Origin of the sequence: Pseudomonas sp. NPDC089918, from assembly GCF_050280605.1 — a bacterium.
Lineage (GTDB): Bacteria > Pseudomonadota > Gammaproteobacteria > Pseudomonadales > Pseudomonadaceae > Aquipseudomonas.
The window spans coordinates 56,266-112,721 of record NZ_JBNNVP010000014.1 but is presented as its reverse complement, the minus strand read 5'-3'; the positions used below and the strand labels follow the sequence as shown (position 1 = coordinate 112,721).

53 protein-coding genes and 3 pseudogenes (2 of these 56 only partly in view) are annotated in these 56,456 nt (G+C 59.2%); 28 read left to right on the top strand and 28 right to left on the bottom strand.

The window, feature by feature from the left end; translation table 11 throughout:
* Window positions 1-937: the 5' portion of an IclR family transcriptional regulator domain-containing protein gene (locus tag ACQKPC_RS12755; RefSeq protein ID WP_427624905.1), read on the bottom strand. The gene continues 674 nt to the left of window position 1, outside the view; the window shows 937 of its 1,611 coding nt (coding positions 1-937); it begins with the start codon at window positions 935-937; its stop codon lies beyond the left edge, outside the window.
* Between the two features lie 185 nt (window positions 938-1,122).
* On the opposite strand from ACQKPC_RS12755, the gene ACQKPC_RS12750 reads away from it, so the two are divergent.
* The 10 genes from ACQKPC_RS12750 (at window position 1,123) to ACQKPC_RS12705 (ending at window position 10,907) form a co-directional block, all read left to right on the top strand.
* Window positions 1,123-1,935, top strand: a complete 813-nt coding sequence (locus tag ACQKPC_RS12750) for a ribonuclease activity regulator RraA (protein WP_427624904.1) — start codon at window positions 1,123-1,125, stop codon at window positions 1,933-1,935.
* Complete coding sequence (locus tag ACQKPC_RS12745; RefSeq protein WP_427624902.1) at window positions 1,935-2,396, top strand: nuclear transport factor 2 family protein; 462 nt, start codon at window positions 1,935-1,937, stop codon at window positions 2,394-2,396. The genes ACQKPC_RS12750 and ACQKPC_RS12745 overlap by 1 nt, the downstream gene beginning before the upstream one ends.
* On the top strand, window positions 2,393-3,799 hold the full coding sequence (locus ACQKPC_RS12740) for an aldehyde dehydrogenase (NADP(+)) (RefSeq protein WP_427624900.1): 1,407 nt from the start codon (window positions 2,393-2,395) through the stop codon (window positions 3,797-3,799). Before ACQKPC_RS12745 ends, ACQKPC_RS12740 begins: the two co-directional genes overlap by 4 nt.
* A gap of 12 nt (window positions 3,800-3,811) precedes the next feature.
* Complete coding sequence (locus tag ACQKPC_RS12735; protein ID WP_427624899.1) at window positions 3,812-4,105, top strand: Dabb family protein; 294 nt, start codon at window positions 3,812-3,814, stop codon at window positions 4,103-4,105.
* A 150-nt stretch (window positions 4,106-4,255) separates the two neighbouring features.
* A complete protein-coding gene (locus ACQKPC_RS12730) occupies window positions 4,256-5,542 on the top strand; it encodes an MFS transporter (protein ID WP_427624897.1) in 1,287 nt (428 codons plus the stop codon).
* Window positions 5,543-5,584: 42 nt separating this feature from the next.
* The gene (locus ACQKPC_RS12725; protein ID WP_427624896.1) at window positions 5,585-6,394 is read left to right on the top strand and encodes an NAD-dependent epimerase/dehydratase family protein; all 810 of its coding nucleotides are present in this window, start codon (window positions 5,585-5,587) and stop codon (window positions 6,392-6,394) included.
* Entirely contained in the window at window positions 6,391-7,482 is a 1,092-nt protein-coding gene (locus ACQKPC_RS12720; protein ID WP_427624895.1) for a mandelate racemase/muconate lactonizing enzyme family protein, read from the top strand. The genes ACQKPC_RS12725 and ACQKPC_RS12720 overlap by 4 nt, the downstream gene beginning before the upstream one ends.
* 14 nt (window positions 7,483-7,496) lie before the next feature.
* Window positions 7,497-8,408 carry an aldose 1-epimerase gene (locus ACQKPC_RS12715; protein WP_427624894.1) on the top strand — a complete coding sequence of 304 codons (912 nt, stop codon included), beginning with the start codon at window positions 7,497-7,499 and terminating at the stop codon, window positions 8,406-8,408.
* A gap of 95 nt (window positions 8,409-8,503) precedes the next feature.
* The gene (locus tag ACQKPC_RS12710; RefSeq protein WP_427624893.1) at window positions 8,504-9,772 is read left to right on the top strand and encodes an OprD family porin; all 1,269 of its coding nucleotides are present in this window, start codon (window positions 8,504-8,506) and stop codon (window positions 9,770-9,772) included.
* 400 nt (window positions 9,773-10,172) lie between these two features.
* Window positions 10,173-10,907: an EthD domain-containing protein gene (locus ACQKPC_RS12705; RefSeq protein ID WP_427624892.1), complete on the top strand. Its 735-nt coding sequence runs from the start codon at window positions 10,173-10,175 to the stop codon at window positions 10,905-10,907.
* A 328-nt stretch (window positions 10,908-11,235) separates the two neighbouring features.
* Here ACQKPC_RS12705 and ACQKPC_RS12700 read toward each other — a convergent pair whose 3' ends face one another.
* The 21 genes from ACQKPC_RS12700 to ACQKPC_RS12600 all read right to left on the bottom strand — a co-directional run bounded on the left by ACQKPC_RS12700 (window position 11,236) and on the right by ACQKPC_RS12600 (window position 34,596).
* A complete protein-coding gene (locus ACQKPC_RS12700; protein WP_427624891.1) occupies window positions 11,236-12,369 on the bottom strand; it encodes an FAD-dependent oxidoreductase in 1,134 nt (377 codons plus the stop codon).
* 91 nt (window positions 12,370-12,460) lie between these two features.
* Complete coding sequence (locus ACQKPC_RS12695) at window positions 12,461-12,694, bottom strand: hypothetical protein (protein WP_427624890.1); 234 nt, start codon at window positions 12,692-12,694, stop codon at window positions 12,461-12,463.
* Window positions 12,695-12,731: 37 nt separating this feature from the next.
* Window positions 12,732-14,201, bottom strand: coding sequence for an NAD-dependent succinate-semialdehyde dehydrogenase (locus tag ACQKPC_RS12690; RefSeq protein WP_427624943.1), 1,470 nt, complete (start codon window positions 14,199-14,201; stop codon window positions 12,732-12,734).
* A gap of 16 nt (window positions 14,202-14,217) precedes the next feature.
* Complete coding sequence (locus tag ACQKPC_RS12685) at window positions 14,218-15,234, bottom strand: dihydrodipicolinate synthase family protein (RefSeq protein ID WP_427624889.1); 1,017 nt, start codon at window positions 15,232-15,234, stop codon at window positions 14,218-14,220.
* A 27-nt stretch (window positions 15,235-15,261) separates the two neighbouring features.
* On the bottom strand, window positions 15,262-16,272 hold the full coding sequence (locus tag ACQKPC_RS12680) for an ornithine cyclodeaminase family protein (protein WP_427624888.1): 1,011 nt from the start codon (window positions 16,270-16,272) through the stop codon (window positions 15,262-15,264).
* A 99-nt stretch (window positions 16,273-16,371) separates the two neighbouring features.
* On the bottom strand, window positions 16,372-17,331 hold the full coding sequence (locus tag ACQKPC_RS12675; protein ID WP_427624887.1) for a LysR family transcriptional regulator: 960 nt from the start codon (window positions 17,329-17,331) through the stop codon (window positions 16,372-16,374).
* 149 nt (window positions 17,332-17,480) lie between these two features.
* A complete protein-coding gene (locus ACQKPC_RS12670) occupies window positions 17,481-18,215 on the bottom strand; it encodes a FadR/GntR family transcriptional regulator (RefSeq protein ID WP_427624886.1) in 735 nt (244 codons plus the stop codon).
* Complete coding sequence (locus ACQKPC_RS12665) at window positions 18,212-18,997, bottom strand: cyclase family protein (protein ID WP_427624885.1); 786 nt, start codon at window positions 18,995-18,997, stop codon at window positions 18,212-18,214. The genes ACQKPC_RS12670 and ACQKPC_RS12665 overlap by 4 nt, the downstream gene beginning before the upstream one ends.
* Complete coding sequence (locus tag ACQKPC_RS12660; RefSeq protein WP_427624884.1) at window positions 18,984-19,991, bottom strand: NAD-dependent epimerase/dehydratase family protein; 1,008 nt, start codon at window positions 19,989-19,991, stop codon at window positions 18,984-18,986. Before ACQKPC_RS12660 ends, ACQKPC_RS12665 begins: the two co-directional genes overlap by 14 nt.
* Window positions 19,982-20,974 carry a fumarylacetoacetate hydrolase family protein gene (locus ACQKPC_RS12655; protein ID WP_427624882.1) on the bottom strand — a complete coding sequence of 331 codons (993 nt, stop codon included), beginning with the start codon at window positions 20,972-20,974 and terminating at the stop codon, window positions 19,982-19,984. Before ACQKPC_RS12655 ends, ACQKPC_RS12660 begins: the two co-directional genes overlap by 10 nt.
* On the bottom strand, window positions 20,971-21,543 hold the full coding sequence (locus ACQKPC_RS12650; RefSeq protein ID WP_427624881.1) for a cupin domain-containing protein: 573 nt from the start codon (window positions 21,541-21,543) through the stop codon (window positions 20,971-20,973). The genes ACQKPC_RS12655 and ACQKPC_RS12650 overlap by 4 nt, the downstream gene beginning before the upstream one ends.
* Window positions 21,544-21,625: 82 nt before the next feature.
* Entirely contained in the window at window positions 21,626-22,579 is a 954-nt protein-coding gene (locus tag ACQKPC_RS12645; protein WP_427624880.1) for a PDR/VanB family oxidoreductase, read from the bottom strand.
* Complete coding sequence (locus tag ACQKPC_RS12640; protein ID WP_427624879.1) at window positions 22,579-23,616, bottom strand: Rieske 2Fe-2S domain-containing protein; 1,038 nt, start codon at window positions 23,614-23,616, stop codon at window positions 22,579-22,581. Before ACQKPC_RS12640 ends, ACQKPC_RS12645 begins: the two co-directional genes overlap by 1 nt.
* Before the next feature lie 147 nt (window positions 23,617-23,763).
* Entirely contained in the window at window positions 23,764-24,945 is a 1,182-nt protein-coding gene (locus tag ACQKPC_RS12635; RefSeq protein WP_427624878.1) for an MFS transporter, read from the bottom strand.
* 123 nt (window positions 24,946-25,068) lie between these two features.
* Window positions 25,069-27,612: an efflux RND transporter permease subunit gene (locus ACQKPC_RS12630; RefSeq protein ID WP_427624877.1), complete on the bottom strand. Its 2,544-nt coding sequence runs from the start codon at window positions 27,610-27,612 to the stop codon at window positions 25,069-25,071.
* Between the two features lie 4 nt (window positions 27,613-27,616).
* Window positions 27,617-28,720, bottom strand: coding sequence for a YCF48-related protein (locus ACQKPC_RS12625; RefSeq protein ID WP_427624875.1), 1,104 nt, complete (start codon window positions 28,718-28,720; stop codon window positions 27,617-27,619).
* A gap of 71 nt (window positions 28,721-28,791) precedes the next feature.
* Window positions 28,792-30,156, bottom strand: a complete 1,365-nt coding sequence (locus ACQKPC_RS12620) for a DUF1329 domain-containing protein (protein WP_427624873.1) — start codon at window positions 30,154-30,156, stop codon at window positions 28,792-28,794.
* A gap of 12 nt (window positions 30,157-30,168) precedes the next feature.
* Complete coding sequence (locus tag ACQKPC_RS12615; RefSeq protein ID WP_427624871.1) at window positions 30,169-31,848, bottom strand: DUF1302 domain-containing protein; 1,680 nt, start codon at window positions 31,846-31,848, stop codon at window positions 30,169-30,171.
* A 128-nt stretch (window positions 31,849-31,976) separates the two neighbouring features.
* Window positions 31,977-33,101 carry an FAD-dependent oxidoreductase gene (locus tag ACQKPC_RS12610; protein ID WP_427624869.1) on the bottom strand — a complete coding sequence of 375 codons (1,125 nt, stop codon included), beginning with the start codon at window positions 33,099-33,101 and terminating at the stop codon, window positions 31,977-31,979.
* A 178-nt stretch (window positions 33,102-33,279) separates the two neighbouring features.
* A complete protein-coding gene (locus ACQKPC_RS12605) occupies window positions 33,280-33,642 on the bottom strand; it encodes a Rieske (2Fe-2S) protein (protein WP_427624867.1) in 363 nt (120 codons plus the stop codon).
* 15 nt (window positions 33,643-33,657) lie between these two features.
* A complete protein-coding gene (locus ACQKPC_RS12600; protein ID WP_427624865.1) occupies window positions 33,658-34,596 on the bottom strand; it encodes a VOC family protein in 939 nt (312 codons plus the stop codon).
* A gap of 327 nt (window positions 34,597-34,923) precedes the next feature.
* Between ACQKPC_RS12600 and ACQKPC_RS12595 the strand changes: the two genes are divergently transcribed.
* On the top strand, window positions 34,924-35,913 hold the full coding sequence (locus tag ACQKPC_RS12595; protein ID WP_427624863.1) for a LysR family transcriptional regulator: 990 nt from the start codon (window positions 34,924-34,926) through the stop codon (window positions 35,911-35,913).
* On the opposite strand, the gene ACQKPC_RS12590 is transcribed toward ACQKPC_RS12595, so the two are convergent.
* Together ACQKPC_RS12590 and ACQKPC_RS12585 are read right to left on the bottom strand one after the other, a co-directional pair.
* A complete protein-coding gene (locus ACQKPC_RS12590) occupies window positions 35,860-36,660 on the bottom strand; it encodes a methyl-accepting chemotaxis protein (RefSeq protein ID WP_427624942.1) in 801 nt (266 codons plus the stop codon). The genes ACQKPC_RS12595 and ACQKPC_RS12590 overlap by 54 nt on opposite strands.
* Before the next feature lie 57 nt (window positions 36,661-36,717).
* Window positions 36,718-37,014 (bottom strand): annotated as a pseudogene (locus ACQKPC_RS12585) (HAMP domain-containing protein); the annotation flags it as partial.
* A 1,256-nt stretch (window positions 37,015-38,270) separates the two neighbouring features.
* Between ACQKPC_RS12585 and ACQKPC_RS12580 the strand changes: the two are divergent.
* From ACQKPC_RS12580 to ACQKPC_RS12570, 3 genes and pseudogenes are all read left to right on the top strand, one after another.
* Complete coding sequence (locus tag ACQKPC_RS12580; protein WP_427624861.1) at window positions 38,271-39,428, top strand: alpha/beta hydrolase family protein; 1,158 nt, start codon at window positions 38,271-38,273, stop codon at window positions 39,426-39,428.
* 280 nt (window positions 39,429-39,708) lie between these two features.
* Window positions 39,709-40,290 (top strand): annotated as a pseudogene (gene aceE / locus ACQKPC_RS12575) (pyruvate dehydrogenase (acetyl-transferring), homodimeric type); the annotation flags it as partial.
* Window positions 40,289-40,399 (top strand): annotated as a pseudogene (locus ACQKPC_RS12570) (DUF159 family protein); the annotation flags it as partial. The pseudogenes aceE and ACQKPC_RS12570, both read left to right, overlap by 2 nt.
* Here ACQKPC_RS12570 and ACQKPC_RS12565 read toward each other — a convergent pair.
* The 3 genes from ACQKPC_RS12565 to hpaA all read right to left on the bottom strand — a co-directional run bounded on the left by ACQKPC_RS12565 (window position 40,358) and on the right by hpaA (window position 43,231).
* Entirely contained in the window at window positions 40,358-41,164 is an 807-nt protein-coding gene (locus tag ACQKPC_RS12565) for a tyrosine-type recombinase/integrase (protein WP_427624941.1), read from the bottom strand. The pseudogene ACQKPC_RS12570 and the gene ACQKPC_RS12565 overlap by 42 nt on opposite strands.
* Window positions 41,165-41,692: 528 nt before the next feature.
* Complete coding sequence (gene hpaR / locus ACQKPC_RS12560; protein ID WP_105341072.1) at window positions 41,693-42,115, bottom strand: homoprotocatechuate degradation operon regulator HpaR; 423 nt, start codon at window positions 42,113-42,115, stop codon at window positions 41,693-41,695.
* Window positions 42,116-42,328: 213 nt separating this feature from the next.
* The gene (gene hpaA, locus ACQKPC_RS12555) at window positions 42,329-43,231 is read right to left on the bottom strand and encodes a 4-hydroxyphenylacetate catabolism regulatory protein HpaA (RefSeq protein WP_427624858.1); all 903 of its coding nucleotides are present in this window, start codon (window positions 43,229-43,231) and stop codon (window positions 42,329-42,331) included.
* Between the two features lie 188 nt (window positions 43,232-43,419).
* Between hpaA and ACQKPC_RS12550 the strand changes: the two genes are divergently transcribed.
* The 9 genes from ACQKPC_RS12550 (at window position 43,420) to ACQKPC_RS12510 (ending at window position 52,190) form a co-directional block, all read left to right on the top strand.
* Complete coding sequence (locus tag ACQKPC_RS12550; RefSeq protein WP_427624856.1) at window positions 43,420-44,076, top strand: fumarylacetoacetate hydrolase family protein; 657 nt, start codon at window positions 43,420-43,422, stop codon at window positions 44,074-44,076.
* Between the two features lie 11 nt (window positions 44,077-44,087).
* The gene (locus ACQKPC_RS12545) at window positions 44,088-44,858 is read left to right on the top strand and encodes a fumarylacetoacetate hydrolase family protein (RefSeq protein ID WP_427624854.1); all 771 of its coding nucleotides are present in this window, start codon (window positions 44,088-44,090) and stop codon (window positions 44,856-44,858) included.
* Between the two features lie 5 nt (window positions 44,859-44,863).
* Window positions 44,864-46,324 (top strand): 5-carboxymethyl-2-hydroxymuconate semialdehyde dehydrogenase, encoded by a 1,461-nt coding sequence (hpaE, locus tag ACQKPC_RS12540; RefSeq protein WP_427624852.1) that lies wholly within the window; start codon window positions 44,864-44,866, stop codon window positions 46,322-46,324.
* 105 nt (window positions 46,325-46,429) lie between these two features.
* Window positions 46,430-47,287 carry a 3,4-dihydroxyphenylacetate 2,3-dioxygenase gene (gene hpaD, locus ACQKPC_RS12535; RefSeq protein WP_427624850.1) on the top strand — a complete coding sequence of 286 codons (858 nt, stop codon included), beginning with the start codon at window positions 46,430-46,432 and terminating at the stop codon, window positions 47,285-47,287.
* A gap of 49 nt (window positions 47,288-47,336) precedes the next feature.
* A complete protein-coding gene (locus ACQKPC_RS12530) occupies window positions 47,337-47,729 on the top strand; it encodes a 5-carboxymethyl-2-hydroxymuconate isomerase (protein ID WP_427624848.1) in 393 nt (130 codons plus the stop codon).
* 49 nt (window positions 47,730-47,778) lie between these two features.
* Window positions 47,779-49,083: an MFS transporter gene (locus tag ACQKPC_RS12525; RefSeq protein ID WP_427624846.1), complete on the top strand. Its 1,305-nt coding sequence runs from the start codon at window positions 47,779-47,781 to the stop codon at window positions 49,081-49,083.
* A 12-nt stretch (window positions 49,084-49,095) separates the two neighbouring features.
* Window positions 49,096-49,899: a 2-oxo-hept-4-ene-1,7-dioate hydratase gene (gene hpaH, locus ACQKPC_RS12520; RefSeq protein ID WP_427624844.1), complete on the top strand. Its 804-nt coding sequence runs from the start codon at window positions 49,096-49,098 to the stop codon at window positions 49,897-49,899.
* An 18-nt stretch (window positions 49,900-49,917) separates the two neighbouring features.
* The gene (gene hpaI, locus ACQKPC_RS12515; RefSeq protein ID WP_427624842.1) at window positions 49,918-50,718 is read left to right on the top strand and encodes a 4-hydroxy-2-oxoheptanedioate aldolase; all 801 of its coding nucleotides are present in this window, start codon (window positions 49,918-49,920) and stop codon (window positions 50,716-50,718) included.
* A 17-nt stretch (window positions 50,719-50,735) separates the two neighbouring features.
* Window positions 50,736-52,190: an NAD-dependent succinate-semialdehyde dehydrogenase gene (locus ACQKPC_RS12510; RefSeq protein WP_427624840.1), complete on the top strand. Its 1,455-nt coding sequence runs from the start codon at window positions 50,736-50,738 to the stop codon at window positions 52,188-52,190.
* Between the two features lie 142 nt (window positions 52,191-52,332).
* Here the strand turns inward: ACQKPC_RS12510 and hpaR (ACQKPC_RS12505) are convergent, their stop codons facing one another.
* Window positions 52,333-52,758 (bottom strand): homoprotocatechuate degradation operon regulator HpaR, encoded by a 426-nt coding sequence (gene hpaR / locus ACQKPC_RS12505; RefSeq protein WP_427624838.1) that lies wholly within the window; start codon window positions 52,756-52,758, stop codon window positions 52,333-52,335.
* A 235-nt stretch (window positions 52,759-52,993) separates the two neighbouring features.
* Between hpaR (ACQKPC_RS12505) and ACQKPC_RS12500 the strand changes: the two genes are divergently transcribed.
* The 5 genes from ACQKPC_RS12500 to ACQKPC_RS12480 all read left to right on the top strand — a co-directional run.
* Window positions 52,994-54,292, top strand: a complete 1,299-nt coding sequence (locus ACQKPC_RS12500) for an NAD(P)/FAD-dependent oxidoreductase (RefSeq protein ID WP_427624836.1) — start codon at window positions 52,994-52,996, stop codon at window positions 54,290-54,292.
* Window positions 54,293-54,344: 52 nt separating this feature from the next.
* Window positions 54,345-54,710, top strand: coding sequence for a cupin domain-containing protein (locus ACQKPC_RS12495; RefSeq protein WP_427624834.1), 366 nt, complete (start codon window positions 54,345-54,347; stop codon window positions 54,708-54,710).
* A gap of 56 nt (window positions 54,711-54,766) precedes the next feature.
* A complete protein-coding gene (locus ACQKPC_RS12490) occupies window positions 54,767-55,426 on the top strand; it encodes a response regulator transcription factor (protein ID WP_427624832.1) in 660 nt (219 codons plus the stop codon).
* Between the two features lie 85 nt (window positions 55,427-55,511).
* Entirely contained in the window at window positions 55,512-56,333 is an 822-nt protein-coding gene (locus tag ACQKPC_RS12485; protein ID WP_427624830.1) for a molybdenum cofactor biosynthesis F family protein, read from the top strand.
* Window positions 56,326-56,456: the start of an SDR family NAD(P)-dependent oxidoreductase gene (locus tag ACQKPC_RS12480; RefSeq protein WP_427624828.1), read on the top strand. It continues 670 nt past the right edge of the window; only the first 131 of its 801 coding nucleotides appear in the window; it begins with the start codon at window positions 56,326-56,328; the stop codon falls past the right edge of the window. The genes ACQKPC_RS12485 and ACQKPC_RS12480 overlap by 8 nt, the downstream gene beginning before the upstream one ends.

Below are 56,456 nucleotides of genomic sequence, written 5' to 3'. Positions count from 1 at the left end.
CGTCGAGTCGGGCAAAAATTCGTTCACCCTGCGCATCGAGCACCCAAATTGCCGGGGCCAAGGTGTCCGCCCAATAAAGTCCCTGGCTCGCTTCACACCAACGGGGAAAAGCGCCATTGAATGACCAGGCGCCCTCCACCAACTCGACTTCACTGTCAGCGATGCGCACGCTGGACTCACTCAACTGCGCCCCCACCCGCCGCGCCGCATCGGCCAGTTCCGGGCCCAACAATTCAAGGCGATCGAGGGTCAGCCGGTAAGCCGGTCCAGCGACACTCAATGCACCGCGAACCTTGCCTGCGTTGTCACGGATGGCGGCAGCGACACAGCGTACCCCCAGCACTATTTCCTCATCGTCGATGGCATAACCGCGGGCCCGGGTGATCTTCAGTTCTGTGTGCAAGCGACGCCGGTCAATGATGGTCAGCGGGGTAAGTGCGGTGAGGGTCAACCCCTTGAGAATTTCTTCGCGGCTGACTTCGTCCAGAGCCGCCAATATCGCCTTGCCCTGCCCCGTGCAATAGACCGGCTTACTCTGACCCAATGCGGCGGCCGAGCGCTGTGTATGCGCCCCGTCACAACGCTCCAGCGACATCACCTGATTGCCATCGAGTACCGCGAGATAGGACGTTTCACCGGTCAAGTCGCGTAGCGAGCGCAACTCGAAACTGGCGGCGGCCACCAGATCCGGCATCAGGTAGGCGTTGCGCACCAGTTCCAAATAGCGGAACCCCAAACGATAAACCTTACGCACCGGATCACGGCGAATCATGCCGCGCTCGATCAAGCTGGCAATGATCCGGTACAGCGTGGTGCGTGGCAGACCCAGTTGGGCGCCGAGATCGGCCTGGGACAGGCCGTCAGGTTTTGAGCCAATGGCTTCAAGCACATCCATGGCTTTTTCGAGGGCGCCAGTGCCGTCGGAGGACGTAGTCATCAGAAATTCCCACTCGTTGGAACAAACCGGTCTGCGCAGAATAAACGTCGTTTTCCGCGAGTCAATTAAGTCTTAGCATCGAATCCAACCTGAGACCAAACACCGAAACAAAGTCCCAAATTGCGGGAATAACCATCCAAATGCGCGCCGCATTTGAGCTGCATGACTCAGCCAGGAGAACAAGAATGACGCAGATCCACCAATACGCTGACGCGTATGACAATTCCGCGAACCGCAAGGTAACGGTCAGCGATGACGTGCTGACCATGCTCGCTGGTTGCAGCAGCGGCTCGCTGACCACCCAACTGTTCAAACTCGGCTTCCGTCAGCCAGCACTGGTCGGCCTGAGGGCCGTGAGCAAAAACATCAAACCCTTCGCCGGGCGCGCCTACACCATGCGGTTCATCCCGGCACGGGAAGACATCGACACCTACGGCACCATGACCACCAAGCCGAATGGCGACAACCTGCAATGGCAGGGTGTAGAGCAGATTCAGCCTGGGGATGTACTGGTCATCGACAGCCAAAATGATCCGCGCGCAGCCTCGGCCGGCAACATTCTGGTAACCCGCCTGCTGGCTCGCGGCGCCAAAGCGATCATCACCGACGGAGCCCTGCGCGATGGCAGCGAAATCGCCGCCCTGCCGCTGCCCGCCTATGCCCGGGAAATCACCGCCACCACCCGTATCTCTTACCACCACGTCGCGGACTTGCAGGTGCCTATTGGCTGCGCAGGCGTCGCCGTGTACCCGGGCGATGTCATTGTCGGCGATGCTGACGGCATCACCGTGGTTCCCGCCCACCTCGCTGAGGAACTGGCCGAGTACTGCTCGGTCCAGGACGATCTGGAAAACTACCTGGCCATGCGCATCGCCTCTGGCGAAGCCTTGTGGGGTGTTTATCCACCAAGCCCGGAGGCCATCGCCGCTTACCATGCCTGGATCGCTGACGGTCGCAAACCTATCCCGAGCATCATCGCTCAGCAGGAGGGCAACTGATGTCAGCCCCCGCCGAACACCCATACGCCGCCCTGATCCGTCGTTACTTCGCCGCCTGCAACGCCGCCGACCACGATGAACTGGTGGCCTGCTTCACCCCGGACGCTGTGCACTACTTCCCCGCTGGCTTGCCGGAAATCCCTTGGCGCAGCGCCGAAACCATCGCCGCCAAGTGGGTCTGGTGCGTGGAGAATCTGGGCTCGCAGTGGACCATCGAAAAAATCCTGATCAGCCCCGACAGCCCGGAGGCGGTGATCGAATGGACCCACTGGAAAGGCAAGCTCGGCACCGCTTTGCGTGGTGATGAGTGGTACGTATTTGACGAGCAAACCGGCCTGATCAAGGAAATCCGTGCCTATTACGCATCCCCCGCCGACAAAGAAGTCACCATCAACGAACTGGTGGACTTCGATTACAGCGGCCGTGGCTATCACCTGGAACCTCAAGGGAGTCGCTCATGAGCAGTCCTGAAATTACTCTGATCGATCAAGCCGTAGCGGCAGCGGCTGACGCGGCAACCTTCTGGGCCGAGTCGAAAGCCGGCCTGCGCATACAGTTGCTCAATGGCCTGGCCGACGCCCTGGAACAGAATCAATTCAAACTGATCGCCATCGCCGATGAAGAAACCGGCCTGGGCGTCGTACGCCTGACCGGCGAAGTGGCCCGTACGGCCTTCCAACTGCGCGGTTTTGCCAATGCGGTCGAAGCCGGTGTGCCTTACGCCGTGGTCGACGACCAGGCCATTGCCGGTACACCACCCACCGGTCGCCCACATCTGACACGCGTACAGCAGGCGTTGGGGCCGGTGGCGATGTTCTCCGCGAGCAACTTTCCATTCGCTTTTTCCGTGCTTGGCGGCGACACCGCTTCAGCCCTGGCCGCCGGTTGCCCAGTGGTGGTGAAAGCTCACTCCGGCCACCCGCAACTGTCCCGCGCCGTATACGAAGTGGCGCTGGGTGTTCTCACCGCACTAGGTTTGCCGACTGGTTTGCTGGGATTGGTGGAAGGCGCATCCCGCGCGGCCGGAGTGCATCTGGTGCAACACCCGCACATTGCCGCTGTGGCCTTTACCGGCTCCTATCAAGGTGGCACCGCCTTGTGGAAAGTCGCCAACGAGCGATCACGTCCGATACCGTTCTTTGGTGAACTGGGCTCGATCAACCCGCTGCTGGCGCTCCCGGAAATCCTCGAGCGCGACGGTGAACATCTGGCGAAGTCGCTAGCGGCATCCATCACCCTGGGCTGCGGCCAGTTCTGCACCAGCCCTGGTGTAATTGTGCTGTTCGAGCACCCGGCCAGTGAGCGCTTTACCGAGCTGTTCGCCGCAGCCCTGCAACCCTTGAGCACTCACCGAATGCTTACGCCAAGCATGCGCCGTGGCTTCGATGACGGTGTCGCCCGCCTTGAACAGGCTGCGACGGCCCGCCCGCTATTGCAGCCACAAGCCGATACCGGCGGTCCGGCGCCAAGGCTGTTCGCCGTCGATGCCCAGGCCTTTATCGAGGATGCGCACTTGCGCGAGGAAGTCTTCGGCCCGGCAGCGATTGTGTTGAAGGTCACCTCCGTGGCGCAGGCCATTGACGTACTGAACGCCATCGGCGGCAGCCTGACTGCGACCCTGTGGGGTTTCGAGCAGGCCAGCGAGGACAACCGTGCACTGATCCGCGCCGCCCGCCAGATCGCCGGGCGGGTGTTGTTCAGCGGTGTACCGACCGGTGTGGCCGTTACCGCTGCACAGCAACACGGCGGACCGTGGCCGGCGTCAACCCAGCCGCAAAGCACCTCGGTGGGTTATGCCGCACTGGAACGCTTCCTGCGCCCCGTAGCGTTGCAAGACGCTCCGGCCTGGCTGCTTGACGAATAAGGAGCCTGCAAAATGATGAAGCACATTGTGATGTTCCGCCGCCTGCCCGGCATGGAGCAAAACATCGAACCGCAAGCGCATCTGATCCAGAGGATGCGCGACCTGCCCAAGGACATCGATTTTGTCCGCGACTGGAAAGTTTCGGCCAACGAACTGGACCGCCCGATCTGCTGGGACTACCTGCTCGAAGCCACGTTCGATGACGCCGAAGCGGTCCAGCGTTACCTGCCTCACCCTGCCCACATGGCGTTGGTGACAGAGCTGAAAAAATACTTTGAATGGGCTGCCATCGATTACAGCGACTGATATCAGCGGTCGCCAAAGCCCTCATCGGCTTTCACCGAAATGGAGGCTGATTCAAACGGGCGTTCTCAAAAAGAACGTCCGTCTAGCTGATCGAACGAACACTACAAAAACAATAATCGGCATGCTTCAGATGCCGGCCGGAGATTCAACATGCACAAGAAAAAGAACTACCGCTGGACGATCCTGACGATGCTGTTCATCGCCATGATCATCAACTACGTGGACCGTGCTGCCCTGTCCATCGCCATGCCCTTCATCACCCAGGAATACCACCTCACGCCTTCTGAAAAGGGCATGATCTTCAGTAGCTTCTTCATCGGTTATGCGCTGTTCTGCTTCGTCGGCGGTTATCTGGCCGACCGCTACGGCCCAAAACGCGTACTCACCTACGCCATGAGTGGCTGGTCGATCCTCTGCGGTTTGACCGCACTGGCCTTCAACTTCTGGTCGCTGCTGATTGTTCGCGCACTGTTCGGTGTGGGTGAAGGCCCGGTATCCACCACGGCCAACAAAACCGTGAACAACTGGTTCCCGATCAAGGAGCGGGCGCGCGCGATCGGTATCAATCAAGCGGGTGGCCCTCTGGGCGGTGCACTGGCTGGGCCGATTGTCGGTTTCCTGGCTCTTTGGCTGGGCTGGCGCGCAGCCTTTATCGTGATGGCCGTGTTGGGTCTGATCTGGGCGGTCTGCTGGTTCCGTATGGCGACCTCAACGCCTCAGGAGCACCCGAAAGTCAGTGCCGATGAAATCGCCCTGATCAACGCCGAACGCGATGTCCCGGTCATGACCGCCGCCGAAGCGCCACGTACGCCGGTGCTGGAGATCATTATGCAGCGCTCGGTACTGGTTACCGGCGTGTCACTGTTTTGCTACAACTACATCCTGTACTTCTTTATGACCTGGTTCCCCAGCTATCTGATCGACGCCAAAGGCATCGATCTGAAGTCCATGAGCATCGTCACGTCGCTGCCCTGGCTGGTGGGGACCGTCGGTTTCCTGTGTGGCGGCATGCTGATCGACTACATCTACAAGCGCACTGGCAAGCAGTTGTTCTCGCGCAAAGTCGTACTGGTGACCTGCCTGCTGATAGCGGCGTGCTGCATCGCACTGACCGGCCAGGTCGAAGACGTGACACAAAGCGTGGTGGTCATGACCGTCGCCATCGGCTTCCTGATGCTGACCGCTCCCGCCTATTGGTCGCTGATTCAGGACGCCGTGCCGGGTCATCAAGTCGGTACCGCCGGCGGCTTCATGCATGGCCTGGCCAACCTGTCAGGGATCGTCGCGCCAACCGCCACCGGGATCATCATCCAGACTTCCGGTACCTATGCCAGTGGCTTCGCCCTGGCCGGTGGCCTGGGCATTCTCGGAGCACTGATTGTGGCGATCTTCGTCGGCCAGCCGAAATCCTTGACCCCGTCCCTTTCGCCGGCCTGACCTTTCGCCGAGCAATGCGCAAACACATTTGAGGAACGATACATGCAAACCATCCTGATTACCGGTGCCGCAGGCATTGTCGGCAAGGCGCTGCGCCCCTTGTTGCGCAAACACTACGCCCTGCGCCTGTTCGATCGCCTGCCGATCACCGACCTGGCGGAAAACGAAAGCGCCTTTTGCGGTGACCTGACCCGCACCGCAGATATTCTCGAAGCGGTTGAGGGTGTCGACGGCGTCCTGCACCTGGCTTGCGCTCACGGCACCGATATCCATTTCGAGAGCACCCTCAAGACCAACTACAACGCGACCCTGCAATTGCTTGAGGCCGCGCAGAAGTCAGGCGTGAAGCGGTTTATCTTCGCCAGTAGTCATCACGTGCTGGGGCAATATCGCACTGACGCCGCCGAGTCGTTCGACGATTTGCCCATGGCACCGGACAGCTACTACGCGCTGAGCAAAGTATTTGGCGAGGCGTCCTGCGCGACCTATGCCCAGCGCCACGACATGGCGATTTGCGCGATTCGCATCGGTAATGCCGACCCTCTGGTCAGCGATGCCCGTCGATTGCGCCTCTGGGTCAGTGCCCGCGACCTGGCGCAGTTGGTACGTATCGGCATGGAACACCCACAGATTCGCTACGAGGTGATGTACGGCGTCTCCGAAAGCCCACGGCCATTTTTCAAAAATACCCGGGCCAGGGAGCTGGGCTATCGCCCGCTGGACAATGCCAAGGACTTCATCGCCCCCGGCTACCTCGACTACGACGCCATGTGCGCGCAAAGCTCGGGCCGAGACTTCCTCGGTGGCGCCTATGCGGTCAGCCCACTGGCCAGTTGCCTGGAGTGCGCATGATTATTCGCAAGGTTGATACCTTCATTGTCGAAATCCCTTTTCACGACGGCGGTAAAGGTCAAGGCATCACGCCCACCACCTGGCACACGCTGGAAAATGTGCTGGTGCGCATCGAGGATGATCTGGGGTATGTGGGCTGGGGTGAAGCGTTCGGTTACTTCACCGCAGATGCGACCAAGGCCACCATTGATCGCTTGATCGCACCAGTGCTGGAGGGCAGCACGGTCGAGGACATTGGCGCCTGGAACCTCAAGACTCAACGCCAGCTGCATCTGTTCGGTCGCTACGGCGTGACCATGTTCGCCATTTCCGGGGTGGATATCGCGCTTTGGGATCTGGCAGCCCAGCGTCGTGGCGTGCCGCTGCATCGTCTCTTTACCGAGAAGGTTCGCAGCCACGTGCCGGCCTACGCGAGTCTGGTGCGCTACGCCGATGGCGACGTCGCTCCGGCCATCTGCAACCAGGCACTGGACATGGGCTTCAAGGACATCAAGCTGCATGAAGTGACCCTTGCCGAAATCGCCCAGTGTCGGCAGGCCATCGGCTACGACGTACCGCTGTCCACTGATGTGAACTGCAGCTGGTCGATTGCCGATACCCGAGCCTGGTTGCCGAAGCTTGCTGAGCTGCAACTGGCCTGGCTGGAAGAGCCGATCTTCCCGCCGGAGGATTTCGCGACCTTGAACAGCTTGCGCGGCCAAGGGGTTTCGCTGTCTGCCGGTGAAAACTGGTGCAGCGCCTTCCAGTTCGAACAGGCGCTCAAAGCCGGGGCGGTCGACTCGGTGCAGCCGAGCGTGACCAAAGTCGGCGGCATCAGTGAATGTTTGCGCATTGCCGAACTCGCACGGCAGTACAACACCCCGGTCTTGCCACACTGTCCTTACTTCGGCCCCGGTTTCCTCGCCACCTTGCACCTGGCGGTCGCTCAAGAACAGGTTGCACAGATCGAGTACCTGTTCGTCGAACCGGACGCCTGGTTGTACGACATCGAAGGCATGCGCCAGGGCCATTTGCTCGAGATTCCGCAAGGCACTGGCCTGGGCCAGCAGATGGATCAAAGCGTCTTCGATCGCTACCGTCGCGCTTGAATCAGGAGCAGACAATGTCGACCCGTTTTCAGCAACTGACTCTGCAAAACGCCGAACTGAGCCTGCAATTGCTCCCCGAGCACGGCGGTCGAATCGGTCGCCTGCAAGTGCGCAAACACGCTCTGGATATTTTGCAGCCGATCGATGCCTCGCAGTCTCTGGACCCACTGAACTGGCCCAAGGGCGGCGCCTATCCGCTGATCCCCTACTCCAATCGAATTGCTAATGCACAGTTGCGCTTCGAGGGGCGGGACTATGCGCTACCCGCCCATCCGCAGGCTTTGCCACATACGTTGCATGGCATCAGTCATACCTTGGCCTGGCAAGTCGATAGCCAGTCGACGACCCAGGCCAGCCTGAGCCTGGATTACAGCGGCCCACACTGGCCGTGGCCGATCCGGGCCGAGCAGCATTTCGAACTGAGCGGTGGCCGTTTGCGGATCCGGCTTGCACTGTTCAATAAAGGGGAAACGCCGATGCCGGCCGGTTTAGGCCTGCACCCGTATTTCCTCGCTCACCCGCAACTGCAAGCCAGTTTGAGTTGCACCCGCCGATGGCAGATCACAGCGGACTACTTGAGCACCGGACAGCACCGCAAAGGTAACGTGGCGATGCAACTCGACAGTCAGGCCTGGCAATCCGAGACCTGTGCCCACTACCTGTCGCAATGGACCGGCAAGGTCGATCTCGACTATCCGCAGGGCCGCCTGCGCCTGACGGCCAGCCCTGAACTATCGCATCTGGTGGTGTTCGCTCCGGCCGGTTCGCCTTATCTGTGCATCGAGCCGGTTTCACACCTGGCGGATGGTTTCAACCTGCAACCGCTGCTAGGAGAACTGAGCGGCACCCAAGTCGTGCCGCCAGGGGAAAGCCTCTCGGCCGACCTCTGTTTCGAATGGATCGAGCCCTTACAACGGCCCGGATAACCTTCCAGCCTGACCTTCATCCGTTAACTGATGCCTACCTGTCCGCCCGAGAATCTCGGGTGGTGAGCTCACTCATCCCTAAAAAGAACAAAAAAATGAAAATCAAACCCTCATCACCTCACGCCATGACCCTGTGCATGACACTCTGCGCCATGCCATTGGCAGCCCACGCCGATTTCGTCAGCGACAGCAAAGCCTCAGTGCTGATGCGCAATTTTTACTACAACCATGACCTTCGGGATTCAAAAGCTCCGGCTCAATCGAAGATCGAGGAGTGGGCGCAAGGCTTCATCCTCAAGGCCGAATCGGGTTACACCGAAGGCACGGTCGGATTGGGTCTGGACATGTATGCCGGTCTCGGTATCAAGCTCGACTCCTCGCCCGACCGCAGTGGCTCGGCCCTGCTCCCCGGCGCCTACAATCGCGCAGGCGGCCCGCGCAACGCCGATCCACGCTCTGTTAATGAGTATTCCGAGGCGACCGGTGCGCTGAAAATGAAATTATCGAAAAGCGAACTGAAGGTCGGTGGCCTGTTCCCGAAAATCCCGCTGGTGTCTGCCGGTGACGCGCGCCTGCTGCCACAGTTTTTTGAAGGTGCCATGCTCAGCGTTCGCGAGTTCGACAAGGTCGATATCGATCTCGGCCAGATGCGCGCGGTCAACTATCGTGAATTCAGTGGTAGCCGCAAAATGCAGACCGGTAACTACCTGTCGGTAGAAAGCGACCGCTTCAACTACCTTGGGGGAACCTGGCGGGTTACTCCGAATGCCTCGGTTGGCGTGTGGGAAGGCGAACTGAAAGACGTTTATCGTCAAACGCTCTACACCACCACCCTCAACCAACCGGTAGGCGCCTGGAAGCTCGGCGCCGTGGTGAACTACCTCGCCTCCAGCGAAACCGGCGAAGAACTCGCAGGCAAGCTCGACAGTCGCATGGCTTCGACCATGCTTTCTGCCAATCTGGGCCCACAAACATTCCGCTTTGGTTTGCAGTACAACGCTGGCGATAGCGCCTTACCCTTTCTTCATGACACCGACCTACCCGGCGTGGCCAACGCTGTCCAGGTGCTGCGTTTCGATCGCGCGCAAGAACGCTCGTGGCAAGCACGTTACGACTTCGACTTCGCAAGCGTTGGCTTGCCCGGCCTGGTGGCGATGGCACGTTATGTCCACGGCGATAACTTCAAAGTTGCCGGGCAAGACGGCCAAGAGTGGGAACGCAACATCGACCTGTCCTACACCATCCAGAGCGGCACTTTCAAAGACCTGTCTTTCAGATTGCGTAACGTCGAACTGGTCGGTGATGCGACAGGTCGTCGCGATGAAAATCGCTTTATCGTTTCGTATGCATTGGCGCTGTTCTGATTCTGGATGCGCCCTGATTTGCACCTTTCGGGTTAACGAAAAAGCGAGGCAGTCGATGCCAGGGAAGATACAGGCCTGGAATTTTCTTTGACGCAAAAAAATGGACCTCTTTTCAGAGGTCCATTTTTTAATGCCTGAAGCGGGAAACGAGCTGATTCGATTTTCAACTCTGCGCGAGTGACTCTGCTGTGATGGCGTAGATGATCGTGCCAGGACTCGTCAAGCATGTTTTTATGTGATACCTGCCAGCAGAAACACTGATTGGTTTGGAGGGCAAGTTTGGTCTTATCTTTTATTTCTAAAAAAGTATTACGGTGAATATAACCTATCAAACAACCGTATCCGATGTTTAGAAAGATAAAATCAATTTAATCAAACCCTACCAGACGCGAGAGTCCTCATGATTAAAATTCTAGCCGCTGTACGCCGAAAACCCGGAATGACTCATGCTGAGTTTTTGAAATATATAGAGCACCAGCATGGAAAAATCGCTCAAGCTAAACCTTTAGGTGTCAAACGATACGTACAAAATCATGTCATCGACTCTGCTTTCGGAGTTGACTCCGACATCTCTTACACACAAACATTTCACAGAGACTCGATCACGGAATTATTTTTTGACGATATGTCAGATTTAATTCACACCTTCAGCGATCCATATACCCAACAAACCACCGGACCTGATGCAAAAAATTTCGCTGACCTGTCTAACCAGGCAGCTCAGTTGATGGATGACGTAGAGACATCCGATGGAGGTGCAGCCCCCCTCAAATGGAAGGCGATCATCTTCATAAAAAAGAACCCAACTGTGAACCTTGATACCTTTTTCACAGCATGGGATTTAGCCCACGATGCTATCGCCAGTAAAAACCCAAATTTCCAAAATGCGCTACGTAGGCATGTTCGTTCCAGATATCTCCCCGAAGGTGACAGAGTGACATCCTATTTCGGGCCAAACATAGCGGTATACGAAGGCGTTTCTAGTATGTGGTTCGAAAATGAAGCAGATCTTTTGATCTTTCGTCAGTATCAGAGATCGCTGTTCCAACAACTTTCTGACGAAGGGGTCGCGCTATCATCAGAATCTTTTTTCGTATATGTCAAAGAGGTTGTAATTCTAGATCTGTGCCAGTAAAAACTTAATAAATGGGGCGACTGTCCTACATCACTTCGATGGTGGTTCTCCCCAAGTGCGTTTGCGTTCGGTGGCTCGCATTATAGACATGGGTACCGGGCACCGGATGTAGGGCAGTTACTCATTGAAACTCAAGGACGTTTATTATGCAGCAGGCGTGGACTTGATTCCGGAAGGGCATCCCGGATTTACGGTAAGCAGGACATCTGTTAAACCGACCACGACCAATCTTCGAACTGGATGCTGAAGCGATTCAAGGTCGCTTTTTACACCTTCTTGTTCAGGGTGCATCGCTAGCCTCCCCATCCAGCCGAAGGGTCTAGATCACTCAGATAGGCTCAGCCAACGTAGCAGTGGACTCTCGCATGATCTGAGCATGCTCTTCCTTGTCACCGCCACTTTTTTCTATTTCGCACAGACGTGCAGAGTTCTCGACCACCAGTTGGCAACGCTCCCAACGCCGCGCTTCGAACCGGCTCAGGGCAACCTGTAGGTTGCTATCAGCGAACAGTTCTTCGGCGAGTACGATGGCGCTCTCAATTCCAATTCCAGCCCCGGAAGCCAGATGTGGCGTGGTGGCATGCACCGTATCCCCAATCATCACAATGCGGCCTTTATGCCATGGCAACGGCACCAACAGATTGGCCAGCGGGCGATAGTCGATATTGGCGCCCGGCTCGTACAGTTGCGGCACAAGCGTTTGCAGGATCGGGGCTGGGAACTCACCCAGAAGACGTGCCATTTCGCTTGCCCAATTGGCCGGATCAATCCACTCGGAAAACTCGCGGTTTTCCATCAGGAACATATACATATGCGTTGCGGAAATCGGATTGACGCCAACCTTGGTGCGTCCCAGCCAATGACTGGGACGTACGATTTCCTGCGGACGCTTCAGCACCGCACGCCAGACACTCTGGTGAATGGGTTTTGGCGATGGTGCTTCTGAAAACAAATCCTTTCGCATCCTCGAATGCACACCATCGGCGGCAATGACCAAGTCATAGCGCCCGGAGGTTCCGTCGGTGAAAGACACTTCAACGCCATCCGCATGCTCGATGATGCTGTCAAACGTAATACCGAGGCGCACGTTAGTGCCCACTTCCCGCGTCTTCTCGGCAAAAATTCGTGCCAACACTGGACGCAGGATACCGCCACCACAGGGAATCTGTTTATGGCTGACTGGAGGTCGGAGCGCCAATTGCACGATCAGGTCGCCTGCTGGTGAGAACACATCGAAATCGGTGGACAGATACCCTTCCTCGGCCACCCGTTCAAGGATTCCAACGGTATCAAGCGCTCTTAACGTGGGACCGCTAAGCGTGATCCCAGCCCCCAGAGGGCACCACAAAGGATCTATTTCAATCAGATCTACTTCCACTCCCTGACGAGCAAGCTGGATAGCCGCTGTCATACCGGAAAATCCGCCTCCGATAACCAGGACCTTATTGACTGCTGCAATCATCACACTCTCCTAATTATTCTTATTTCAATCGGGCTGACATTGCATTGCGCACCGACGAGCTCTGCAGCGCTATCGACTCAATGCCGCAGACTCATGAAATTCCGACTGACAATGCCGGATCAACAACGAGACTATCGAATTGGATATCAGCGCTGAAATCGCTTTCCACAATCCGAGGTATCGCTGGAGATGATGAGTGTCGGTGGGTAAGCCTGTCCGATTGCTCGGGCTGCCTGCCTTTGCGGCAGAACCAGGCTTTGTCAGCCAGCGCGAAGACGCTCGCCTCGCGCATATAAATATAGGAGGCCGATGAAATACGGCTCATGTAAACCGCAATCCATCGCCCCCCTGGCTACTTCATTTCAGACGCTTTCCAGGCCATCCCAGCAGAGGTATTTCACCTCAAGGAATTCGTCGATCCCAAGGTGAGATCCCTCTCGCCCAAGACCGCTCTGCTTCACCCCGCCGAAGGGTGCGACTTCATTCGATATCAAACCGCAGTTGATCCCGACCATGCCTGATTCAATGCGCGCAGCGTTACGCCAGATGCGCGCCGCATCACGGCTGTACAGGTAGGCGGCAAGGCCATACTCGCTGTCGTTGGCCATCGTGATCGCTTCATCATCCGTCTCGAAACGCAGCAGTGGCATGACCGGGCCGAAGATTTCCTCCTGCGCAATCCTCATCCCATGCGTCACATCCACAAGCACCGTGGGCTGGAAGAAGCCCCCACCCATTGCATGACGGGAACCGCCGGACAACAGCCGGGCACCTTGCGCCAGCGCATCATCTACAAACGCTTGAGATTTCTGCACCGCGGCTTCATCTATCAACGGCCCCACCTGTACACCGGGTTCCAGACCGTTCCCCACTTTAAGCCGTGCCACGCGCTCGACAATGCGCTCGGCCAGTGCGTCATAAACCGCAGACTGCACCAACACCCGATTCGCGCCGATACATGACTGGCCGCTGTTGCGAAACTTGGCCAACATCACCCCGTCGGCGGCAGCATCAAGATCAGCATCATCAAAAACAATGAAGGGAGCATTGCCGCCCAACTCCATCGAGCATTTCTTGACGGTTTGCGCCGCTTGCGCCAACAACAGCCGACCCACTTCAGTAGAACCGGTAAACGTGAGCTTGCGCACCAACGGGTTGGCCGTCAGTTCACCCGCGATGTCTCGGGTGTCATTACCTGTGATCACGCTGAAGACACCGGCTGGTACTCCGGCGCGCTGGGCGAGTTCGGCGAGCGCGAGCGCTGTCATCGGTGTCTGGCTTGCCGGTTTCACCACCATCGTGCAGCCCGCCGCGAGCGCCGGAGCCGCCTTGCGGGTGATCATGGCGGCCGGGAAGTTCCACGGTGTTATTGCGGCGCAAACTCCAATGGGTTCGCGCAATGCAACGATACGCTGGGTATCTTTCACACCGGGGATCAGATCACCGCGCACCCGCGTGGCCTCTTCCGAAAACCATCGCACGAAGGAGGCGGCGTAATCGACTTCACCACGCGCCTCGTCCAGTGGTTTACCCTCCTCCAAGGTAATCAGCGTGGCAATATCCTCGCGATGTTCAACCATCAACTCATACCAACGGCGCAACACCTCGCCACGGCGTTTAGCCGTCAAGCGTCGCCATGGACCAAAGGCCTCATGCGCTGCATCAATCGCACGGCGTACTTCGGGCGTGCGGCACCGCGGCAGCTCGATGAGCACCGCTTGATCCACCGGATTACGCAGCGTGTACTGACCGTGCGGCGTCTCGCTCAGCCAATCTCCACCGATGTAGGCTCCGGTACGCCACAGCGTGGGATCTTTTAGTAAATGCTTCACTTTGCAATCCTCGTAATCAGCAAGGGTGACGCCCAATCATGAAGGCGCTATCAGGATCCGAGGTCACCGGCAGACCCGCCGCAACCAGCCCTTGACGCAGAGACTTCATGAGGCGATCCGGCACGCGCATCGCAGGGGCACGCAGTGGGCCTCCGTTGAATCCGGCCAGCCAATCCTGGTACTTCCACATCGTGCGATTGAGCACCCCGGTACCGCCCGCATACGTCTGAGCGGCTGCGCCGTTGGCGCTGCGTGCCGGATTGACCCTCCAATACAGTTCCATTGCCTCCTCGAACCGGCCCGTGCGTGCCAGTTCGAAAGCTTTCGGGTAGTAATCACTCATCCAGGCGGTGTTGCTGGTGCCGGAAAACTGCAGCTTCATCAAGCTCATCAAGGGGATTGCATCACCTTCGATCGGGCAACTGATCACGACCTGGTCACGGAAGTGGTAATACATCTCGCAGATGCCTGCCGGCAGCGGGAACCCCTGCTCGGATTTGATGGCTGCGATATTCGGACAATCGGCCAACAGACGACGAACCAACTCCAGCGACATGCCCGCCGGATGCACGCGTTCAAAGCCCCAGAGTGGAATCGGGAACAACATGACCGCCAGGTCCGTCGCGTCGCAGAATGACTTGGTGTAGTCGTAGATTTCCTGCTCGCAGGTCGGCCAGAACTGCGGTGGATAGGAGAGCAGAACGATGTCCACACCGGCTTTCTCGGCGAGTTTTACAGCCTCGATATTCTCAGCCAGCGTGCCAAAAGCCGCATGGAAGAACAGGATCAAGTCCTTTCCCGACTCACGGGCCCAGGCGGTGAACTGTGCATTCTCCTGTGGCGTGATCGAAAGCTCGCTGCACAGCAGTGTGCTGCTGTAACCGAGTCCGACTGTATGTTCGATGTCATGGCGAATGCCACGCTCATTGAGACGCTTCAGATCGGCGCTGAAGCTGGGAATGGTGACGGCCGAGCAGCCAACCAGATTTTCTCGCGCCCAGGCACGGGCATCAGCTTTCTTGTAAGTTGCCATGACGACTTCCTTCAGACAGTGAATGGTTTATTTCGAAACAGGGACAATGCTGGCAGGCAGCTCTATACCGAGGCCTTGCTGTTTGGCGCGCTCGTACAGCGCTTGGGCGATGACGACATCCTGCAGAGCCGAACCCACCGACTTGTAGAGGACAATGTCGCTTTCGTTTCGGCGCGGCGTGACACGGCCCGCGACCAGATCCGCCAGCGGTACTAATTTATCGGCGACATAAACGCCGGCACTGATCGCAGCGATGGCGTCACCCGTATCGTGAAGCACCTCCTGCGGCATATCAGCGACAATGCAGACGGCTCGATCCATCGTGACCGGGTCAACCTCCCGTTGCTCAGGCAAGGTGGAGCCCAATGACACGACCGTAACGCCTGCGGGCAGCCATTCCCCCAGCAATACGGGAGATTCGTCACGACTGCGTGCGGCACAAATCACTACATCGCAGTCCTGCACTGCCTCTTGCGCACTGCTCACCGCTTGGATATCCAGCCCAGGCCTGAAGCTTTCGGCAAAACGCTCACGGCTCGCGGGCGTTGGACTGAACACGCGTACACGCGCCACTTCCCGCACGGATTTAAGGCAGTCAAGCGCGCCACGCGCTTCAAACCCCGCACCAATCACGCCAACCCGCAGCGCTCGTTGAGGCGCTAGTAGATCTACCGCCAGCGCCGCGGTTGCAGCGGTGCGCAAACCGGTCACCCGATTACCGTCGATCAGAGCACTGAGCGCCATGGTTTGCTGATTGAACAATGCGATCAGATAGCTGGCACAGCGAGCCCGCATGGAGGCCGCGATCAATTTGCATCCCATATGGCCGCCAGCGGGAGGTACAGCGGTCAAACTGCGCAGCCAGATACCGTCGCCCCGTGCCATGGAACGAGGCGGCACCATGGCATCCGATGTGGGACAGGCATAAGCCTGCGCGAGTGCGGCAACGGCTGCGCTCCAGTCGACGAGCGAGGCAACATCGGCGTCGCTGAGAAAAAGCGTCGGAGCAATTACTTGGGGCACTTGGGAGTGATGCATATCGCTAACCTCGCAATCGGGTATCAGCCATTGATTGACTGACACCCTACGAGGCGCGCACCACGCCGGATACTGCTCGGAATCGAAAGCAGCTATCGCTCAAATCGATGGCATGGCCAGATTGCAGATCAGCCGTCGCACTTCACGGGAAGCACGAGTCACAGGACGGCGGGGAGAGTCGACAAGCACGACAAAGCGCTCAAGAACGGGCTCGACGATGCGCGATGACATCAGTCGTTGATCCAGCGAGCCCGACAGCACAGAGGCAATCGCATAGCCTCCGCCTGCCGCGACGACTTCGTACTGGAGCTGGACGGAGTCGGCTTCTACGACGACGCACAACTCTATGGAATGCTCGATCGCCAGATGATCGAGCCTGGCTCTCAGCAGATGGGGACGCCCCGGCACCACCAGTGGCAATTCGGATAACTGCTTTAATGCGATATCTCGATTATCGAAGACTGGATCGGTGGCGGGCCCTACCAAATGCAGCGGCAGCCTGGCCAGTAAATACGCCTCACCGATGCTTGCTTCACTCTCGCGCAGTACCAACGCCATATCGAGACGACCATCATGCAACTGCTCTTCGAGTTGAGCACTCGCGCCCTCGATCAGGTGCAATCTCACGCCCGGCATCTGTGCTTGCACCGCAGAAAAAAGCGTACCGGCAAACCGACGTACCGCAGAAGGCAGCATCCCTACGACCACCTCCCCCATCGGTTTTCCACGCCGGGTACGAATGTCATCGGCAAGGCCTTCAGCGTCCGCGAGAAGACTCGATACGCAAGGCAACAACTGCTCCCCAAACTCAGTCAGGACCACCCCGCGTCCGGTACGATGAAACAGCCGCTCGCCACATTGCGATTCGAGCTGAGCAATATTTCGACTCACCATGGACTGAGGCATATCAAGTAAAACAGCCGCTTTACTGAGACTTCCAGCCGCCGCGACCCGTACGAACAATATCCATCGAGGATCGACCATCGTCAAAGCTGCGGCCGCAGGCTGCGCTGTGGGGTCAAGCACATGGGCACCCTGAAGGTTCTTATCGTTGTGCATGTCATCCGCTCCCCGGTTCGTCTCGAGATCCAGATGTCAATCACACCCATACCTGGATAAAGCATTGTCGAAAGCAACCACCATTTTCGGGTCATGGCGCTTGATTATCTGACTTGCGTGTTCTTTGCCGTGCTCATCAAAAAAGCCCCCTACCCCCCCTCCAGTTCTTCGTGCACCTGATGCAAGTGCTCGCGGCTATCATGAAGATGCAAGCGCATGGCAGCGCGCGCGTATTCAGGGTCCTGGTTAAGAATTGCCTCATAAATTTGTTCGTGCTCGCTTTGCATGCGCTGTTCGTAGTGCAAAGGCTCATCATGAAAAAGACGAGCAGAATCCAGTCGGCTGCGTGGAATGATGACGACGCCGAGGTTACGAAGTGTGTTGGCGATATAGTGATTCCCTGTCGCCTGCGCAATGCTCAAATGGAACTGAAAATCCAACGCTGCTCTGTCATTGATGCTGACTGCGCGCTGTCCAAGCTGATCGAGAAGCACCCGCAACTCACTCAAATGATCTGGGGTACGTCGTTGAGCGGCGAGCCCGGCTGCTTCTACCTCAAGGCCGATCCGAAACTCCATGATAGCCAGCGAATCAATGATGATGCCGATCGTAGCCGGGTCGATGAAGGCCTCCAGCGATAGAGCGCTACCCCGCACAAAAGTCCCGACACCATGGCGTGTCTCAACCATTCCAGCGGCCTGTAGACGAGACATTGCCTCGCGCACTACCGTTCTGCTGACCCCATGCTCAAGCATGATGGCCGCCTCGGTGGGCAACTTTTCACCGCCCCGCAGTCGCCCCTCAAGAATGTGCGTTGAGAGCAGAGCCTCAAGCCCCTGAGAGAGGCTACGGCGTTTTTTTCGATCGTCCGGTGGCAGGCTCATTCCTCGAAAATCGCCACCGCACGGACGAAACCGGCCGAGGCGTGCCTGATCTTGTAGGGGAAACAGGACACCTGGAAACCGTGGGCCGGCAAGCATTCCAGATTGGCCAGTTTCTCCATCTGACCGTAGCCGATGTCGCGTCCGGCCTTGTGTCCTTCCCAGATGATCGAGGCGTCGCCAGTGGCCGCGAAGCGTTCGCGCGTGTACTTGAATGGCGCATCCCAGCTCCAGGCATCGGTACCGACCACGCGCACGCCGTGCTCCAGCAGAAACAACGTGGCTTCGCGGCCGATGCCAACCCCGGCATCCAGATAGCCCGGCTGGCCAAACAGCGCACCGGCGCGGGTATTGACCAGGACGATATCCAGCGGCTGTAGCACGTGATCGATGCGCGCCAGCTCAGCTTGCACTTCGGCAGCGCTGACCACATGGCCATCCGGCAAATGACGAAAATCCAGCTTCACGCCGGGTTGCAGGCACCAGTCCAACGGCAGCTCGTCGATGCCGAAAGCCGGCTTGCCGCCGTCGGTCGTCGAGGCGTAATGCCAGGGAGCATCCATATGCGTACCACTGTGAGTAGTGATCTGCAGGCGTTCGGCGGCCCATGACTCATTGCCAGGCAACTGTTCCTTGGAAAGGCCGGGAAACATCGCGGCCATCTCCGGCCAACCTTGTTGGTGGTCCATGTAGTCGATTTTCGGTAGCAACGGCGGCGGATCAGTGTATGGGTTGTTGTCCAGGGTAACGGACAGGTCCACCAGACGGCGTTTAGTTGATTGCATTTTCGGTCACTCCTGGAGTCAGCCGCCCACGCGCACGGCGCGTCGGTGTAGCAAAATTCAAACTATTACGTATCAAGGCGCTGGCAGAGCCGTCATGACGAAAGCCAAGGGCACGGGCATGGGGGGTTTTCATCGCGGGGAAATTGCCGAACAACGCTTCCAGTCCAGCATCCGGTGCGAAGCTGATCAACGCGCGGCGTTCCTGGCCGTAGGCAGCGGCCAGGGCATCGATGACCTGGGCAATCGACAGGTGCAACAGCGGTAATTGCCAGACGCGTGACTCGCCGAGCTCGGCGGCCTGCAGTTCGGCGGCCCGTAACAGGTTATCCACGCAACACCTCACGGACATCCACCATGCCTGTGCCTGCGGCGAAACCGGACAACAATACGGCTGGCTTTCGGCGAAAGCGTGCAGCAGATCACTCATGAAAGCCGAACGCAGTCCATTGGGCTCACGTGGACGAGCGACAATGCCGGGCAGGCGCACGGCACGACCGTCCACCTCGCCTCGTCGGGCAAGATCGTTGAGCGCCATTTCCACCATCACCTTGTGCGCACCGTAACTCAACTGCGGGCGCGGCGCGGCACGCTCATCGATTCGCGCCGGCAGGTCGCCCCCGTACACCGCCACGCTGCTGGCATACACCAGCACCGGTGCGCCAGGCTGTTCGCGCAACTGGTCAAGCAACTCCAGGCTTGCCAGCAGGTTGACCTGATAGCCCATCGAATAGTGCTGCTCGGCTGCCCCACCAGGGATACTGACCAAGTGAAAAACCACATCAATGCCATCGGCCAGCGCACGACGCAACAACGCGGCGTCGGTAACACTGCCGCAATGCCGGCGCAGACGCTTATCTTCAGCAAATCCCACCAACTCTTTATCCAGCAGTATCAACGCGCTGATCGACCGGCCTTGTAATTCATTTGTTTCGAGCAATCGTTTCACCAGCGCCCGCCCGACAAAACCATTGGCCCCGGTAATCATCACGCGCATGGGATGCCTCCGCGCACGACTCGCTGGTCTATCGCCCCGAATACCGACTGCCCTTGCAGATCGAAGACTTCCATGCGCACGCGATCACCGAAGCACATGAAGGGCGTCTGTGGCGCGCCTTGCTCAATCATCTCAACGGCACGACGTTCGGCGATGCAGGCAGCGCCAACGCTGGGATCAGTATTGGAAACGGTGCCGGAGCCTATCAGGCAGCCCGCCCTGAGGCGCCTGGTCAGCGCCGCGTAAGCGATCAACTGATGAAAGCCAAAATGCATGGCTCCGCCATGGGCATGACCAAACCACTGACCGTTCCAATCCACCCTCAGCGGCAGATGCACACGCCCATCACGCCAGGCTTCGCCCAGCTCGTCAGGGGTAATCGCCACCGGCGCAAAACTTGATGAGGATTTGGCTTGGATAAAACCAAAGCCTGTCTTCATTTCACGTGGCCCGAGCGCTCGCAGGCTGACATCGTTGACTTGTAGAATGAGTCGAATATGGCTTGCGGCCTCTTCTGCCGAGCAGCCCATGGGAACGTCATCGACCAACACCGCGTACTCACCTTCGAAGTCGATGCCGTGCGCTTCACTCGGTAGAACGATGTCGTCGTGGGGCCCCAGGAAATCATCGCCGCAGCCCTGATACATCAGCGGGGTGTGTTCAACGCCTTCGATTGGATCAAGCGCAAAAGCCTTCTGCATCCGCGCCCCATGACTGAGGAAAGACGAGGCATCCAACCACTGCCAGGCACGCGGCAACGGTGCAGCGGCCTGCTGCGGATCGAAGGCAAAGGCACCGGCCTGCGATCCCTCATTCAAGGCGTCATACCGCGCGCGCAAAGCGGTCTCGACGCTGGCCCAATGATCGATGGCATCCTGCAGCGTCGCGGCAATATCGCTGGCATCCACCGCCCAGGCCAGATTGCGCGATACCACCAGCAGGCGACCGTCGCGACTGTGATCCTTGAGGGTGCTTAACTTCATGGTTGTTCTCCTTGCAGTTCAGGGGCGAAGCGGCCGTCGAGCAGCACGAATAGCATGCGTGCCATCTGCTCGGTGCGATTACTCCAGGCGTGATTGGTACCTCGCTGCACGACGATGTCACCGCGTTTGAGATGCACCTCCTCGCCGTCCAGCACCAGCCAGACCTCGCCCTCCGTGACCACGCCGTAATCGAGCGTTTCGGTGCGGTGCATCAGCTTGTGTCTGGAATCAGCCTGCCCCGTACCGGCATGGGCCTGTCCAATTTCGGCGAAGGCCGCCGCGGCATCCTCGGCACTGACCTGGTTCTGCACGCTGTCAGGCGGAATATCCACCACGCGTAAGACACTGCCCAACGGTGCGGGACTCAATTGAAGCGGCTTGCTGGTAGGGTCGTCGCCGTTATCCAGAATGGCCGGGCTGGCGCCATTGTTCCAGATCTCATGGAAGACGGTGCCGGGTACTGCCTTGAGCGGGAAACTATTGGGCGTCGATCCGCTGAGCGCGACCACCGCCCGCCCCTGGGCATCGTGCCCGGTGACCACTCGTTTGAAACCGGGAAGTTGTTGCATGTTCGACTCCTCAATCAGTTTGCGAACGGACTTCGAGAAAGAATGGCGCGCAGCGTGTAGAGATTGATTCATGAAAAAAACCTTAAAGATCGAGAACCAGTCGTGCGCTCCTGGCACGAGAGCAACAAGGAGTGAACTGGTCGTTGCGAGCTCTCTCGGCATCGGTCAAGAACATGTCGCGATGGTCCGGCTCGCCTTCCAGTACGCGAGTCATACAGGTGCCACAGATGCCCTGCTCGCAAGACAAAGGTATGTCGATGCCGGCCTCCAGCAACACCTGCGCCACACTGCGGTCGGCAGGCACCTGGAGACACAGTCCTGAACTGGCCAGCTGCACCTCAAAACCACCCGCCTCGCTCGCCGGGACAGCGGCGCCGGCAAAGTACTCACGGTGCAATTGCGCCTCGGCCCAGCCATGCTCACGCGCAGTACCGAGCACGTGTTCCATGAAGCCGTTAGGGCCACAGACATACAGGTGACGGTCGTCGACTGGCATGGATAAAACCCGAGCGGCGTCGAGACGCTGAGAATTCTCGCCATCGTCGACATGGACATGCACACGATCGGCAAATGTCGAATGGCGGATGTACTCGATAAAGGCCATTCGATCAGTTGAGCGGGCGCAGTAGTGGAGCTCGAAAGCAGCGCCGATCTGTGCCAGATGCTCGGCCATACAAAGGATCGGCGTGATACCGATACCGCCGGCGAACAGCACGCTGGCCCCCGCTGCATGCTGCAGCGGGAACAGGTTGCGTGGCTCGCTGATACGCAGCCGGCTACCTTCCTGCACCTGTTCGTGCATGGCCTTGGAACCTCCACGAGACGTGGGGTCGAGCAGAACACCCAGCAGATAGCGGTGGTTCTCTTCGGGGTGATTGCACAGCGAGTACTGACGCACCAAGCCATTGGGCAAGTGCACGTCGATATGCGAGCCGGCACTGAAAGCAGGCAGAGAGCAATGGTCAATCGCGGCCAGTTCGAAGCTGTAAATGCCTTCGGCTTCGCGACGCTTGCGGGTAACAACTACATCGATCATCACTGGATACCCACTGACTGCTCGGCGGCGATCAATCGGCGCAAAACACGTCGGCAGCGCACAGCCCCAGCATCGACTGGAAGCAACACAGGGTTAAGGCCAAGCAGTTCAACCTCACCAATTTGACGCTGTTGAGCCTCAACCATGGGTTTATCTTCACCAGCGAAAATACCGATCAACATGTTCTGGACGAAGGCATTCAACTGCGCATTGTCCTGCTCGAAACTGCGCGTATTTGCAAAGAAGTAATGGGTATTCGTCGCGTCCTGCGGCGTCATCAGATGCAGGTTCCATGTATAGGGCCCCTCTTCCCTGGAGCTCCCTGGAGGAGTGGCGCCACTGCCCAGCAGCATCAGACCAGGCGCTTGCCATATGACCTCGGCCCAGACGTCAGCTCGAGTCGGGTCTTCAAGATGAGCGCTGAAAGCGGGCGGAGGGACGTCATCAGGAGCCCACCAACTGATGCGCACGCGATCGTTGGGCAGCTCCTCAATGTTGGCGCGCGTGCGTGACAACGCTCCACCACCCAGCGTATCGGGGTGCAGGAAATCGACGTGGCTCAGATCCATGATGTTGTCGGACAGCAGCTCGTAGTGCGCACGGGTTGGCAAATACCCATTACCTTTGGCATGGGTTGGAGCCTGCTCAAAAAAGGAAAAGTCGGGGATCAGCGCATCGCTGGCCCGTGTCGGATCGCCCAGCCAGACCCAGATCGCCGCATGGCGCTCAGCGACAGGGAACGAGCGAACACAGGCAGCCTTGGGGATATTCCCTTCACCATGGGGGTTGTGAGTACATTGGCCACTGCCATCGAAACGCAAGCCGTGGTACGGGCATTGAACGCTGTCACCGACAATCTTGCCCATGTGCAGCGGAGCAAAACGGTGAGGGCAGCGATCAACGATAGCCTGAATGGTGCCCTGGCTATCGCGAAAGAACACAATGGGTTGCTCGACAATGGTTCTCCCAAGCAGCCCCCCTTGCGCAACCTCGTCTACCCATCCAGCGATGTACCATGTGTTGAGCAAATAATTCATGATTTTTTCCTCGTTTTCTTATTTTGATAAAGCGCCGTTTTGAATCTGAGGCAGGGTTTCATGCAGGACTGCGTCAATGGTTTTAACCTTGCTCTTGCTGCTACCCGCCACGCGGCGCTTTTATTACCAAGAGAAAATGTGCTGCGGCTAAATGGCAGGAATAACAGCCCCGCGACCACGCAGCCGAATGCAAGCCAAGGCCACCAATAGTTGAAGGCCCGCAACGATCCCCAGCGCGGCTGGCAAAGCGCTGCTCACTCCACCGGTGATCGCCAGCACCACCAGCGGGCTGGCGAACTCACCGGCAAAGAACATCGACGTGAAGCCACCGGCGGCGCGGCCGCGCTGGTGGAAGTCGACCTGGGCCATGATCCAGGTGAGCAGGGTCGGCATCATCAGGCCGATGCCCAGGCCGTTGATCAGTACGGCGATCACCACCAGCCCATGACTGTCGGCCACCGCCAGCAGCCCGCCACCAATACCGGCCGCGACGAAGGCCAGGAGCATCTGCCGGTACGCCGGTACACCACTGAACAGACGGAAACTCAGGGCGCCGGCGAGTACGCCGAGCTGACTGGCGCCCATGGTCATGCCGATCTGTTGCGACCCTTCGACATGCAGCAGGTTGAGCAGATAACCGACTTGTACCGGCACGACAAACAGGCTCAAGCCAGCAAGGAATGACAGGACATACAACGGTGCCAAGGCGCGCCAGGGGAATGCCCTGCTCACCGCTGTTGTCGCTGTGACGACATGCGCGCGTGGCTCCCACAGCAACCTGACCATCAGCGGCAGAAACACCAGCCCTAGCCCATACAGGGCAAACGGTGTGCGCCAGCCGTGCTCGCCGAGCACGCCACCGACGGCAATGAAAATCGCCGCCGACAACGAGGTAGCAACCATTTGCAGGGCGAACATGCGTTCACGCCGCGCGCCGCTGTAGTAGTCGCCCATCATCGTGGTGCAGCAGGTCATAATCGCCGCCTCGGCCAAACCGATGCCGGCGCGGCTGATAACGATGACCTGTAGTGAGTCCAGCCATAGCGGCAGCACGCCACAGAGGGTGTAGAGAAACATCGCGCCGATCAGCAACGGCTTGCGCCCGAGCCGGTCGGCGATGATCCCGGCGAAAGGTGCCAACAGGGCAATCATCAACGCCGGTAGCGTCAGGGCAATGGGCACCAGCACGGCGACACCCGGTGTATCGGCGAAGTGCTCCTGCATACGCGGCAGTATGGGTGCCAGCAACACCGCACCGAGCACCGGCAGGCAACTGCCGAGCAACAGTAACAACGACTGTGGCAAGCCTGCCTGGCGTTCAACGCTCATCGCGCACCTCCGATGGTTGGGCCGCGCAAAACGCCATACCGAAGGTGGTCAGGCCGGCGATAAGGTCAAGCCAGAGAGGCTGCTGGAACAGATACATACGAGGCATGGCAAAGTCCTTTCTTGTTATTGTGGCGCGACCGGATTAGCCGCCGCCGGTACTGTCTGGCCGTGGACGGAAGTCATCTTGCAGTGCTGCACCCTGGCCCCCTCCTCGGCTGGGGCGGGCATCAGCGGCACACTTATCAGGCAGCGGGTCTCATCCCGGGGTTTATGCTCAGCCCGCCTCTTGCTCACACGCTTGCTCGGCAACAGGAAGTGGGCCAGGGCCGGCAACAAAACCAGCGCACCGACCATGTTCCAGACGAACATGAAGGCCAGCAGCACACCCATGTCAGCCTGGAACTTGATCGGCGAAAACATCCAGGTAGCCACGCCGATAGCCAGGGTCACACCGGTCAGCATCACCACCTTGCCGGTGGACAGCAGTGCCCGGTAATACGACTCCGAAAGGCTTGTGCCCTGGCGCATATGACCGAGCAGGATGCTCATCACGTACAGTGCATAGTCGACGCCGATGCCCACGCCGAGGGCAATCACCGGTAGGGTTGCGACCTTGACCCCAATGTTCAGCCAGACCATCAGCGCCTCGCAGAGGATCGATGTGAGCATCAGCGGAATCACCGCACAAATCGTGGCACGCCAGGAACGGAAGGTGATCAGGCATAGCAGGATCACGGCGCCGTAGACCCAGAACAGCATTTCGCGATTGGCCTGCTTGACGACAATATTGGTCGCAGCCTCGATCCCGGCATTGCCAGCGGCCAGGAGGAACTGGACCTCATCGGTATTGTTCGCCGCAGCGAACTGTTCGACGTGATCCACCAGGCGGGTCAGGGTTTGCGCCTTGTGGTCGGAGAGGTAGACGTACAGTGTCAGCAGGCTACAGTCTTCGTTGTACAGCCCGCGCGGCGCCCCGGCGGTGACCATGTTGAGCATCGCCTGGTTGTTCTGCAGCTCGTACCACTTCGGGCTGCCTTCGCTGAGGCCGACCAGCATCCGGCGGTTGAGCAGCGCCAGCGAATTGGTCGAATCAACACCTGGCAAGGTGCGCAACTGCCAATCGAGCGCATCGACCTTGCGCAGGATGTCATAACGCGAACAGGCGCTGGCAGGCGTCTTGATCATGACCGCGAACAGATCGCTGCTGGCGCCGTAGTGATGGGTAAGAAACGCATCATCCTGGTTGTAGCGCGAATCGGCCCGCAGCTCGGGTGCGCCCGCATCCAGATCACCGATTTTCAATTGCAGGCTGACCACGAAGCCGGCGGTAGCCAGTGCCAGGCTCAGGGCAATGCACAACGCAGCCCAGCGACGCTGGGTGAACAGGTCTAGGAAGCGCCAGAACCCGTGGCGATTCCGGCCGGCTTGTTCAGCGTGCTCGCTTTTCAGACTCAGTCGCGCAGCGCGGCGGCTGACCCCAACATAGGAGAGCAGTACCGGCAGCAGGATTAAATTGGTGAAGATCAGCACGGCCACGCCAATGCTGGCGATCATCGCCAGGTCCTGGATCACCTGGATCTTGATGATCATTAGCACCGCAAAGCCGACCGCGTCGCAGAGCAGCGCGGTGAGACCGGCGAGAAACAGGCGGCGGAAAGTGAAGCGCGCGGCGACCACACGGTGCATGCCACGACCGATGTCCTGCATGATGCCGTTCATCTTCTGTGCGCCATGGCTCATGCCAATGGCAAACACCAGAAACGGCACCAGCACCGAATAGGGATCCAGTTGATAGCCCAACAGCGGCAGCAGGCCGAGCTGCCAGACCACCGCCACCAGCGAGCAGAACACCACCAGCAAGGTGCTGCGTATGCAGCGGGTATACCAATAGAGCACCACGGCGGTGATCAGAATGGCCACGGCAAAGAACATCAGGATCTGCTGCAGACCGGCGATCAAGTCACCGACTTTCTTGGCGAAACCGGTGATACGAATGTCGATGCTGTCGCTCTGATATTGGCTGCGCAGCGACTCCAGTTGTTGCGACAGCTTGGTGTAGTCCAACGGTTTGCCGTCGGGGGTGCGCTGCAGCAGGGGTACATGGATGATGCTCGAGGCCTGGTCGAAAGCCACCAACTGGCCGATTTCGTTGGACAGTTGCACATTGCGCCGCAATGCCGCGAGGCTGGCGGCGCCGCCATCGTAGTTATCCGGGATGACCGGCCCACCGTCCAGGCCTGCTTCGGTCACCGCCACCCATCGCGTGGCCGGCGTCCATAGCGACTTCATGTACGCACGGTCGACACCGGGCAGCAGATAGATCTTGTCGCTCAACGCCTGCAGGGTCTTGAGGTAGGCGCTGTCGTAGATGTCGCCCCGCTTGTTGACCACCGCGATGCGCACTGCGTTACCCAACCCGCTCAGCTCCTGCTGGTGCTCAAGGTAGTTGGCGATATAGGGATGATGGGTGGGGATCATTTTTTCGAAACTGGCATTGAGCTCGACACGACTGGACTGCCAACCCAGCACCAGCGTGGTCGCCAGGCACAGCAGCAACACCCACAGGCGATGGTTGAACAGTGCTCGCTCGAGCACCGAACCGGAACGCGGATCAAAGTCTTCGAACGCATTCGCAGGGGGCCGGGAGAAATTGCTAGGGGACGTCATAACCTCACTCCGAAGCGGCAGTGGATGGCTGCGCAATACGCTGCAGCCCAGTGAAACCAGCAACGATCAGGCTGCCATCGGCGGCCTCGATCAGACTTGAAACAGGCTTACCCAAGGGCTTGCCCAGTGGCAGCAGCGCCGGCCCGGTCTGCTCACCGTTGAGGAACAAAGCACCGCCCTGGTTGACCAGCAGCACCTGGCCGTCGGCCAGGCGGGTGGCATCGTTGAAGGCAATCGGCATGGGGACTGACAGGCGCTGGAAGCTTTCGCCAGCATCATTGGAGATAAAGGCGTTTCCCCTCAGGCCGCCAACCAGCAAGGCGCCATCGGCGCGGCTCTGCAAGGTGAAGAAACTACCTTCATAGGGGCTTTCCAACTGGCTGAACGAAACCGCGTCGTCATCCGAGCGCGCCAGGTAACCCTGCTCGCCAGCCAGGAACCAGCGCGCGCCCTGGCGACTGATGGCGTACAAGTGCATCCCGTTCGGGTTGGCGATGTGCCCCATCAGCGACTGCCACGTGGCACCGCCATCCGTGGTCCACAGCGCCAGCCCGTAGGCGCCGACGATCAGCCCGTGTTGTGCATCGATGAACTCGAGCGCCAGGAAAGGCTTGTCCGCACCATCGGCGACGAGACGCTCGGCATTTTGTACGCGTGCCAATGCGTCATCCGGGTTGGCAGCCGTGGCCTGGTCGGCCTTGGCTGCATCCAGTTCGAGCTGTGCCGCACGCGCGCCGTCGAGTTGCAGCGTCCAGTGCTCGCCACCATCACGAGTGGCCAATACCACGCCAGCGTGACCGACGGCCCAACCATTGCGCGCATCGACGAACTGCACCGCCGTCAGACTGACCGAAACCGGTACCGAGGCCTGACGCCAGCTTTGCCCATGGTCGTCGGAAAGCAGCACCAGGCCGCGCTCGCCCACGGCCACCAGACGTGTGCCGGCCCGCGCCAGATCGATCAATACGCTCTTCTGCGCAGCCGGCACCGGCATGGCCGGGGTACTCAGCGGCGCGCCCACGGCAGTCGGCCCTGCCAGGCACTCGCTCGTGGCGAAGGGCAAATACAGGGCCAAGAGCAAAGAGCCCGCCTGACTGATTCTGTTCATAACCTACCTCGGAAAAACACTCGCACCCCAAGGGCAGACCGACAGGCCTGCCCTTCACTCTCAGTTCAGACTTAACGCACGCCGCGCCCGGCCATCGCCGCTGGCGAGAACTCCGAGGTCTTGTACCGATCAACCACGCGATACTGTTCCGGCATTCCGGCGTAAAGGTTCTGGATAAACCACGCACCCGAGGTCAGGTCATAAAAGCCGGCAGACAGTTGCACCAGGCCTGGCAGGTCGGGCAGTACGGAAGGCAGGGACCACAGGGTCTTGGCCAGTTGACCGCTGGCATCCCAACGGTCGCCCAGCAAGGCCTGCCAGGTGTCTTCGTCGAGGTAGTAACGGCCTTTGGGCAACTGGTGACGCTTGCCGGCGGCCAACGTCGACTCGACCACCCAGACGCGGTGCAACTCCCAGCGCACGTAATCAGGGTTCAGATGGTGCTTGCCTAACAGGTCTTGCGGCTGGCCAGCGGTCTGCGCCTTGTTGGTGTTGTAGGGAACATACATCTCCTGCTTGCCCACCAATTTCCAGTCGAACCGGTCCGTACGTCCCCCCCACACGCTCAACTCGTCGAATGACATGACCCCGGCGGTGGACGGCGTGGGTGTATCGCAGCAGGCGTTGGGCAACGTGCGCACACGGCGCTGACCGCTCAAATAGACATGGGCTTGGGATTTGTCGCCGTTGAGGTTCTCACGCCCGAGGATCTGCTCGCCGGCACGAATCGCCGGGCCGAGATTGACAAAGTGGACCAGCCAATAATCACCCGCGAAGGTTTCTGGCGTGCCTTCCTCGAAGTAGTAGGGCATTTCCTGGGACAACAGACCGTCGCTCGTCATCACCTGATTACCGTCCGCGGTCATCAGGTAGTGGCGAAAATGCATCGCCAATGAGGTACCGCGCCAGTTCAGCAAGTGGTTCCATATGGCTTCGGTACCGTTCTGTGGAATCGGGAACGGGATACCACCATAGGCACCTCCGGGTATCAGGCCGGCACTGCTGTCGACCAGTTTGGCTCGGGTCGCATTCTTGATCGTGTTGTCATAGACCCACTGCGGCGCGGCAGCCGTGCGCCGGGTCGGATAGACATCGATGCGATAGGTTTCCGGGAAGCGCTTGAACAGCTCCTTGGTTCCGTCGCTGAGCTTGTCGGCGTACTTCGCCAGGTTCTGCGCGGTGATGCTGAACAATGGCTTGTCCGCGGCAAACGGATCGCCGCGCTTGCTGCCCGGTGCGTAGGCCGGATCGACCTTGGTGTAGCCACCATCCCAGGCTGGAATGCTGCCGTCGGCATTGCCCGCTTTCTCGGCACCAAAGGGCGTCAGGGTCTTGCCCAGCGCGGCCGCTTGTTCAGCACTGGCGGCCAGGGTCATCGGCGCGGCAGCAGCCAGCAGGGTCAAGCACAAGGCCTTTAGAGTGAACTGAATGGTCATGCGCGAATCCTCTTAGAACGTGGTCTTGACGGAGAAAGCCAGGTAATCCCGGTCCTTCAACGACTGCTTGTAATTGAACTGGTTGGCGGTGTTGAGGCTGGTGTCCTCGGGACCGTAGAAGTGGGTGTAGGTCAGCCCCACGGTCACTTGGTCCAGATAGGTGGCGGAGACGCCGATGTTCATGTCCCCTCCTCTGTCGGGGCCGAACCCGCTGATCACAGCCGACTTGCCCATGGGGAAATAGCTGATGCCCAGCGGCACGCTGATATCCACGCCCGGGAAGAACTGGCGATAGGTAGGCGTGTACACCAACTTCAAGCCCAGGCCGTCATCGGTAGCGTTAGGGTCCAGGGCGGCGCGGTTCCTGGTCACGGCGAGCAGGCGGTTCCAGGCGATTTCCCCTACCAAGCTGGCTTCATTGGCGACGAAGGAAGGGCCCAGCGATGCCAGGACGTTGAGGTTGACGTGAGCCGTACGGCCGACGGCATAGAGGGCGTCATCGTTGTTGTCCGCCTCGACGCCCGGCAGGACGGTCTGGGCGTTGGACACCAGCGGCATGTTCCAGCGCATCGATGCCTCGCCGGCAAAGCTGTACTCGTCTACGGAGGTAGCGAAACTGGCCCCCAGGACACGGATATCTTCCGGGTAAACCCAGGAGTATTCGCCGACTTGCCCGGTACTGAAGTTCGGCCCGGTGGCATTTGGCTTCAAGTACAGCGTTGGGGTTTTCTCGTGATATTGGAGCGCATACAGACCGTAATCCGTCGTCCCGGTGCTGTACTTGAGCTGCAGGCCGCCTTGGCCGGAGCTCCTGGCTTTCTTGTCCTTGCCATGGAAAAACGCGGCAGGGCTGTTGGCATTACCGCCAAGAAAATCTGGAAACGGCCCGCCAGTGATCAGCCGTTCATTGCCTTCACCGATGGTATCGCTGGTGGAGAAATAACTGCCGGCGCCCGGCAAGCGGGTGGCCTCCCACTCCAACTGGTAGAAGGCGCCCAATGACACATCGTCGGTCAGTTGGTAGGCGGTAGAGAGTTGGTTGACCGGCCGGGTGATTTCCTTGAATTGGGTGTTGGGTACCGATTGCGCCTTGACCACGTCCACTGGCGCCATGGCACCGGCAATGCCGTTGCCGCCGAAGAACAGGCTCTCACCCCAGATCAGGCCGTGACGCCCCGCGCGAACCGATAAGGTACGGTCGGCCAGCTCACCGTTCCAGTAGACAAAGGCATCCAGCAGTTCACCGTCACCACCGTGCAGTTGACGGGTGTCGCTGGTGAATTCGTCGAAACCCACCGAACGTTGGTTGGCACTGGCCGCGTCGTTATTGTCGTTGCGGTCCTGGTAAACGGTGTCGTACCAGGCCGCACCGCTCAGACGGGCGCCGAAGTTGTGAAAGCCGATGTCCAGTTCGGAAAGAATATCCAGGCGATTAGAGATCAGCCCCTTTCCAAAGTTGTGATCGCCGTCATTCTGGTTCAACGCCGTCTGCCCCTCGCTGAGTTTGCTGCTGGGGTCTTTCAGGCGCCAGGCCGCGCTGTACTTCAGCGTGTTGTCCCAGCGCAAGCTGAGATCGGGATTGCCGGTGTCGATCTGAAAGGCCTGGACCGCCGAAGCGCCAAGCCCCAGGCTGGCCGCAAGGGTCAAGGTGAAGGGGACGCGCCGCGACGCAGCGAACTTGCGAGTAGCCATCGAAGTAACCCTCTTTATTGTTGTTGTATGTCAGCTCTTCTGGTGAAACCGCGCCCGCAGTCGAACCGGGCCAAACCTGCACGGGCATGAAACATCCATGGGAGAGTGAAATCAGTCCTGCCGGCGCCTCAGATGGGCTCTGCCGTGACTTCGAGCATCCGCCTGACCAGGCCGATCCGGTCGAAGCTGCGGTCATGGGCCATTTCCTTGTCACCGGCCAGCATCGAGCTTTCGCTGATGAATTTGCAGCGCTCGTAACGGCGCGCCATAAAGCGTTCAAGCTGCTGTTCAACGCTGCCACCGGCGACCAACTCTTCGCCAAGCACGACGGCATCTTCAATGGCCATGCCGGCGCCCTGGCCCAGGTGCGGCGTGGTGGTGTGCACCGCGTCGCCAATCAGCACAACACGACCGCGGTACCAAGGCTCGCTGACGAACACCACCTCCAACGGCTTGTAGATCACCCGGTCGCTGTCGCTGATCTGCTCTCGCAGTTCGCCGATCAGGCCGGTGAAACCGTTCAGGCGCTGGCGCATCTCGGTGGCCAGCGTGGCGGCATCCATCCTGGGGTTAGCGGGTTCATGGGAGGTCACAAACATGTACATCTGGTCGCGGCCCAGCGGCACCAATCCGGCATTGCCGGCAGCCCCCTGGAAGCTGGCCAGATGATCGATTCCCGCGATGCGTGGGAAGTTGTAGCGCCACACCGATTGGCCGGTGAAGCGCGGCTGGTACTGCTCGCCGAACAGCAAACCGCGCATTTTGGAGTACAGGCCATCAGCCCCCACGACCAGGTCGTATCGGCCGCGACTGCCGTCGGTGAACAGCACATCCACCCCCTCGCCCACCTGCTCCAGGGTTTGCACGCTCAGGCCCAGGCGAATCGAGGCGCCCAGGGCAACAGTGGTTTCGCTGAGGACTTGATGCAGGTCCAGACGCGAGATGCCGACGTTGGCCGGATACTCGGGGCCGGCCAGGCGCTGACCGGGAATTCGCGCCAACTGATCACCGGCCGTGCTATAGATGACCACATCCTCGAACGCATAGGCGGCATCCAGGTAGCCGTCCAACACACCCAACTTGGCCATCTCGCGCACGACGTTACTCTGCTGGATGATGCCGACGCCGTAGACTGTCCACTGCGTCTTGAGCTCGACAAGATCGACTACGATGTTCTTGCGACGCAAAGCGATTGCGGCACATAGACCACCGATACCACCACCGACGATAAGCACCTTTTTTACTGCGTTCATGCTCGTCTCACTCTTATTCTTGTTATTCACGCTAGCGCTCTGCCGGAGCGATCTCAGGCTTCACTACCGGCTGTTTCTGCACGCATTCGCTACCGCGTTGTGTTCACTTTCTCGGCAAAGCAGGCGTTTGACTAATCGCATGTAGGGATACGATGTATCAGCTACCGCGATACGTTAACTAAGGTGCACACGCCTCCAATTGACCCGCTTCGAGCACCAGCCAATCGGCCTCTGCATGCCATTGCAGAGCACTCAGGCGCTCCCCCAGGCACGGCCCGTAAACGCACAGGCCACTGTCCGGAAGGAACCGGGCACCGTGGGCGTAACAGACAATCTGGCTGCCATCGGCACTGAGAAAACGATCCTTGCGGTACTCCAAGCGCACCTCCAGATGCGGGCAACGGTTGCGATAGACCCGCACCTCGCCGCTATGACGCAGGGCAAACACGCTGTCCTTCCCCGCGCCCAGAGGATCGAACCCGCGAGCCTGCCCTTCGACCAGTTCATCCAAGCGACATAGCGCAACGGCGAAGTGACTCATGGACGAAGTCCGCACTCAGGCCTGCTTGGGCGGCGGACCGCTCGGAAACCATTTTTCCCTGGAAGTGAACAGGAACAGCTGCGAGTTATCTGCCGACAACGGGGCCTGGCGCGCTTGCCAAGTGTCATCGTGCTTGTCCATGTCGGCGTCGTATTCGATGTGACAGCCCAACGGGCTGTTGAAGTACCAGAACCAGTTGGAGCCGAAGAGGTGACGACCCGGCCCCCAGAAGCTGGTCCAACCTTGCTGCTCGAAACGTCGCCCGGCCAGCAGCACTTCCGTGCCGCTGCCCATGTGAAAGGTGAAGTGCTCGCAACCCTTCATGTGCGGTGGCGTCTGGATCATGAACAAGCAATGGTGATCATCGGAACCGGCTGGACGCATGAATGGGCCCGCGCCAACGAAGGTGTCGGTGGTCATGAAGCCCAGGCGCTTGTAAAAAGCCTCGGCCTTCAGCGCATCCGGCACGAAATACACCACATGGGAAAGAGTGCGTGGCAGGGCCTGCATATCGGGGTTGATGGCCGGTTGGTTGACCGGGCGCTGGGGGGCATGGCCCGGTGCATTGGTCAGGTCGGCCGGCGCACTGTACGGGCGCCGCACACTGACCTGAAAACCAATGGCAAACCCCATATCGTCAACACTGTGCACGGAGCCATCGGCACCGCGGGTCACCAGGCGATCACGCCCTAACTCATCGGCGATGGCATCAAGGTCAGCCGCGTTGGCCACGCCATAAATGGTTTCACGAATCGAGGGTGCAGGCCCGATGGCCGTCGGCAGACTGGCATCGTCAGCACGACGGATGATCACGGCAGTCCCGTCGAGGGCTTCAAAACGACCGCCCTCGCTGTCGACATCGACAGGTAGCAGGCCGTAGTCACGCAGGCAATGGGTACAGGCTTGAATGTCGTCGACGCCAAAAATCAAGGCATCAAGGCCGATGATGTTCATTGTTACCACTCCATTGAAATTATTCAGCGCAAGGCCAACACCCCGCTTGCGGGAGCAGTGCCCAGGCGATGCGCTGCTGATGCTGGTTTTTGGCGTCGATAAAGCGTCACGGCCAACCGACTGCGTGCCGATACTGACGCGGGAGAAATCCACTGACTAATCGCTTGTCGGGATGCGACCTATCGGCAAACGCAATACCTGACTGCACAGAGCCAACGACGGGGAAAATCGAATATTCATCGGTCAATTCGCCCGTTCAAGGGACTTGACGCCGCGATAGGAAGGCCGGAAGGTATTTACAAAATAAATACAAAAATCGAGACCGCCATGCGTTTTAACCACCTGGATCTCAACCTCCTGGTGGCGCTTGATGTGTTACTGGAAGAGCAGAACATCACCCGCGCCGCCGAACGCCTGCACATGACCCAATCCGCCACCAGCGGTGTACTGGGCAGGCTGCGTGTCTATTTCGAAGATGAACTGCTGGCGCAGGTCGGGCGCAAGATGCAGCCCACGCCCTATGCCCGTGAACTGGCGGCGCCAGTGCGCCAAGTACTACTGACAATCCAGTCCTCCATCACCGCCAAACCGGTGTTCGACCCCGCCACCAGCAAGCGCCATTTCCGCCTGATCACCTCGGACTATCTGATCAGCGTTCTGTTTGCCCGGGTTATCCAGAAGATCCACCAAGAAGCCCCGCACATCACCTTCGAACTGCTCGGCCCGGGTGAGAGCTCCACTGAGTTACTGATGCGCGGCGAGGCCGACATGATGATCGTGCCTGAGCGCTACCTCATCGAAGGCCACCCATCGCAGTTACTGTTCGAAGAAGAGCACGTTTGCGTTGTGTGGGAAGGCAACACCCAAGTGGGCGACAGCATCAGCCTTGATCAATACATCGAGATGGGCCATGTCTCCGTGATTTTTGGCCGCAACCGACAACTGAGCGTCGAAGAATGGCTGATGAGCCAGTACGGTTTCACTCGTCGCATGGAAGTGGTAACCCACGACTTCAACACCTTGCCGCAGTTGATCGTCGGCACCCAACGCGTCGCCACCATGCTCCAGCGCATGGCCAGGCTCTACGCCAACTACCTGCCGCTGCGCATCCTGCAACCACCGGTGAAAATCCCGGTGATGCGTGAGTTCATGCTCTGGCACCGCACAATGGATGGGGATCCGATGCACCGTTGGCTGCGGGCAAAAATCAGCCAAATCATCAACGAACTGGAGCAGCAGGTGCCCCCGTTGCTCGGAGCCGGGTCAGGTGCGGAAGTGCCCGACGGCCGCGTTGAGCTCACCGCTAACCTGCTGTAAGTCGGCCGTTGAGACTTGCAGTTGCAGGCTTTCCCTTGCGCTGCCCTCGGCCACTTCGCGCACCCGCGTCATACTCTGGCTGACTTGCTCGGCCACCACGCTTTGCTGCTCAGCGGCTGCGGCAATCTTCTGGTTCATCCGTTCGATGCTGGACACCGCCCGGGTGATCCGCGCCAGTGCCTGTGAGGCTTGCGCGGCAAGCACCACCGTTTCATCGCTCAGTACATGGCTGCCTTGCAAGCGCTCGGCGGCTTGTTGGGCAACACTGCTCAGACGAACGATCAACCCTTCGATTTCCGTGGTCGAGCGCTGTGTGCGCCGTGCCAGACCGCGCACCTCATCGGCGACCACGGCGAAACCGCGACCATGCTCACCAGCCCGCGCAGCCTCGATGGCGGCGTTGAGCGCCAGCAGGTTGGTCTGCTCGGCCACCGCCTTGATGACATCGAGCACGCCCCCAATCGCCGCGCTCTCCACCAGCAGGGACCGCATGGCTTCAGCGCAACCACTCATCTCCACAGCCAGATGGTCGATCTTGCCACCCGCCTGACGCACCAGCTCATCGCCCTCACGCGCCTGTTCGTCGGCATGCGCCACCGCTTCGCTGGCCTCACCCGCATTGCGGGCGACCTCCTGCGCCGTGGCGGCCATCTGTTGCATGGCGGTGGCGGCCAGCTCGGTTTCCTGGCGCTGGTGTTCGATACCACGGCTGCTGCTCTGGGTCACTTCCGCCAGGCTGCCGGCCATGCCGTTAAGAGAGCCCACACCACGGTCGATGCGAGCGACCAACCCGCGCAGGCTGCCCAGCATGCTGCCCACGGCGCCCAACAACTGACCCAGCTCATCACGACGAACACTGTCTGACAGCGGATCACTCAGATCTCCCGCCGCCACACGCTGAACCAACTGCACGGCCTGGCGCAGCGGCTGCACAATCAACTGGCGGATCAGCAGGCTGGCGCCAATGCCCAAGGCCAGCGCCAGAAAAGTGATCAAGCCCAATTGGCGATCGGCATTGCGATTATCGTCGAGTACCGCCTGCCTTTGCTGTTCATCGGCCTGGGCCAGCAACTTGCTCACCTGCTCGGTTTGCGCGTTCATCGCCGCACTGCTTTGCGCACTTTGCCCATGGCTGTCGACGAACTCGAGGAAGGCCTTGCGGTAGTCGCCCAGGGCAGTGCTCGCCTCCTGCAGCGATTCGCCTTGCTGCTCGCCAAGATCAAGCGCCTGCATGGCGGCAAGCAGGTCACTCATGCTCATTTCCCAGTCGCTGCGGTAACGCTCCTCGCCATCGAGCGAGTAGTACAGTTCGCTGTCACGCAGCTTGGCGAGCTTGTCCCGCAACGCGGCAGTCTGCTCAAGCCGCACCATCTGATCGCTGTTCGGCGGTGTCCCCTTCCCCAACCGGGTGTTGAGCACATCCAGCTGATCGAGAAATAACAGGGTAAAACTATCGCCAGCCGTCTGCGCCTGCGTCTGCATGCGCAAGCGGGCTTCGCGAGCCCGACGCAACGAATCGGCATAGCCGAGAAACTGCTCCAGATAAGCGCTGACAGCCGTGCGTACGATGGCGTGCGATGCGCTAATGGCCGGGTCATCATCGAGTTGCTGATTCAGTTTCCCGATCGTCTCGCGTACCTGGTTCAGGCGCTGCGGAGCAAGATCCAGGGCGAATGCCTTCTCGGCGATACGGGCACGCAGGATCAGTGCCCGGATCGATGACTCCTGGCGCGATTGCTCACCGCGCTGCTGCAACACACCCAGGGAACGAAAAGCAGTAACCGCCACCGCCAGCGTCACCAGCAGCACCAGGCCAAAACCCAGCGACAGCTTGGCACCCACCGATAGATTGCCAAGCACACGGTTCAATACAGGCATGCCCATCTCCTTTCACAGCACGGAAAAAATGCCGTGACCGACGGCATGACAGTTCATCAATCAGCGGGATCGAGTACTGCTCGAAGCAGTGTTTGCACTTGGCCGGTCACACCCTTGCTGATGATTTTTTCCAGGCAGGGCTGGAGGGTGTTGCCGGCCAACGGCGCGATCCAAAGGCAACTTTAATAAATCGCACCTCGACGGCACCAATCGCATCCCTCGCTAGAAGGAATCGCAAAGTACGATGCCAGGTATCTGGAGTTACGGCTTGAACTGTGGGCAAGGAACACCTAAGCCGGGCGCATCTGTCTGCCCGATCCATCGCGGTTCTCAATACCTCCCATCCCGACTCGCGATTGGCCAAATAGTTGAGCCCTCCCTAGCCTGTTTCAAACCGTCAAACCGTCAAACCGTCAAACCCGGACCTGCTGGCCCGGACCTGGCCGCCTGCCTTTGCTTGCACAAGGACAATAACAATCATGTTCCGCTACTTCCCGACCAACTACGTGTGGAATCTTTCCGTCGACCTCGCCATTGAAATGGGAGCCCGCATCGGCGAAATCGAAGAGATGTGCGCGCCGCTGCAGGAGGCCGCCAAGCAGCCGGATGCCGCCGGCAGTAAGGCCTTCCGTGAAACCTGGGCGAAAATGGCAGACAAGCTTTGCGGCTTGGCGGAGGAAGACGAAGCCAATGGCCGAATGTTGTCAGCCGGCGAAAAATACAACCGCGCCGCTACCTATTATCTGAGCTGCGAACGCCTGCAGGCCCATGGTGCCCCTGGCCGTGTGGAGCTGTATCAGCGCTTTTTACACACCTTCCAACGCGGTATCGAACTGGCGCAAGAAAACTGCGAGCGAGTTGAAATCCCTTACGAAGGCAAACACATTTCCGGTCTGCTGGTGCGTGCCGAAGGCGCTACCGCCCCAGCGCCGATTCTGGTGCAGGTCAACGGACTGGACTCCACCAAAGAAATGAAATATCGCGTCGGCCTGCCCGCCTGGCTGGCGAAACGTGGCGTGTCGTCGTTGATCATCGACCAGCCTGGCACCGGAGAAGCACTGCGTCTGCATAACCTGACCGCCCGTTTTGACAGCGAGCATTGGGCCAGCCGTGTGGTGGACTGGCTGGAAACCCGCAGCGATATCGATGCCAAACGCATCGGCCTGGAAGGCGTGTCGCTCGGCGGCTATTACTGCCCCCGCGCAGTGGCCTTCGAGCCGCGCTTCGCTTGCGGGGTGGTATGGGGTGCAAACCATGACTGGCGTGATGTGCAGAAGCGCCGGATGGAAAAAGAAGGCAGTTTCCCCGTTCCACATTACTGGTCGCATGTGTCTTGGGTATGGGGTGCCAAAGACACCGATGAGTTCATGAGCATCGCCGAGAATGTCCATCTGGACGGCATACTGGATCGCATCAAGGTGCCCTTCCTCGTCACCCACGGTGAAAAGGATTCGCAGATTCCGCTGAAGTGGGCACACCGCACCTACGAGCAGTTGGTCAACAGCCCAAAACGCCAGCTGAAAATATTCACTGAACGTGAAGGCGGCGTCCAGCATTCGAGCTTCGATAACAGTATCAATGCCGGTCAGTACATAGCCGACTGGGTCGCTGAAGTTCTCGGCGGTCGTACTGCATGATGGATGTGAAACCGCACTAGACTCGCGGCTGGTGTTGGCTTGGCCTTATGGTGCAACTGCGCGACTCGGCGATCTTTTAGCCCCTACTGGCCTGAGTCCTGTATTCAACAGGGTTCAGGTCGCTTGGCTTCAGCCCAATACACGACCGGTGCGGCAAGCAGACCATTTTCCAAGTGGTCTACTTTACTAGAGTAAATCGGACGAACATGAACGATATCGATCACGGGATCAACCTGGCCGGCGAGCAGTGCCTATGGGACGACTTCGCCTATGTCACCCGCACTCCCACATTGGCCAGTTGTATACGCCTCAGGACGCCGGCCAGCTGAGTGATTACAAGGAGGTGCGCGATGGCCAGATCATGCAGGAGGGGCTGAACGAATCCGGCGGGATTTCGTCGTGGATCGCGGCGAGTACTTCGTACAGTACCCACGGCGTGACGATGGTGCCCTTCTACATCTTTTACTCGATGTTCGGCTTCCAGCGCGTCGACGATTTAGCCTGGGCGGCAGGCGATGCGCGCGCCCGAGGTTTTCTACTGGGCGCTACGTCCGGCAGGACCACGCTGATGGGCGAAGGCCTGCAACATGACGATGGTCACAGCCATGTGCTGTCGTCCACCGTACCGTGCTGCGTGTCCTACGACCCGACTTTCGCCTATGAGCTGGCGGTGATCATCCAGGATGGCATGCGGCGTATGTATGTCGAAAACGAAGACATCTATTACTACATCACCTTGCTCAATGAAAACTACGCCCACCCGCCCATGCCCGAAGGTGCCGAGCAGGACATTCTCAAAGGCACGTATCGGCTCTCGGCCCCGGCGCAGCCAATCGAAGGCAAACACGTACAACTGATGGGGATTCGTGATCATCACCGCCGACAGCAAAGAAAGCATGGTTGATATTCACGATCGCCTGCCGGTGACGCTAAACCGAATGGCTAGATCCTGCTACGCTCCAAATCCCCCGATCCAAGTCAAACTGATCAGGCTCAGCTAACCGCAATTCACCTGTTCGCACGCCGGTCAGGAACAGCAAGCGCAAACCCAAAACAGTCGCTTTGCCACCACCATAATGCCGTAATTTTTGCAGGAAGACAGGAAGGTCTTCCATGAACAAATAGGGGTTGTTTGTCACTGGCGGTTTGGGAATGGCGACAATATCGAGATCTGCTGAGGGATTGGTCATCAGTCCCTTTTCAACCATGGCATAGCGGAACAATTGGTTGAACCAGGTCCGGCATTTTTCCGCGGTAGTGAACGCCTGACGACTCTCAATTCTGCGCAGCAATTCGATCAAGTGCTGACGAGAAATCTCGGCAATAGGTAGAGGCCCAAGCAAAGGCAAAACGTCTTTGGCAAAAATGCGATCAATCTGAGAAAGCGAGGTTTGGCGTCCGAGCTTCAATGTGACCGCCTTGAAGGTTCGCCAGGCAAGAAAGACTGCAGCAAAAGAATTCTCATCAGCAGCCAAGGCAGCGAGACGATCCTCTCTTCGAGCGGCTCGAGGGTCAATCCCCTTCGCGACCAAGGTCCGCGCATTGTCGCGAGCAGAACGAGCGTCTTTAAGGCTTAGCTCCGGATACATTCCCAAGGAGATGCGAGCCGGCTTGCTCAGCCAGGTGAAACGAAAATGCCAGCTCTTGGCACCTGTCGAACTGACGAATAGGTGCAAGCCGTCCATGTCCTTGAGGCTGTAATTTTTTACGAAGTTTTTCGCGTGGCGAACAGCCATATCAGTCAAAGGCATACGTACATCTCCTCGTCTCGATCGATTGAGGAGAGATGTACGGGTTCCAGCAATGCATCATCTATGTGAAAACTGACACGTCCTGGGACCGGATTTCGATGTACGTTTTAATGTACAAAAAAAGCGTGGCTGGGGGGGTGGTTTTCAGTAGAAATCACTGGAACGAAAAAAGAGGCCGAAGCCTCTATTTTCAATGACTTACAGATTTCAGTAGACATCTGTAGATCAACATCTGGAACGGGAAACGAGACTCGCATCTAGCGTCCGACCCATTGAAATCTAAAGGTTTTTAAATATCCCCTCAGTGGGAATGGACTCATTTTTTGACTTATTCGGAGGGCATGTCAAGAACAAGAAGAACATCACTCAAAACCGTGCTATCGAGTGCTTTCTACATCCAGCCGCAGAACCAACCATCAGGCTGACGGCATCAACTCCCGCGGAAGTCACGTTGCCAGCCGCAAAATCATCAGCTTCCCGTGAGGTCGGCAAGCCAGTCAAACATTGTGTCGGTCAGGGCTTGATGTTCTTCAGCTTACTGAGCAGCTCCAGCAACTGTTGAAGCTGCTCCTCACCGAACTGCTCCTGAATCTTCAGGTAATTGCTTTCCATCCCCGCACTCATGTCGACAAAACACTGCTGCCCCTGCTCGGTGAGAGCGACGAACACCCGGCGCTGATCTTCCGACGACTTCCTGCGACGGACGATACCGTCGCGCTCCAGTCGGGAAAGAACACCGGTCATGCTCGGCTTGAGGATGCACGCCAGATGAGCCAGCTGATGGCTTTCCAGTTCGCCGTGCTGGCGCAGGATACGAATCACCCGCCACTGCTGCTCAGTCAGATCATGTTCATTGAGCAACGGCCGGAAAAATGCCATGGCCGCTTCGCGGGCCTGCAACAAGGTGAGCGTAAGGGACGGTCTGGGGGTCGGCATGGTTCACGCAGAAAAAGAGGTCGAAGCGTCAAAGCTTAGAGTCGGCACAGAGTGCACGCAACTATTCAGGAGAGCAAAGCCAGCTTGGCCTTGTGGTGACATTCTATGAAAAGTGCAATCGGTTCCCTGTAAAAGCCATTTTTCCGGGTGCCGGCTGCAGCCATGATTGCTCCACAGACACTCGACGCCTATCGAGAAGCAAACATGGCTACCTCAGCGCAAACCCGACTGTCGCAGTCGATACTCCCCAGGGGTTACCTGCGCATAACGTTGGAAGAATCGACTGAAATAGGCCGGGTCCTTGAAGCCCAGCTGGTAGCAGATCTCATTGGCCGAACTGCCGGTGAACAGCAACAGGCGCTTGGCTTCCTGCATCAGTCGTTCGAGGATCAGCCGTTTCGACGGCAAGTCGGCAATGCGTCGGCAGACGTCATTGAGCCGTGCCTCGGTAACACCAATACCGTCGGCATAGCGCGACAATGGCCAATGCTGCAGGTAATGGTCTTCGATCAACTCGTTGAAGCGGTGGAAGATCCGCAAGTCTTCATGGCGCGCCGGGCGGGCTTCCAGGGAGTTGGCGCACAACCTGAGCAGACTGATCATGATCAATCGCGTCAGGCTGTCCAACGCCGAACCCCGCCCCGGCCCATCGGCGTTGATCTCGCTGCACAGTTCCTCGAACAGAAACTCCAGGCGCCTGACCTCGGATTGGAATTGCGGTGCCAGCCGCGCCAGCGCCACGCAGGCCGCCGGCAACTGCGCGCCGGGCGCCAGGCTGGGGTCGGCATCGATCAACTGCCAGACCAGTTGCTGGCGCACCGTCAACACGTGCCCGTCGGCGTCCGCTTCGGTGACGAAGGAATGGGCCACCGTCGGTGGTGTGAGGAAAAACATCGGTCCCGACTCGAGGTATTGCTGGTCATCCAGATAGACCCGCACCGCGCCGCTCTTCACGTAATGCACCTGGAAGAACCGGTCGTGTCGGTGCACGGGCATGTTGCGGCCGAAGAATTCCGCCAGGTTGCCGAGTTTGTCGTAGTGCACTTCGGCATCGCTGTAGCGCTGGTCGTAGACCTGACCGATGTTGATATTGGGGATCGGCTGACGATCGATCATCGCTCGTTCTCTTTCTTGTTTGGGTGTTGGCAGTGCAAGGACCTTCATCCTGCGCCGGTTTCAGGCGGCTAACCACTGCCGGAAGATTTTGCCATGCTTGACGATTGTTAACATATTAATTATAACGTTAACAGGTTAACGAATATTTCGCGAAGCAGTCACTGCTCCGCCACCGCCAGGAGAAAAGCATGAGCCGTGCCCTGCATGATGTTGCGAACGGCACCCTGTTCGGCGTTGCGCTGAACTATCAAGGGTTGCTGAACCAACGATTCGCCGAATTTGAGCAAGCGCCTTACCAGAAACCGCCGGTCAAGCCGGTGCTGTTCATCAAGACGCCCAATACCCGCAATGGCCATGACTGCGCCGTGATTCATCCGCAAGGTGAACGCCTGCAACCGGGCCCTGCACTGGGTGTGGTGATCGGCAAAAGCGCCAGCCGGGTCAGCATCGAGAATGCGCTGGAACATGTGGCCGGCTACACCATCGTCAACGAGTTCAGCCTGCCGGAAGACAGCTACTACCGTCCGGCGGTCAAGGCCAAGTGCCGTGACGGCTTCTGCTCGCTGGGCCCGGAACTGGTGGCCCGTGACCAGGTCGCCAACCCGCATCAGTTAAGTCTGAAACTGTTCGTCAACGGTGAACTGCGCCAGGAAAATTCCACGGCCAACTTCGTGCGCAGCATTCCCCAGCTGATCGCCGAGATCAGCGAGTTCATGACTCTCCACGAAGGCGATGTGCTGATCACCGGCACCCCTGAAGGCCGTGTCGATGTCCAGCCCGGCGACACCGTCGAAGTCGAAATCAGCGGCCTGGGCCGCCTCGTCAACCACATCGTGGCCGAGTAACAGGAGCTTCCATGAAACACGCCCGTATCCGTTTTGAAGGCGAAGTCCACCTCGCCCATGTCGAAGAACACAACGCTCTGCGCCTGGCCGATGGCCGCCTGCTGGCCGAGAGTCAGGTTGAGTGGTTGCCACCGGCCACCGGCAGCATGTTCGCCCTGGGCCTGAACTACGCCGACCACGCCGCCGAACTGGCCTTCAAGCCGCCGACCGAACCGCTGGCATTCATCAAGTCCCCTGGCACCTACACCGGCCACAACCAGACCACCTGGCGTCCGGACAACGTCGCCTACATGCACTACGAATGTGAACTGGTGGCCGTCATCGGCAAGCCGGCGCGCAACGTCAAGCGTGAAGACGCCCTCGAGTACCTGGCCGGCTACACGGTGTGCAACGACTACGCGATCCGTGACTACCTGGAAAACTACTACCGGCCCAACCTGCGAGTGAAGAACCGCGATGCCACAACGCCGGTCGGTCCGTGGATCGTTGACGTTGCCGACGTTCCAGACCCGAGCAACCTGAAACTGCGCACCTGGGTCAACGGTGAATTGCGTCAGGAAGGCTCGACCTCCGACATGATTTTCGACATCCCTTACCTGATCGAATACCTGTCCAGCTTCATGACCCTGCAACCCGGCGACATGATCGCCACGGGTACGCCGGAAGGCTTGGCCGATGTGGTGCCAGGTGATGAAGTGATTGTGGAAGTGGAAGGCGTGGGTCGCCTGGTCAATCGAATTGTCAGCGAAGCGGAATTCTTCTTCGCCCGTAACGAGGCTTGAGCAACATGATCAAACACTGGATCAACGGCCGCGAGGTCGAAAGCAAAGACACCTTCGTCAATTACAACCCGGCTACCGGTGAAGCCATTGGTGAAGTCGCCAGCGGCGGCGCCGAGGAAGTGTCTCAGGCAGTGGCCGCCGCCAAGGAAGCCTTCCCGAAATGGGCAGCGACCCCGGCCAAGGAGCGCGCAAAGCTGATGCGCAAGCTCGGCGAACTGATCGAGCAGAACGTACCGCGTCTGGCCGAACTGGAAACCCTCGATACGGGCCTGCCAATCCACCAGACCAAGAACGTGTTGATTCCACGGGCCTCGCACAACTTCGATTTCTTCGCTGAAGTCTGCACCCGCATGGACGGGCACAGCTACCCGGTCGATGACCAGATGCTCAACTACACGCTGTATCAGCCGGTAGGAGTCTGCGCCCTGGTGTCGCCATGGAACGTACCGTTCATGACCGCCACCTGGAAGACCGCGCCATGCCTGGCGTTGGGCAATACAGCCGTGCTGAAGATGTCCGAGCTGTCGCCGCTGACCGCCAATGAACTGGGTCGCCTGGCCGTCGAAGCCGGCATTCCCAAGGGCGTGCTCAACGTCATCCAGGGTTATGGTGCTACCGCCGGCGACGCCCTGGTTCGGCACGCGGATGTGCGCGCAATTTCATTCACCGGAGGTACCGCCACTGGCAAGAAAATCATGCAGACCGCCGGCCTGAAAAAGTACTCCATGGAACTGGGCGGCAAGTCACCGGTGCTGATCTTCGAAGACGCTGATCTGGAACGCGCCCTCGACGCGGCGCTGTTCACCATCTTCTCGCTCAACGGTGAACGCTGCACCGCCGGTAGCCGGATCTTCATCCAGGAAAGCGTTTACCCGCAGTTCGTCGCCGAGTTTGCCGCGCGTGCCAAACGCCTGATCGTCGGCGACCCGCAAGACCCGAAAACCCAGGTCGGCTCGATGATTACCCAGGCCCATTACGACAAGGTCACCGGCTACATCAAGATCGGCATCGAAGAAGGCGCCACCCTCCTCGCCGGTGGCCTGGAACGTCCGGCCAATCTGCCGGCGCACCTGAGCCACGGTCAGTTCATCCAGCCGACGGTGTTCGCCGACGTGAACAACAAGATGCGCATCGCCCAGGAAGAAATCTTCGGCCCGGTGGTCTGCCTGATCCCGTTCAAGGACGAAGCCGAGGCCCTGCAACTGGCCAACGATACGGAATACGGCCTGGCGTCCTATATCTGGACCCAGGACATTGGCAAAGCGCATCGTTTGGCCTATGGCATCGAAGCCGGCATGGTGTTCATCAACAGCCAGAACGTGCGCGACCTGCGTCAGCCGTTCGGCGGTGTGAAAGGCTCCGGCACCGGTCGTGAAGGCGGCCAGTACAGCTTCGAAGTGTTCGCCGAGATCAAGAACGTTTGCATCTCCATGGGCAGTCATCACATTCCGCGTTGGGGCATCTAGACCGCCGGTAACGGCTGTCGGAGACAGCAATGGGTCGCGCATCGGCCTATCGCAAACGTCGACCGCCAACAGACTGAATCAAACAACAATTTCAGGAGAATCATCATGGGCGAAGTCGTCCTGGCCGCGAAGATCTGCCACGTACCTTCGATGTACCTATCTGAGATGCCCGGCAAGCACCACGGTTGTCGCGAAGCGGCGATAGCCGGGCACAAGGAAATCGGCCGTCGCGCCCGCGAACTCGGTGCCGATACCGCCGTGGTGTTCGACGTGCACTGGCTGGTCAACAGTGGTTATCACGTCAACTGCGGCGAACATTTCAAGGGCATCTACACCAGTAACGAACTGCCGCACTTCATCAAGAATATGGAGTACGAATACCCAGGCTGCCCGGAATTGGGCGAATTGATCGCGGCCGAAGCCAATCTTGCCGGGGTCCGCACCATGGCTCACAACATCCCGAGCCTAGAACTGGAATACGGCACGCTGGTGCCGATGCGTTACATGCACATGGGCGTCCCCGACGAGCAGAAGCTCAACGTAATTTCCATTGCAGCCTGGTGTGCCTGGCACCGTCTGGAAGACAGCTTTGCCTTTGGCGCTGCAGTGCGTCGGGCCATCGAGAAGAGCGACCGCAAGGTGCTGGTATTGGCTTCCGGCTCGCTGTCCCACCGTTTCTCGGATGACCGCCAAGCCGAAGCCAACATCCACAACTGGACCCGCGAATTCGACAAGCAGATGGACCTGCACGTGGTCGAGATGTGGAAACAAGGCCGCTTCAAGGAGTTCTGCGCGATGCTCCCTGATTACGCCGAACATTGCTTTGGCGAGGGCAAAATGCACGACACCGCGATGCTCCTCGGACTGCTCGGCGGCCCCGAGTACAACAAACCTGCCGAGATCATCACGGAGCCCTTCGGCAGTTCCGGCACCGGCCAGATCAACGCCATTTTCCCCCTCTGACACTCACTCGCGGGCAGCCTGAGGGTTGCTCGCGGCCCGGGAGACTCACATGCCGCATTTCATCGCCGAATACACCGACAACATCGAACAGCAGGCGAATTTGCCCGCGCTGTTCGAAAAGGTTCACGCCGTCCTGGGAGACAGCGGCGTGTTTCCCCTAGGCGGCATTCGCAGTCGCGGTGTGCGCCTGGACACCTGGCGCATGGCTGACGGCAAGCACGATTACGCCTTCGTCCATATGACCCTCAAGGTCGGTCACGGACGGGATCTGCCGACCCGGCAGACAGTCGCCGAAACCCTGTTCAACGTGATCACCGAACACTTCGCCGAGCTGCAGTTGCAACGCTTGCTGGCTTTGTCGTTCGAGATGATCGAACTGCACTCCGAACTGAACTTCAAGCAAAACAACGTGCATGCCTTCTTAAAGAACCAGGCGGGCTGATTCACACCCTCCTTCTGCCAACGGCCACTCAGACAAAAAGTACAACATCATGAGCACAGCCAATACCGCCGACACCACTACCCTGATCGAACACGATCGTACCCACAGCGTCGTTACCTGGCGACTGATGCCCTTGCTGCTGATTTGTTACCTGTTCGCCCACCTGGACCGGATTAACATCGGCTTCGCCAAGATGCAGATGAGTACTGACCTGCACTTCAGCGATACGGTCTATGGCTTCGGCGCCGGGCTGTTCTTCATTGCCTACGCGCTGTTCGGCGTACCGAGCAACATAGCGCTGGACCGGGTCGGGCCACGACGCTGGATCGCCAGCCTGATGGTGGTCTGGGGTGTGCTTTCCACCAGCATGTTGTGGATCGAAAGCTCCAGCGGTTTCTATGTCCTGCGCTTTCTGCTGGGTGTGGCCGAAGCAGGTTTCTTTCCCGGGATCCTGGTGTTTCTCAATCGCTGGTACCCGGCCCGACGCCGGGCACAAGTTACGGCCCTGTTTGCCATTGCCGTGCCCATGGCCGGTGTCATCGGCGGACCGTTGTCCGGCGCCATCCTGGAAAACTTCAACGACTTCGGCGGGCTGCGAGGCTGGCAGTGGATGTTCCTGATCGAAGGGGCGCCGGTGGTTCTCCTCGGCCTGGTGGTGCTCAAGTGCCTGCCGGATAGCTTCGAAACGGTGAAGTGGCTCAACCCGATGCAGAAGCAACAACTGCGAGCGCAGCTGAGCAGTGAAGAACAGCGCAAATCCATCACCTCCTTCGGCGGCATTGTGCGCGACCCGCAGGTCTGGCTGCTGGTGGCGATCTATTTTGCGGTGATGTTGGCGGTCAACACTCTGGCCTTCTGGATGCCGACACTGATCCACGGCGCGGGGATTGCCAGCGATGGCAAGGTAGGTCTACTCAGTGCTGTGCCCTATCTGGCCGGCTGCTTCTTCATGATCGGTTGCGGACGCTCTTCCGACCGTAATCGCGAGCGTCGCTGGCACCTCTGTGTGCCACTGCTGATGGCCGCCACCGGTATCGCCGTGGCAGGCCTGGCGCCGGGCAATCCGCTGCTGGTGCTGGGTGGTCTGATCATCGCCGGAATGGGTGCCAGTGCCGCCTTGCCGATGTTCTGGCAACTGCCGCCGGCCTTTCTGTCCAACGGCACTCAGGCCGCCGGGATCGCACTGATCAGCTCGTTCGGCAGCATCGCCTCGTTCCTCGCGCCTTACCTGATCGGCTGGATGCGCGACACCACTCAGAGCGCCAGCCTGGCCCTGTATGTCCTGGCGCTGTTAATCGCTCTCGGCAGCTTCCTGGTGCTGCGCACCAATGCAGCCATCGTCAATCCACAATAAGAGATCTTCGTCATGCTCGATCAACAGCAAATCCTTCACGCCGCCGCACAACTGGATCGGGCCGAACGCTCCAGGGAGCAGGTCCGGCAATTTTCCCTCGATCACCCGGCTATCACGATCGAAGACGCGTATGCCATCCAGCGCGCCTGGGTCGCACAGAAAATCAAGGACGGGCGCAAGCTGGTCGGGCACAAGATCGGCCTGACCTCACGGGCCATGCAAGTGTCCTCGAACATCACCGAGCCGGATTTTGGTGCGCTGCTCGATGACATGTTCTTCGACGAGGGCACTGACATTCCTTTCGAACGCTTTATCGTGCCACGGGTGGAAGTGGAGCTGGCGTTCATCCTTGGTAAGCCGCTCAAAGGCCCGAACTGCACGATCTTCGACGTGCTCGACGCCACTGAATGGGTGATCCCGGCATTGGAGATCATCGACGCCCGCATTCAGCAAGTTGACCCGCAGACCAACGCGACACGCAAGGTGTTCGACACCATTTCGGACAATGCCGCCAACGCCGGAGTGGTCATGGGCGGTCGCGCCGTGCGGCCGACCGAGATCGACCTACGCAAGGTGCCCGCCGTGCTCTACCGCAACGGCGTGATCGAAGAGTCCGGGGTTTCGGCCGCAGTCCTCAATCATCCGGCCAAAGGCGTGGCCTGGCTGGCGAACAAGCTGGCCGCGTACGACGTCACCCTGGAAGCTGGGCAGATCATTCTTGGCGGTTCCTTTACCCGTCCGGTGGCGGCCAATCCCGGCGATACCTTCCATGTCGATTACGACATGCTGGGTTCCATCTCCTGCCGCTTCGTCTGATCCCTGGAGGACTGTTCTATGGACATGCCCATCAACCGTTTCAAACAACGTCTGAAAAGCAGCGAAGCACAGATCGGTCTCTGGCTCGGTCTGGCCGATGCCTATTGCGCCGAGCTGGCGGCGAATGCCGGTTTCGATTGGCTACTGATCGATGGCGAACATGCTCCCAATGACCTGCGCGGCATGCTCAGCCAGTTGCAAGCTGTCGCGCCCTACCCAAGCCAGGCAATCATCCGCCCGGTGATCGGCGATACCGCGCTGATCAAACAGGTGCTGGATATCGGCGCCCAGACCCTGCTGATCCCGATGGTCGAAAGTGCTGAGCAGGCACGGGAACTGGTGCGCGCGATTCACTACCCGCCCCAGGGCATACGCGGTGTCGGCAGTGCGCTGGCCCGTGCTTCGCGCTGGAACAGCATTCCCGGTTACCTGGATCAGGCCGATGCGCAGATGTGCCTGCTGGTGCAGATCGAGAATCGCGAAGGCCTGGCCAACCTGGATGCCATTGCGGCGGTCGAGGGCGTCGACGGGGTGTTTATCGGCCCGGCGGATTTGAGCGCGTCCATGGGTCATCGCGGCAATCCAGGACATCCCGAGGTGCAGGCGGCCATCGAGGACGCCATTGTGCGGATTCAGAAGGCCGGCAAGGCCGCAGGCATTCTCAGCGCCGACGAAAAACTCGCCCGGCGCTATATCGAGCTGGGCGCGGCCTTCGTTGCTGTCGGCGTCGACACCACCGTGCTGATGCGCGGTCTGCAAACCCTCGCTGGCAAATTCAAAGATGCTCCGGCGCCCACCAGCTCCGGTGGCGTGTACTGATTTTTTCGAGAAGTCCGATGAAACTTAACGATTTGAAACTGCTGCGCGAGCAGGCTTACATCAATGGCCAATGGATCGACGCCGATGACGGCACCCGTTTCGCGGTGACCAACCCGGCGGATGGCCAAACCATCACCCAAGTCAGCTCCCTCAGCCAGGCCGAAACCGCTCGCGCCATCTCTGCGGCTCAGGTTGCCCTGCCCGCCTGGCGCGGCAAGACCGCCAAGGAACGCAGCAACGTGCTGCGAACATGGTTCGAGCTGATCATGGCCAATCAGGAAGACCTGGCCCGCTTGCTCAGTTGGGAACAAGGCAAGCCATTGGCCGAGAGTCGCAGCGAAATTGCTTATGGCGCGAGCTTTATCGAGTGGTTCGCCGAAGAAGCCAAGCGGGTCTACGGCGATGTGATTCCTCACGACAAGCAAGGCCGGCGGCTGGTGGTAATCAAACAGGCTATCGGGGTGGTTGCAGCCATCACGCCATGGAATTTCCCTAATGCGATGATCACCCGCAAGGTCGGGCCGGCGCTGGCCGCCGGTTGCACCGTGGTGCTCAAACCGGCGTCGGAAACCCCGCTGTCGGCCCTGGCTCTGGCTGAACTCGGCGAACGCGCCGGAATTCCGGCCGGCGTGCTGAACGTGGTCACCGGCACCCGCTCCCGGGAAATCGGTGCCGAGCTGACGGGTAACCCAGCGGTGCAGAAACTCTCGTTCACCGGCTCCACCGGTATCGGCAAATTACTGATGGCCCAGTGTGCGCAAACCATCAAGAAAGTCAGCCTGGAACTGGGCGGCAACGCGCCCTTTATCGTCTTCGAAGACGCCGACCTGGATGCCGCGGTGGAAGGTGCGATCGGCTCTAAATTCCGCAACAGCGGCCAGACCTGTGTCTGCACCAACCGCTTGCTGGTGCAGAACAGTGTCTATGACGAGTTCTCCCGCCGCCTGGTGCTGGCGGTCAATGCCCTCAAGGTCGCCCGGGCCGAGACCGAGGGCGCGCACCAAGGGCCGCTGATCAACGCCAAAGCCGTGGCCAAGGTCGAAGAACACATCAGCGACGCGCTGGCCAAGGGCGCCACGCTGCTGGCCGGCGGCAAACTCCACGCACTGGGCGGCAACTTCTTCGAGCCCACGGTGCTCGGCGACGTCACCCCGGCCATGCTGGTGGCCCGGGATGAGACCTTCGGCCCGCTGGCACCGCTGTTTCGCTTCGACACCGAAGCCGAGGCAATCGCTATGGCCAACGATACGGAGTTCGGTCTGGCGTCCTATGTCTACACCCGCGACCTGGGCCGCGCCTGGCGCGTCAGCGAAGCGCTGGAGTACGGCATGGTCGGGGTCAACGAAGGACTGATCTCCACCGAAGTGGCGCCGTTCGGCGGGATCAAGCAGTCAGGATTGGGTCGCGAAGGTTCGAAGTACGGGATTGATGATTACATCGAGCAGAAGTACATGTGCCTGAGCATCAAATAGTCCGGCTGACCGGCTTCCGATTGAGGGCCAACAAGCAGCAAGGTCTTGTGCGGGCCTTGTGGGAGCCGGGCTAGCTCGCGATGAGCGATGAAGCGGTTGGCCTGGCGCACCGCGGCGCCTGCATCGCGAGCAAGCTCGGCTCCTACAAGCGCTTGATGGTTTTCAGCTCATCGAGCAGCCCGAGCAACGTCAGCAATTTCTCCTCGCCCAACTGCGCCTGCAACCGTTGGTAGTTCTCTTCCATGCACTGGCTCATGGACGCAAAACACGCCTCGCCCTTTTCGGCCAGAGTCACCAATACCCGCCGCTGATCCTGCTCGGCCTTGCGCCGATGGACCATACCGGCCGCCTCCATGCGCACCAGTACACCGGTCATGCTCGGTTTGAGAATGCAGGCCAGTTCCGCCAGTTGGTAGATTTCCAGTTCGTCGTGCTGACTGAGGATGCGGATGACCCGCCACTGTTGTTCAGTCAGGCCATGCTGGTTGAGCGAGGGCCGAAAAAAACTCATGGCCGCTTCACGGGCCTGCAATAGGGTCAAGGTCAGGGATTGCCGGGGTTTATGCATGGAAGTCAGAATCACGGTTGATTTAGTTAATAGTTTAACGAAACTCTACCACTGTCCCACTCACGACACGCTATAACTTGTGGGTCTCCGGGGGGCACTGGCGCGCTGAATCAAAAATCCCGGCACAGAGAATCAAGACATTCATTGCGCCAAGGCTCTTAATAAGAGTCATCCGGTACAGAGCTTCTCGAAGTCCCGAGCGCTTGAGTTTTCCTTCACTTTTTCAGGCTGCGCCATGATCAATATCGAAACGCCCACTTATTACACGGCCACCAAGAAATACAACCTCAGTTTCCCGACCCTGGAACAGGATGTGGAAGCGGATGTAGTGATCATTGGCGGTGGTTTCTCCGGCATCAATACCGCACTTGAGCTCGCCGAAAAAGGCATCACCAATATCGTCGTGCTGGAAGCGCGTTACCTGGGTTTTGGCGGTACTGGCCGCAATGGCGGGCAGATCATGGCCGGCATCGGTCACGACCTGGAGAAGATCAAGAAGGACGTGGGTGAGGACGGTTTGCGTCAGGTCTTCGAGATCAGCGACCTGGGCGCGGACATCATCAAGGATCGCATCGCCAAGTACGACATCGATGCCGACTTCTGTCACGGCTACGGCTACATGGGTTTCAACGCTCGCCAGGAAAAGACCCTTCGCGCTTGGGAAAAAGACTTCAAATCGATCAACACCAAACACGAGATTCGCTTTCTCGGTGGTTCGGACGTCAAGCAAATCATCGGTTCCGATGCCTACAGCAGTGCCCTTTTGCATATGGGTGGCGGTCACGTCCATTCGCTGAACCTGCTGCTCGGTGAAGCCAAGGCGCTGGCCAGTCACGGCGTGCGGATTTTCGAGAACAGCCCGGCCCTGGAAGTCAGTTATGGCGAGCGCATCACCGTGCGTACCGGGCGCGGCTCGGTCAAGGCCAGCAAGCTGCTGTGGGCCTGCGACAGTTTCCTCAACAAGCTGGAACCCGAACTGCACCGCTCGACCATCAACACGTACGCCTTCCAGATGATGACCGAGCCACTGTCGGACGAGCTGATCAACCGCATCAGCCCGATTCGCGGCGCCTACAGCGATATTCGCCCGGTGATCGACTACTACCGTGTCACCAACGAAAACCGTCTGTTGTTCGGCGCGGCCACGCCGCTGGTCGAGCACATTCCCCTGGATCTGAAGGCCTGGAATCGCCGCTTGATGCTGAAGATTTTCCCCTACCTCAAGGACGTGAAAATCGACCTGGCCTGGGGTGGTCCGATGGCCTGCAGCCCGAACCTGTTCCCGCAGATCGGCACCCTGCCCGGTCGCAGCAACGCCTTCTTCGTTCAGGGCTATTCGGGCTTCGGCGTCACCCCCAGTCACATCATTTGCAAGGTGCTGGCCGAAGGCATGAGTGAAGGTTCGGCGCGCTATGACCTGGTCAGTTCGATCCACCGCCCGACCATCATTGGCAAAGATGCGTTTCGCCCACTGTTGCTGACCGCCGGCAAGTCCTGGCACCAGCTATCGGGTTACTGGAACGGGCGCCGGTAACGGTCGAGGCGCTCTTCCCCTTCCTCTTTTTTACTCATCAGGAGCAACTGCCATGACCCTTGTTACCCTCAAGAAAGACATCCAGCTGTCCGAACTGGACGCCTGGGGCACCGTCGCCGACCTCGGCTCGGAAATCCTCGAAGGCGAAGTCCGGGCCTTCGGCAAAATGACCTTCGGCGCGCCGACCGACCCGGTCAGCAGTGCCTACTTCGGCACCACCCAAGGAAAATTCCGGATGGTCTATCCGTTCGCCGAACAAGCCACCGTGGTCACCGGCGAAGTGGTCCTGACCGACGAATCTACCGGCCAGAGCACTCGCTACAAGGCCGGCGACAGCTGGTTCGTGACCAAGGGCACGGCTGTTCTCTGGGAAGTTGTCAGTGAAAGCTTTGTGAAGCATTATTTCGCGGTCGTCTGATCGATCCTGGCTGCCGACTCCCACCGGCAGCCTTTTTTTGGCGAAGGTTACTGACCATGAACGCCATCCCCACCCAGGAAGTCGCCGGCCATTGCCTGCAGGCTTTCACTCAACTCGTTCCTGCCAGTCAGGCGGCGTTCTACTGTGTCGACCGGCAACTGCAAGCCCGTGATTTCCGCTTGCATTGCATGAGCGCTGAGATGCATCGCGACTACCTGGACAACTACCGTCAGTTCGACCCGCTGCAACCGCGCAATTGCCTGTCCAGCGGGCTGGCCGTGGTGCCGCTGGGCCTGGCCATGGCCCGACAGTCGACTCGCGACAGTCGGCGCTATCGAGATTTTCTGCAGCGCTACGGCGTCGTCGATGTGGTGGAGATCCTCGCCCATCGCGCAGGCCAGCCTCAGGCCGCCATCTCATTGCTGCGCACCGCGGAACAAGGCGCCTTCACCAGCGACCAGCTGGCCCAGCTCAATGCCTTGCAGTCTCTGCTGCAACTGGCCGTGGCGAACATGCCACCCTGCGAAGATCCGCTGATCGACCTGACGCCCAAGGAGCGGCAGATCGCGTTGTTGTTGCGCCAGGGCGCCAGCAACAAGCAATTGGCCCGTGAATTGGAAGTCGGTCTGCCAACCATCAAGACCCACCTGATCAACCTGTTTCGCAAGACCGGCGTCAGCAGCCGCACCGAGTTGGTAGGAACGCTGTTTCTCTAACCCGGTTCAACCATCCGGTTGATAGGCGAGCTTGTCTGCGAACCGCATGCTCCAAGTTGTTATTTCACACAACCGGAGCATTGCAATGACGACATCATCCGACTGGATCACCGTTGGCGCCCTGGCCGATGGCTTTGCCCCAGAAGCCTTCATTCTGCCGAACCTGGCCGACCTGAACGGCAAGACCTTCACGCTGTACTTCGCCAATGGCTGGCAGATCGAGCATCGTTTCGACACCGAAACGGTGTCTTGGACCGCTGCCGACGGCCACTCCAACGGCGCCGCGGTGTATCGGGCAACTTCGGTGCGCCCCGGTCTGTACCTGGTGGATTTCATCAAGCGCGAAGGCGCTCAAGCCTGGTCGGTGAGTCTGGTGCTCGACACCGCCAGCGCTGCGTTCACCGCCGTGATCGGTCGCATGCCGACCCAGGAGCAAACTCGTGAAGGCCTCTACAGCCGTGCGCTGGCCGGCAAGAACCTGACCTCGGTCGAGGTGGATTTCCTGCATGGCAGCCTCGATCGTCCCTGGCAGGAAGGCCAATGCCCTCACGCACCAACAAGCGAACTGACCGGCCTGCGCAACCTGTATCGCTACAGTCCGAGCGAAGTCTACGAGCACATCTACCTCAACGATCAATTCTATTCCTGGCAGTGTCTGAAGGGTGTAGAGCAAGGCCTGTGCGACACCGACCGTTGCCACTACTACAAGATCGCCGATCAGCTGTACCTGTTCGTCTGGCGCGAGAAGATCATTCCGACCCTCGGAGTGCTGCTGATCGACATGCAACAGCACCGCAGCGACGGCAAGATTTTCGGTTATGCCGGGTCGTCCTTCGATGAGCTGTCGAACTTTCCAGTCGCCTCTTACTGCCAGGTTCTGAACCAGACGGAGTATCCCGATGCCTGAGCCACGTATCGTTGCAATCACCGGAGCCGGGACTGGCATCGGTGCCGCCTGCGCTCGGCTGTACGCAGCCGAAGGCGCCAATCTGGTGCTGATCGGCCGTCGCCGCGAGCCGCTGGAGCAGAT

What these genes read in the sequence shown, in the direction of transcription:
- ACQKPC_RS12750 (WP_427624904.1), top strand. Translation starts at nt 1,123, where the DNA reads ATGACGCAGATCCACCAATACGCTGACGCGTATGACAATTCCGCGAAC.
- ACQKPC_RS12745 (WP_427624902.1), top strand. Translation starts at nt 1,935, where the DNA reads ATGTCAGCCCCCGCCGAACACCCATACGCCGCCCTGATCCGTCGTTAC.
- ACQKPC_RS12740 (WP_427624900.1), top strand. Translation starts at nt 2,393, where the DNA reads ATGAGCAGTCCTGAAATTACTCTGATCGATCAAGCCGTAGCGGCAGCG.
- ACQKPC_RS12735 (WP_427624899.1), top strand. Translation starts at nt 3,812, where the DNA reads ATGATGAAGCACATTGTGATGTTCCGCCGCCTGCCCGGCATGGAGCAA.
- ACQKPC_RS12730 (WP_427624897.1), top strand. Translation starts at nt 4,256, where the DNA reads ATGCACAAGAAAAAGAACTACCGCTGGACGATCCTGACGATGCTGTTC.
- ACQKPC_RS12725 (WP_427624896.1), top strand. Translation starts at nt 5,585, where the DNA reads ATGCAAACCATCCTGATTACCGGTGCCGCAGGCATTGTCGGCAAGGCG.
- ACQKPC_RS12720 (WP_427624895.1), top strand. Translation starts at nt 6,391, where the DNA reads ATGATTATTCGCAAGGTTGATACCTTCATTGTCGAAATCCCTTTTCAC.
- ACQKPC_RS12715 (WP_427624894.1), top strand. Translation starts at nt 7,497, where the DNA reads ATGTCGACCCGTTTTCAGCAACTGACTCTGCAAAACGCCGAACTGAGC.
- ACQKPC_RS12710 (WP_427624893.1), top strand. Translation starts at nt 8,504, where the DNA reads ATGAAAATCAAACCCTCATCACCTCACGCCATGACCCTGTGCATGACA.
- ACQKPC_RS12705 (WP_427624892.1), top strand. Translation starts at nt 10,173, where the DNA reads ATGATTAAAATTCTAGCCGCTGTACGCCGAAAACCCGGAATGACTCAT.
- ACQKPC_RS12700 (WP_427624891.1), bottom strand. Translation starts at nt 12,369, where the DNA reads ATGATTGCAGCAGTCAATAAGGTCCTGGTTATCGGAGGCGGATTTTCC.
- ACQKPC_RS12695 (WP_427624890.1), bottom strand. Translation starts at nt 12,694, where the DNA reads ATGAGCCGTATTTCATCGGCCTCCTATATTTATATGCGCGAGGCGAGC.
- ACQKPC_RS12685 (WP_427624889.1), bottom strand. Translation starts at nt 15,234, where the DNA reads ATGGCAACTTACAAGAAAGCTGATGCCCGTGCCTGGGCGCGAGAAAAT.
- ACQKPC_RS12680 (WP_427624888.1), bottom strand. Translation starts at nt 16,272, where the DNA reads ATGCATCACTCCCAAGTGCCCCAAGTAATTGCTCCGACGCTTTTTCTC.
- ACQKPC_RS12675 (WP_427624887.1), bottom strand. Translation starts at nt 17,331, where the DNA reads ATGCACAACGATAAGAACCTTCAGGGTGCCCATGTGCTTGACCCCACA.
- ACQKPC_RS12670 (WP_427624886.1), bottom strand. Translation starts at nt 18,215, where the DNA reads ATGAGCCTGCCACCGGACGATCGAAAAAAACGCCGTAGCCTCTCTCAG.
- ACQKPC_RS12665 (WP_427624885.1), bottom strand. Translation starts at nt 18,997, where the DNA reads ATGCAATCAACTAAACGCCGTCTGGTGGACCTGTCCGTTACCCTGGAC.
- ACQKPC_RS12660 (WP_427624884.1), bottom strand. Translation starts at nt 19,991, where the DNA reads ATGCGCGTGATGATTACCGGGGCCAATGGTTTTGTCGGGCGGGCGCTG.
- ACQKPC_RS12655 (WP_427624882.1), bottom strand. Translation starts at nt 20,974, where the DNA reads ATGAAGTTAAGCACCCTCAAGGATCACAGTCGCGACGGTCGCCTGCTG.
- ACQKPC_RS12650 (WP_427624881.1), bottom strand. Translation starts at nt 21,543, where the DNA reads ATGCAACAACTTCCCGGTTTCAAACGAGTGGTCACCGGGCACGATGCC.
- ACQKPC_RS12645 (WP_427624880.1), bottom strand. Translation starts at nt 22,579, where the DNA reads ATGATCGATGTAGTTGTTACCCGCAAGCGTCGCGAAGCCGAAGGCATT.
- ACQKPC_RS12640 (WP_427624879.1), bottom strand. Translation starts at nt 23,616, where the DNA reads ATGAATTATTTGCTCAACACATGGTACATCGCTGGATGGGTAGACGAG.
- ACQKPC_RS12635 (WP_427624878.1), bottom strand. Translation starts at nt 24,945, where the DNA reads ATGAGCGTTGAACGCCAGGCAGGCTTGCCACAGTCGTTGTTACTGTTG.
- ACQKPC_RS12630 (WP_427624877.1), bottom strand. Translation starts at nt 27,612, where the DNA reads ATGACGTCCCCTAGCAATTTCTCCCGGCCCCCTGCGAATGCGTTCGAA.
- ACQKPC_RS12625 (WP_427624875.1), bottom strand. Translation starts at nt 28,720, where the DNA reads ATGAACAGAATCAGTCAGGCGGGCTCTTTGCTCTTGGCCCTGTATTTG.
- ACQKPC_RS12620 (WP_427624873.1), bottom strand. Translation starts at nt 30,156, where the DNA reads ATGACCATTCAGTTCACTCTAAAGGCCTTGTGCTTGACCCTGCTGGCT.
- ACQKPC_RS12615 (WP_427624871.1), bottom strand. Translation starts at nt 31,848, where the DNA reads ATGGCTACTCGCAAGTTCGCTGCGTCGCGGCGCGTCCCCTTCACCTTG.
- ACQKPC_RS12610 (WP_427624869.1), bottom strand. Translation starts at nt 33,101, where the DNA reads ATGAACGCAGTAAAAAAGGTGCTTATCGTCGGTGGTGGTATCGGTGGT.
- ACQKPC_RS12605 (WP_427624867.1), bottom strand. Translation starts at nt 33,642, where the DNA reads ATGAGTCACTTCGCCGTTGCGCTATGTCGCTTGGATGAACTGGTCGAA.
- ACQKPC_RS12600 (WP_427624865.1), bottom strand. Translation starts at nt 34,596, where the DNA reads ATGAACATCATCGGCCTTGATGCCTTGATTTTTGGCGTCGACGACATT.
- ACQKPC_RS12595 (WP_427624863.1), top strand. Translation starts at nt 34,924, where the DNA reads ATGCGTTTTAACCACCTGGATCTCAACCTCCTGGTGGCGCTTGATGTG.
- ACQKPC_RS12590 (WP_427624942.1), bottom strand. Translation starts at nt 36,660, where the DNA reads ATGGCCGGCAGCCTGGCGGAAGTGACCCAGAGCAGCAGCCGTGGTATC.
- ACQKPC_RS12580 (WP_427624861.1), top strand. Translation starts at nt 38,271, where the DNA reads ATGTTCCGCTACTTCCCGACCAACTACGTGTGGAATCTTTCCGTCGAC.
- ACQKPC_RS12565 (WP_427624941.1), bottom strand. Translation starts at nt 41,164, where the DNA reads ATGGCTGTTCGCCACGCGAAAAACTTCGTAAAAAATTACAGCCTCAAG.
- hpaR (WP_105341072.1), bottom strand. Translation starts at nt 42,115, where the DNA reads ATGCCGACCCCCAGACCGTCCCTTACGCTCACCTTGTTGCAGGCCCGC.
- hpaA (WP_427624858.1), bottom strand. Translation starts at nt 43,231, where the DNA reads ATGATCGATCGTCAGCCGATCCCCAATATCAACATCGGTCAGGTCTAC.
- ACQKPC_RS12550 (WP_427624856.1), top strand. Translation starts at nt 43,420, where the DNA reads ATGAGCCGTGCCCTGCATGATGTTGCGAACGGCACCCTGTTCGGCGTT.
- ACQKPC_RS12545 (WP_427624854.1), top strand. Translation starts at nt 44,088, where the DNA reads ATGAAACACGCCCGTATCCGTTTTGAAGGCGAAGTCCACCTCGCCCAT.
- hpaE (WP_427624852.1), top strand. Translation starts at nt 44,864, where the DNA reads ATGATCAAACACTGGATCAACGGCCGCGAGGTCGAAAGCAAAGACACC.
- hpaD (WP_427624850.1), top strand. Translation starts at nt 46,430, where the DNA reads ATGGGCGAAGTCGTCCTGGCCGCGAAGATCTGCCACGTACCTTCGATG.
- ACQKPC_RS12530 (WP_427624848.1), top strand. Translation starts at nt 47,337, where the DNA reads ATGCCGCATTTCATCGCCGAATACACCGACAACATCGAACAGCAGGCG.
- ACQKPC_RS12525 (WP_427624846.1), top strand. Translation starts at nt 47,779, where the DNA reads ATGAGCACAGCCAATACCGCCGACACCACTACCCTGATCGAACACGAT.
- hpaH (WP_427624844.1), top strand. Translation starts at nt 49,096, where the DNA reads ATGCTCGATCAACAGCAAATCCTTCACGCCGCCGCACAACTGGATCGG.
- hpaI (WP_427624842.1), top strand. Translation starts at nt 49,918, where the DNA reads ATGGACATGCCCATCAACCGTTTCAAACAACGTCTGAAAAGCAGCGAA.
- ACQKPC_RS12510 (WP_427624840.1), top strand. Translation starts at nt 50,736, where the DNA reads ATGAAACTTAACGATTTGAAACTGCTGCGCGAGCAGGCTTACATCAAT.
- hpaR (WP_427624838.1), bottom strand. Translation starts at nt 52,758, where the DNA reads ATGCATAAACCCCGGCAATCCCTGACCTTGACCCTATTGCAGGCCCGT.
- ACQKPC_RS12500 (WP_427624836.1), top strand. Translation starts at nt 52,994, where the DNA reads ATGATCAATATCGAAACGCCCACTTATTACACGGCCACCAAGAAATAC.
- ACQKPC_RS12495 (WP_427624834.1), top strand. Translation starts at nt 54,345, where the DNA reads ATGACCCTTGTTACCCTCAAGAAAGACATCCAGCTGTCCGAACTGGAC.
- ACQKPC_RS12490 (WP_427624832.1), top strand. Translation starts at nt 54,767, where the DNA reads ATGAACGCCATCCCCACCCAGGAAGTCGCCGGCCATTGCCTGCAGGCT.
- ACQKPC_RS12485 (WP_427624830.1), top strand. Translation starts at nt 55,512, where the DNA reads ATGACGACATCATCCGACTGGATCACCGTTGGCGCCCTGGCCGATGGC.